The sequence below is a fragment of the Arthrobacter sp. 35/47 genome (genome assembly GCF_000520475.1).
GTDB classification, from domain to species: Bacteria; Actinomycetota; Actinomycetes; order Actinomycetales; family Micrococcaceae; genus Arthrobacter_D; species Arthrobacter_D subterraneus.
Genome location: NZ_KI914581.1, coordinates 87,539 through 143,103, shown reverse-complemented (window position 1 = coordinate 143,103; position 55,565 = coordinate 87,539). Strand labels below are relative to the sequence as shown.

Sequence of the window (55,565 nt, the reverse complement as noted above, 5' to 3'; positions counted from 1 at the left end):
CGCGGCCAGCTGGCACACCGCCATCATGGACGGACTGCTCGACGGCGCCCGCCGGGCGGCAGCGGACGCCGGCGTCGAACCCGATGTGATCCGGGTTCCCGGCAGCTTTGAGCTTCCGGTCGCTGCAGCGCGGCTGGCACCGCACTATGACGCCGTCGTCGCGCTCGGTGTGGTCATCCGGGGCGGAACGCCCCACTTCGAGTACGTGTGCCAGGCCGCGACGTCGGGACTCACCGACGTCAGCGTCCGCACCGGCGTGCCGGTGGGCTTTGGTGTGCTGACCTGCGATACGGAAGACCAGGGCCTGGACCGCGCGGGGCTGGCAGGATCCAGCGAGGACAAGGGCTACGAGGCCACAGCCGCCGCCCTGGCCACGGCATCCGTGCTGGCGCCGTGGAACCGGTGACCGTGCGGCCGTGCAGCATAGAGATTCGTCACACACAATGGGCGCGATACGGCGGATCCCGTGCAACCCAGTAACCTTGACAGAGTGAAATCCTTCGACACCCTGTTCGCTGAGCTGAGCGAGAAAGCTGCCGCCCGCCCGGCCGGGTCCCGCACCGTGGCCGAACTGGAGTCAGGCGTGCACGGCATCGGCAAGAAGGTGGTCGAGGAGGCCGCCGAGGTGTGGATGGCTGCGGAGTATGAGTCCAATGAGGCGGCCGCCGAGGAAATTTCCCAGTTGCTGTACCACCTTCAGGTGATGATGATCGCCAAGGGGCTCACGCTGGAGGACGTCTACAAGCATCTGTAGCCGCGCGCCCGGATCCCGGGAACAATCCACGCGCGGCACGCCGCCAGCCTAAGGAAACCCTCCTCATGCAAGGAAACCCATGCTTCGAGTAGCAGTCCCCAACAAGGGATCCCTGTCAGAATCCGCCTCCGCCATGCTCAGCGAGGCGGGATACCGCCAGCGCCGCGACACCCGCGAACTGGTGATGGTGGATCCGGAAAATGAAATCGAATTCTTCTTCCTGCGCCCGCGCGACATCGCGGTGTACGTCGGCTCCGGAACGCTCGACGTCGGAATCACCGGCCGTGACCTCTTTCTCGACGCCCAGGTGGACGCCGAGGAACTCCTTCCCCTCGGCTTCGGAGCGTCAACCTTCCGGTTCGCCGGGCCGGTAGGGCACTTCGCCTCCGTCGCCGAGCTCGAGGGACGCCGGCTAGCCACCAGCTATGACGGACTGCTGCGCGCGTTCCTGGCCGAAGAGGGTGTCGCGGCGACAGTGGTGCGCCTCGACGGTGCGGTGGAATCGTCAGTACGGCTCGGCGTCGCCGACGCAATCGCCGACGTCGTGGAGACCGGCAATACGCTCAAGGCCGCCGGCATGGAGATCTTCGGCGATCCGATCCTGCGCAGCGAAGCGGTCCTGATCGGCCGCCGCGGGTCCGCTCCGGCAGGGCTTGACATCCTGATGCGCCGCCTCCAGGGAGTGCTCGTGGCGCGCCAGTACGTCCTGCTCGACTATGACATCCGCAAGGAACTGGTCGACCAGGCCGCCGCGCTGACACCCGGCCTCGAATCGCCCACCATCTCACCGCTGCGCGACTCCGAGTGGGTGGCGGTGCGGTCCATGGTGAAGCGCAACAGCACCAACCGGATCATGGATGAGCTCTATGACCTCGGCGCCCGTGCCATTTTGGTCAGCACCATCCACGCGTGCCGGATCTAGGACGGGCCAACCAATGAGTGTGGCAATCCGCGTGATTCCCTGCCTCGACGTCGATGCCGGCCGTGTGGTCAAGGGCATCAACTTCGAAGACCTCCGCGATGCCGGTGATCCGGTTGAACTGGCGCACCGCTACGACCGCGCCGGAGCCGACGAACTCACGTTCCTCGACGTCACCGCGTCTTCCGGGAACCGCGCCACCACCTTCGACGTGGTCGCGAAAACCGCCGAGGAGGTCTTCATCCCGCTCACCGTCGGCGGCGGTGTCCGGGAAATCTCCGACGTCGACCGGCTGCTGCGTGCCGGCGCGGACAAGGCTTCCATCAACACCGCGGCCGTCGCACGCCCGCAGGTCATCGACGAGATCACCTCCCACTTCGGATCGCAGGTCCTGGTGCTCAGCCTCGACGCGAGGCGCACGCATGATGGTTCAACGCCGTCGGGCTTTGAAGTCACCACGCACGGGGGCCGGAAAGGCACCGGGATTGACGCGGTTGCCTGGGCGCGTGAGGCTGCAGAGCGCGGGGTGGGGGAGATCCTGCTGAATTCGATCGACGCCGACGGCACCCGCGAGGGCTTTGACCTGGAGATGATCCGGGCCGTCCGCGCCGCCGTGAAGGTTCCGCTCATTGCGTCCGGCGGAGCCGGCGAACCGGCGCACTTCCCACCGGCGGTCGCAGCGGGCGCCGACGCGGTGCTCGCCGCATCGGTCTTCCACTTCGGTCCGGTCGATGCCATCGCCGAGGTCAAGCGGGCCATCCGGAACGCCGGATTCCCCGTTCGCTGACTCCCGGGCACCGCAACGGTGCGCTGAGTTCCTGCCCGGCGGGCCCGGTCAGAGGCCGACTTCCGCGCTTTCGAGCAGGGCGACGGCGTCGGGCTGCCCCTCGAAGGTGACGAGCGCATGACGGGTGCGTCCGTGAGCGTGCATGAGCAGTTCGCCGGGCTCACCGACAATCGCCACTGAGACAGGCGCACGCTTGGCCACGTGCCGCGGCCCGTCGGGACGTACCAGGACAATTCCCAGGTCCACGCCGCGGTAGAGAATGGCTGCGCGTTTGATCAGCTCATCCCAGAGCGCGTTCGAGTAGTCCTCATCCAGCGCGCGCGGCGCCCACCGGCTCGTTGCCCGGCGCACGTCTTCCGTGTGCACGAAGTACTCGATGAGGTTGGTGCTGGTGTCAAGCGACGGCAGGCGCATCGGAGAGTAGAACGGGTGTCCCTTGCGGAAATCGTTGACCAGCTTTTCATAAGCCTGGGTGGACGAGCATTTCGCGGCCAGCGACCGGGTGGCTTTCTCCGACACCACCGAGAGCGGCTTGATGAGCGCGCCGATTCCGACGGCGGGCCGATGACCGCGCAGGTAGAGGTGCGCAGCGAGCTCCTTGGTCTGCCAGCCGTCGCACAGCGTGGGTGAGTGAGGCCCGGCCGCCAGCAGGGTTTCGGACAGGACTTCACGGGAAGGATCAACGAAATGCATCACTGCTGAAAATAGCATGACGGACGCCCTGCGCGCGCGGTTCCGGCACCGGCCGCCCTCAATGCAGCGGCCCGTCGCCGCACGACTAGAATCAGTTGCGATGTCACAACACCCCGAACCCGCCGCACTGCCCGAGCCCAACGAGGCACGGGGACTCGACCCCGCCGTCGCCGGGGCGCTCAAGCGGGATGCCGCCGGCCTTGTCGCCGCGATCATCCAGGCCCACGACACCGGTGAGGTGCTGATGCTGGGCTGGATGGATGACGAGGCGCTCCGGCGGACCCTCAACAGCGGCCGGGTGACGTTCTACTCGCGGTCCAGGCAGGAATACTGGCGCAAGGGAGACACCTCGGGCCATGTGCAGTATGTGAAATCGGTCGCACTGGACTGTGACGGGGACGCGCTGCTGGTCCGCGTGGACCAGGTGGGCGCCGCATGCCACACGGGCACCCGTACCTGCTTCGACGGCAGGGACCTTGCCGCCGTCGTCGGGTCCGCATAAATGCCGCCTGCGGCGTAGTAAAACCACCAGCCCGTCCGCGCTCAGGCCGGACGCGAGGATTGAGGAAATGCATCTCATGGACGAGCTCGGAGTAATCAGTCCCAGCCTGGAGGAGTTCCGGGCCCTGGCACGGGACCGGCGGGTGATCCCGGTCCGCCTGACGGTACTGGATGATGCCCATACGCCGATCGGCATCTACCGGAAGCTGACCGACGGCCACCCCGGAACCTTCCTCATGGAGTCGGCCGCAGAGGGTGGGGTCTGGTCGCGGTACTCGTTCATCGGCGTCAATTCCCGGGCGACGCTGACCACCAGGGACGGCGAGGCATGCTGGCTCGGCGAGCCGCCGGCCGGGGTGCCCGTGGACGGTAACCCGGTCGAAGCCCTTCGCCGGACCGTGGAAGCACTCCAGACAGCCCGCTTCGACGGCCTCCCGCCCTTTACCTCCGGCATGGTCGGGTTCATCGGCTGGGAGTCCGTCCGGCACTGGGAACGGCTTACCTCCCCGCCCGAAGATGACCTGGACCTGCCCGAACTGGCCATGAACCTCGTCACCGATATGGCCATCCATGACAACGCAGGCGGCAAGGTCACCCTCGTGGCCAATGCCATCAACTACGACAACTCCTCCGACAGGGTCGACGAGGCGTGGCACGACGCCGTCGGGCGCCTCCGGAACATGCTGCAGCGCCTCGCCGGCGCATCCCATCAGCCGGTTTCGGTACTGGCCGACGGCGCGGCGGACACCGCCTCCCTGATGTCCCGCGTCCGGGAACGGTGGGACCGCGAACGCTACCTCGCCGCGATCGAGCGCGGCAAGGAGGCGATCGTGGACGGCGAGGTGTTCCAGGTAGTCATTTCGCGCCGGTTTGAACTGGACTGCGAGGCATCGGCGCTGGATGTCTACCGGGTGCTGCGCACCACCAATCCGAGCCCCTACATGTACCTTTTCAGCCTTGAAGACACGGCCGGGCGTCCCTATTCCATTGTGGGATCCTCACCGGAAGCGCTCGTCACGGTCAACGGTTCCGAAGTGATTACGCACCCGATCGCCGGTTCCCGTCCGAGGGGGAAGACCGGCGAACAGGACCGCCTGCTCGCCGAGGAACTCCTTGCCGACGAAAAGGAGCGCGCCGAGCACCTCATGCTCGTGGACCTGGCGCGCAACGACATCTCCAAGGTGTGCCGGCCCGGAACGGTGGACGTCACGCAGTTCATGGAAGTCGAACGGTTCAGCCACATCATGCACCTCGTCTCCACCGTCGTCGGGCAACTGGATCCGGCGCGCACGGCGTACGACGTGCTGGCTGCGACGTTCCCCGCAGGCACCCTGTCCGGTGCGCCCAAGCCGAGGGCGCTGAGGCTGCTCGACGAACTTGAACCGCATAAACGGGGAATCTACGGGGGAGTGGTCGGCTACTTCGACTTCGCAGGGGATATGGACATGGCCATCGCCATCCGATCCGCGCTGCTGCGGGACAACCGCGCCTACGTGCAGGCCGGCGGCGGCATCGTCGCCGACTCCGAGCTGGAAGCCGAAGCACTGGAAACGGTCAACAAGGCTGCCGCGCCCCTGCGGGCGGCCCTGATGGCAGCGAGCCTCCGCCCGGTCTCCGACGCCGGCACGGGCACCGCGTGAGTTCCCGACCGTCGTCGGACCTGCCGGCGCCCTCCCGCGCACCGGCACTGCGGCGCCGCGGCGTCGTCGTGCTGGGAACTGTGGTCACCGCCCTGGCCGCCTTCGGCAGCACCACCCAGACCTGGCTTTCGGTGACCCTCCCGCAAACGGCCGTCCAGACCCCCGCCATTCAGGTCCCGGGCTCGGACGCGGCGACGGCGGTGACCGCCTTTGCACTGGTGGGCCTGGCTGCCGCGCTGGCGGCGTCGATCGCCGGCCGGGTGGCGCGGTACATCATCGCGGCCATTCTGACTGTGGCCGGTGCCGGCATAGCTTTCAGCAGCATCGCAGTCGCCTCTGATCCGGTGTCCTCTGCTGCGCCGGCGATCGGTGAAGCGCTCGGCGTCACCGGCCAGGAGGGGGTACCGGTTGCGGTCACCGCCATGCCATGGCTGGCCGCATTGGCAGGCACCGCCCTGGTGGCGTGCGCGGTCTGGCTGGTTGTCGCCGGCCGGAGCTGGCGCGCGGCCCGCCGGTACCAGAGCGGGAAGGAACAGCCGGTCACCCGGGACGGGTCGGATAAGCCCGATGCGAACAGTGACGGGATAGACAGTTGGGACAGGCTCAGCCGGGGTGAGGACCCCACCGGATGAGCGTGCGCTGCTGACCAGCCGCGCCGAATCAGTCCGCCGCCGAATCAATGGCAGAATGGACTGCAGACCACAGCACAAGGAGATACGCCATGGCCAAGACCGCGCCTGAGACCGGTACCAACGACACCCCTATGGTTGAGCATTCCGCGGCCCATGATGAAACCATCGGACACGGCAACAGCCCCGCAGCGTGGACCGCGGTCTTCGTGATGCTGGCCGGCGCCGCCCTGTCCTCATTCGCATTTGTCTTCGCCAGCACGGAAGGCAACAAGGACGCCGGCACCATCCTGTTCTGGATCGGCGCCCTCATCATGGTGATCGGCCTCGCGCTCGGAATCATCCTCAAGAAGGCTGGATTCGGCGTCGGCGGCCACCGGCTCAAGAACTCCGGGGACTAAGTGAGCGTTCTCGACGACATCATCGCCGGCGTCCGGGAAGACCTCGCCGTCCGCAGGGAGAAGCTCTCCCTGGATGAGGTGCAGACCCTGGCGCGTCAGGCTCCGGCACCCCGGGATGCCTTCGCTGCGCTCAGCCCGCGGGCCGACGGTGTGCGCGTCATCGCCGAGGTGAAGAGGAAGAGCCCCTCAAAGGGAGACCTCTCAGCCATCCAGGATCCAGCGGAACTTGCCGCGGCCTATGAGCGCGGCGGCGCCGCGGTGATCAGTGTCCTGACCGAGGAACGCCGTTTCGGTGGATCCCTGGCAGACTTTGACGCCGTCCGCGCGGCAGTGGATCTCCCACTGCTGCGGAAGGACTTCACCGTCGATGAGTACCAGATCTGGGAAGCGCGCGCCCACGGCGCCGACCTGATCCTCCTCATCGTCGCCGCGCTCGACGACGCCACACTGGCCTCCTTCCTGGAGCTCACGGAACGCCTGGGCATGCACGCGCTCGTCGAAACGCACACCGCCGGGGAAGTGGAACGGGCCGTTGCCGTCGGAGCCAGAATCATCGGCGTCAACGTGCGCAACCTCAAGACCCTGGACATTGACCGCTCGGTCTTCCCTGCGCTGGCGGGGCTCATTCCGGTCGGTGCGGTGGTGGTCGCGGAGTCGGGCGTCCGGGACATCGCCGACGTCGAGACCTTCGTTGCCGACGGGGCGCAGGCCGTGCTCGTCGGGGAAGCGCTGGTCCGCCACTCCAATCCCGAGCTCACGGTCGGCGAGTTCGCCAGGGCCGGCAGCGCATTGCATCACTGAGGTTGTCGCCCACGGGACGGACAGCCGCACACCATACGACAGGACAGCAGGTTCATGACCGACACCCCACAGCCCCAGTCCGTGACTGAGGGCGCTGCAGAGGCATTTCTGGCTGGAGGATCATTGCGCCACGCGCAGGGTCCGTATTTCGGGGCCTATGGCGGACGCTGGATGCCCGAATCGCTGATCGCGGCGCTGGACGAGCTCGAGGACACCTTCGAGAAGGCCAAGTCGGATCCCGAGTTCCTGGCGCAGGTCGCAGAGCTCAACCGGACCTACTCCGGCCGGCCGTCGCTGCTCACCGAGGCCCGCCGGTTCGCCGAGCATGCCGGCGGAGTGCGCGTGTTCCTCAAGCGTGAGGACCTGAACCACACCGGCTCCCACAAGATCAACAACGTGCTGGGCCAGGCCCTGCTCGCCAAGCGCATGGGCAAGACCCGCGTGATCGCCGAAACGGGCGCAGGCCAGCACGGCGTGGCGAGCGCCACCGCCGCAGCCCTGCTGGGACTCGAGTGCGTTGTCTACATGGGGGCGGAGGACTGCCGGCGTCAGGCGCTCAACGTTGCCCGCATGCAGCTGCTCGGTGCGGAGGTCATCCCGGTGACCAACGGATCCCAGACGCTGAAGGACGCCATCAATGACGCCCTGCGGGACTGGGTGGCCAACGTCCAGACCACCCACTACCTGCTGGGAACGGCGGCCGGCGCCCACCCCTTCCCGGCCATGGTCCGCTACTTTCACGAGGTTATCGGCGAGGAAGCGCGCGAGCAGATCCTCAGCGCCACAGGCAGGCTCCCCGACGCCGTCTGTGCCTGCATCGGCGGCGGCTCCAACGCCATCGGAATCTTCCACGGCTTCCTCGACGACCGCGAGGTCGCACTGTACGGGTTTGAGGCGGGCGGCGACGGGGTCGATACCGGCCGGCATGCTGCCACCATCACACTCGGCCGTCCGGGCGTGCTCCACGGCGCACGCTCGTACCTGATGCAGGACGACGACGGCCAGACTATCGAATCCCACTCCATCTCAGCAGGCCTGGACTACCCGGGCGTCGGCCCGGAACATGCGTTCCTGGCGGATATCGGCAGGGCCAGCTACGAGCCCATCACCGACGCCGAAGCGATGGAAGCATTCCGTCTTCTCTGCCGGACGGAGGGCATCATCCCTGCCATCGAATCCGCGCACGCGCTTGCCGGAGCACTGAAGGTGGGGCAGCGCCTGGCGGCGGAGCCGGGCGATCCCGCAGGAAAGATCATCGTCGTGAACCTTTCAGGCCGCGGCGACAAGGACGTGGCTACTGCGGCGGAGTGGTTCGACCTGCTGCCCGAAGACAGTGCCGAGGCCGAAATCGGCGCCGAAGGGGAACAACTGTGAGCACCGAAACCCTGAGCAAGTCCGCCGCCGCGATCGAGCGGGCCCGCGCCCAGGGACGCACCGCCCTGGTGGGTTATCTGCCGGCAGGCTTCCCCGACGTCCAGACCACCATTGACGCAGCCGTTGCGTTGGCGGAAAACGGCGTGGACCTGATCGAGATCGGAATTCCCTACTCGGACCCCGTGATGGACGGGACCGTGATCCAGGAGGCAACCGTCGAGGCGCTCCGGAACGGTTTCACCGTGCGGCAGATCTTCGATGTTGTCGCCGGGATCACCAGCCGCACCGATGCGGCGGTCCTGGTCATGACCTACTGGAACCCGGTCATGCGCATGGGCGTCCGGGAATTCGCGAGCCGTCTTGCCGAAGCCGGCGGCGCGGGCCTCATCACACCGGACCTCATTCCTGACGAGGCTGCAGAATGGCTTGCGGTGTCCGACGAGTTCGGCCTGGACCGCGTCTTCCTCGTCGCCCCCTCCAGTTCCCCGGAGCGGATGCAGTCCACCGTGGACGCCACCCGCGGATTCGTCTACGCGGTGTCCATCATGGGAATCACCGGTGCGCGCTCCTCCGTGAGCTCGGCAGCGCGTGAGGTTGTCGCAGCCGCTCATCGTGCCGGTGCAGAACGGGCCTGCGTGGGACTCGGGGTTTCAACCGCGGAGCACGTCCGGGAAATCGGAGCCTACGCCGACGGCGTCATTGTCGGCACCGCACTGGTTGCAGCCCTGCGCGACGGCGGCGTCGAAGCCGTGGCTGCCCTGGCGAAGGACCTGAGTACCGGAACCCCGAAGGGCTGAGATGATCCCCGCGAGTATTCCCAGCCCGCCTGCGGAGTGGGCCAGTTTTTCGATCGGCCCGGCCACCATCCACGCCTACGCACTGTGTATCCTCGCCGGGATCATCGTTGCCCTGCTGCTTACCTCTGCCCGCTGGAAGCGCTACGGCGGTAACCCCGACGTCGTCTGGGACATTGCCATCTGGGCTGTCCCTTTCGGCCTGATCGGCGGCCGTCTCTACCATGTGTTCTCCTCGCCGGATGCCTACTTCGGCCCCGACGGCGACCTCTCCCGCATACCCCGGATCTGGGAGGGCGGCCTGGGCATCTGGGGCGCCGTCGCACTCGGAGCGGTGGGAGCCTGGATAGCCTGCCGGCGCGCCGGAGTTCGCCTGGCGGCCTTCGCCGATGCTGCGGCGCCCGGCGTGCTGCTTGCCCAGGCAATCGGCCGCTGGGGCAACTGGTTCAACCAGGAACTGTTCGGTGCTCCCACCGACCTGCCCTGGGGCCTCGAAATCGACCCGGACAACGCCAACTTCCCCCCGGGTGCCGATCCGGGGACGCTATTCCATCCCACCTTCCTGTACGAGTCGCTCTGGAACCTGGCCGGTGTTGCCCTGCTGCTGCTTCTGGACCGCAGGTTCTCCCTGCGCGGCGGCCGGATGTTCTGGCTGTACGCCGCGTACTACACGGCCGGCCGGGTATGGATCGAGGCGCTGCGCATTGACGACGCCGAAATGATCTCCATTCTCGGCGTGACCCAACGCCTGAATGTCTGGACCAGCGTGCTGGTCCTTGTGGTCTCCCTGGCGATCTTCTGTTACCTCTCCGTGAAGCAGCGTGGCGCGACGGAGCACTCTGTCTACCTTCCTGGCCAGGCACCTGTTGACACCGGTGACAACGAAACTGCAGCGGTTCCGGTTGATAACGGATCGGGCACAGACGTCCATAGTCCGGACACTTCCGCTGGGAAAAGTCCGGATCGTGGTAATCTTCCAGAAATAAAAGATGCCTCAGGTACGTCCGCGTCCGCGGAAACAGCCCCCGAGGATCCCCGGGAATCAGACTCCCGGAAATAGTGTCCAGCGGGGCTACCGCCCCAATGCAGGGACACCGTCACAGCGTCGTGGCTCTGCTCGGTTCATCAAGCTGGCTCACAGGCCTCGCGCAGTACCGGGATTGACCAGGCCGCACCGCCCGTACGCCATGTCCGCAAGCCATGCAGGCGTGGAGGGTGCCGGCTCTACAATGTGCACTAGGAAATGAAGCGCCTCCCTCGATGGGGACAAGCGCGCCTCGGGGCCGAAGCCGTCCCCTCCCGACGCTCCATCATGGGGGAAGGACTCTATCTATGACTGCACCCACTACCGGCATCCTGTCGGCAGAGACCCGCGCGGAATCACCGTTCACGCGCTTTGCCTCGTACCCGGAGGCATCCGGCCTGTACAGCCCGGAAAACGAGAAGGACGCCTGCGGACTGGCTGTCATTGCCACACTCCGCGGTGAACCAGGGCACGACATCGTCGACGCGGCCCTCACTGCGCTGCGCAATCTCGAACACCGGGGCGCCGTCGGCGCTGATGAGGGCACCGGCGACGGCGCGGGTCTCCTCACGCAGGTCCCGGACGAGTTCTTCCGTGCCGTCGTCGACTTCGACCTCCCGGCGCCGGGGAGCTACGCCGTCGGAACTGCGTTCCTGCCCGCCGAGGCGGGCGAAGAGGCAACGGCCCGCGCAGGGATCGAGACCCTTGCCGAGTCCGAGGGCCTGGCTGTCCTGGGCTGGCGCGAGGTTCCCGTGACGGCCGATCTGGTCGGTTCGATGGCACGGGCGTGCATGCCGCACTTCGTGCAGCTCTTCATCGCGCCGGTGGACGGTGCCACCCGGGACCTCGACGCCAAGGCGTTCCGGTTGCGGAAGCGCGCCCAGAACAAGTACGGGGTCTACTTCCCCTCGTTGTCCTCCCGGACCATGGTCTACAAGGGCATGCTGACCACGGCGCAGCTGGAGCCTTTCTACCCTGACCTCTCCGATCCGCGGTTCAAGACCAAGCTCGGAATTGTCCACTCGCGTTTCTCCACCAATACGTTCCCCTCGTGGCCTCTGGCGCAGCCCTTCCGCACCATTGCGCACAACGGCGAGATCAACACGGTCAAGGGCAACCGCAACTGGATGCGGGCACGGCAGTCGCAGCTTGCCAACCCCCTGCTAGGCGATTCGCCGGAGGAATTGTTCCCCATCTGTACGCCGGGAGCCTCGGACTCCGCCTCGTTCGATGAGGTTGCGGAACTGCTGATGCTGGCCGGGCGCCCGATCACCCACGCGATCATGATGATGATTCCGGAGGCCTGGGAAAACCACACCTCCATGGACCCCGCCCGCCGGGCCTTCTATCAGTACCACTCAATGTTGATGGAGCCCTGGGACGGCCCGGCTGCCGTGTCCTTCACCGACGGACGCCTCGTCGGAGCGGTCCTGGACCGCAACGGCCTGCGCCCTGCCCGGTACTGGGTCATGGAAGACGGACTCGTTGTCCTTGCCTCCGAGGTGGGCGTCATCGACGTCGAGCCCTCCAAGATCGTGCGCAAGGGGCGAGTGTCGCCCGGCAAGATGTTCCTCGTTGACACCGAGGACGGGCGCATCATCGAAGACCAGGAAGTCAAGGCCGAAATTGCGGCCGCGAACCCCTGGGGCGAGTGGGTCAAGGAAAACCTGATTGACCTCAAGGACCTCCCCGAGCGCGAGCACGTAGTGCACACCAAGGCGTCCATCAACCGCAGGCAGCGCACCTTCGGCTACACCCAGGAAGAACTGCGTATCCTGCTCGGCCCAATGGCCAGGGCCGGCGCGGAGCCGCTCGGCGCCATGGGTTCGGACACCCCGATCGCTGTTCTCTCAAAGCGGCCGCGGCTCCTGTTCGACTACTTCGTGCAGTCCTTCGCACAGGTTACCAACCCTCCGCTGGATGCCATCCGCGAAGAACTGGTCACCTCGATGGGCGTGACCATCGGTCCCGACGGCAACCTGCTCTCCTCCAGCCAGGTGCATTCCAAGCAGATTGCCCTCACCTTCCCTGTGATCAACAATGATGAGCTTGCGAAGATCGCCAACCTGGAGTCCGACGACGGCGACCGCCTCACCGTCCGTGTGCGCGGCCTCTACCGCGTCGACGGCGGCGAAGCCTCCCTGCGGGCGCGGCTCGCGGAGATCTGCGAGCAGGTCTCGAGCGCGATCAACCGCGGCATCCAGTATGTGGTGCTCTCCGACCGCGACTCGAACGCGCAGTGGGCGCCGATTCCGTCGCTGCTGCTGACGAGCGCGGTGCACCACCATCTGCTCAAGAGCGCCACCCGCACCAAGACGTCCCTGGTGGTGGAGGCCGGCGACGTCCGCGAAGTCCACCACGTCGCCGTGCTGATCGGTTACGGCGCTTCGGCCATCAACCCGTACCTCGCCATGGAGAGCTGTGAGGAGCTGGTCCGCAACGGGGACATCTCCGGAGTCTCTGCGGAACAGGCAGTAGCCAACCTGATCAAGGGGCTCGGCAAGGGCGTCCTGAAGATCATGTCCAAGATGGGCATCTCCACGGTCAGCTCCTACTGCGGCGCCCAGACCTTCGAAGCCCTAGGTCTCGCACAGGACCTGGTGGATGAATACTTCCACGGCACGCAGACCCAGCTCGGCGGCGTCGGTCTCGACGTGGTTGCCGCTGAGGCAGCCGCCCGCCACGAGTACGCCTACCCGCAGGACGGCATCGAGGACCCGTACCGCACCCTCGACAACGGCGGCGAGTACCAGTGGCGCCGCGAGGGACCGCCGCACCTGTTCAACCCTGAGACGGTCTTCCGCCTTCAGCACGCCACGCGCGAGCGCCGCTACGACATCTTCAAGGCATACACCAAGGGCGTCGACGACCAGTCCCGCGAGCTCATGACCCTGCGTGGCCTGCTCGGGTTCAGGGACGGGCTCCGCCAGCCGGTGCCGCTCGAGGAAGTCGAATCGGTCTCCAGCATCGTCAAGCGCTTCTCCACCGGGGCCATGAGCTACGGCTCGATCTCGCAGGAAGCGCATGAGACCCTCGCCATCGCCATGAACCGTCTCGGCGCCAAGTCGAACACGGGCGAAGGCGGCGAGGACGTGGACCGGTTGCTTGATCCCGAGCGGCGTTCGGCCATCAAGCAGGTCGCCTCCGGCCGGTTCGGGGTCACCAGCCTGTACCTGACCAACGCTGACGACATCCAGATCAAGATGGCCCAGGGTGCCAAGCCCGGCGAGGGCGGCCAGCTGATGAGCCAGAAGGTCTACCCGTGGGTGGCCCGCACCCGGCACTCCACCCCTGGCGTAGCCCTGATCTCCCCGCCGCCGCACCACGACATCTACTCGATCGAGGATCTGGCCCAGCTCATCTACGACCTGAAGCGTGCCAATACCTCGGCGCGTGTCCACGTGAAGCTGGTCTCCGAAGTGGGGATCGGCACGGTGGCGGCCGGCGTCACCAAGGCGAAGGCCGACGTCGTCCTGATTTCCGGCCACGACGGCGGAACCGGCGCCAGCCCGCTCAACTCACTCAAACACGCCGGTGTGCCGTGGGAGCTGGGTGTCGCTGAAACGCAGCAGACCCTCATGCTCAACGGCCTGCGCGACCGCGTGGTGGTCCAGGTGGACGGCCAGCTCAAGACCGGGCGCGACGTAGTGATCGCCGCGCTGCTCGGTGGTGAGGAGTTCGGCTTCGCCACCGCACCCCTCGTGGTGTCCGGCTGCATCATGATGCGCGTCTGCCACCTGGACACCTGCCCTGTGGGTGTCGCAACCCAGAACCCGGAACTGCGCAGCCGCTTCACCGGCAAGCCGGAGTTCGTGGTGAACTTCTTCGAGTTCATCGCGGAGGAGGTCCGCGAACTGCTGGCGGAACTCGGCTTCCGGTCCCTGGATGAAGCGATCGGTCACAGCGAGGTGCTGGACGTCAAGCGCGCCGTCGACCACTGGAAGGCTGACGGCCTTGACCTGGATCCGATCCTGCGCGGCAACGAGTTCGGCGAGGATGCTCCGCTGCGGAACATGTTCGCCCAGAACCACGAGCTCGATCAGCACTTCGACAACAAGCTGATCGACATGAGCAGTGACGCGCTCAACCACCGCGCGCCGGTCCGCATCACCCTCGACGTCGTGAACACCGACCGCTCGGTCGGCACCATGCTGGGCCACGAAGTCACCCGCAGGTTCGGCATCGAGACTTTGGCGACGGACACCATCGACGTCACCCTGACCGGTCACGCCGGCCAGTCGCTCGGGGCGTTCCTCCCGGCGGGAATCACCCTGCGGCTGCTGGGAGACTCCAACGACTATGTGGGCAAGGGCCTCTCCGGCGGACGGATCATTGTGCGCCCGGACCGGGCAAACGTCTTCGCCGCGGACCGCAACGTGATTGCAGGCAACGTGATCGGTTACGGCGCAACCAGCGGCGAGATCTTCCTGCGCGGCCAGGTAGGGGAGCGGTTCCTCGTACGCAACTCCGGTGCCACGGCGGTGGTTGAAGGGATCGGCGACCACGGGTGCGAGTACATGACCGGTGGCCAGACGCTCATTCTCGGTCGCACCGGCCGTAACTTCGGCGCAGGCATGTCCGGCGGTACCGCGTACGTGCTCGATCTGGATGAGACGCGCGTGAATGTCCAGGCACTGAGCAGCGGTGAGCTGAAACTGGAGGAACTCGACGCGGAAGACATCGATATTGTCCGCCAGCTCCTCCTGAGACACCAGGAGGAAACAGAGTCGCCCCTCGCGGCCAAACTGCTCGAAGATTTCGAGTCCACCGTGCCGCGCCTGACAAAAGTGCTGCCGCGGGACTACGCACGCGTTCTCGATACCCGGGCCGCCGCCATCGAAGAGGGCCTCGACCCTGACGGCGAAGAGGTCTGGACCAGGATTTTGGAGGTTACCGGTGGCTGATCCACGCGGATTCATGAAGGTGCGCGAGCGGCAGACGCAGCCGCGCAGGCCCGTTCCGGTCCGGATCATGGACTGGAAGGAAGTCTACGAGGCGCAGGAGAAGGGCGTCCTGAAGAGCCAGGCGGGGCGCTGCATGGACTGCGGCATTCCGTTCTGCCACCAGGGATGCCCGCTCGGCAACCTCATTCCGGAATGGAATGACCTCACCTGGCGTGACAAGGGCCGCGAGGCAATCGACCGGCTCCACGCCACGAACAACTTCCCGGAATTCACCGGCCGGTTGTGCCCCGCGCCCTGCGAGGCGTCCTGCGTGCTCGGAATCAACCAGCCGCCGGTGACGATCAAGCAGGTCGAGGTGTCGATCATCGACGAGGCCTTCGACAACGACTGGGTACACCCGCACCCGCCGGAGCGGCTCACGGGCAAGACCATCGCCGTGGTCGGTTCCGGTCCGGCAGGCCTCGCGGCCGCGCAGCAGCTGACCCGGGCGGGGCATACCGTTGCCGTCTACGAGCGGGACGACCGCATCGGCGGCCTGCTGCGCTACGGAATCCCTGATTTCAAGATGGAGAAAATCCAGCTCGACCGCCGCCTGGACCAGATGAAGGCCGAGGGCACCCGCTTCCGTGCCGGAGTGGAAGTGGGCCGGGACATCAGCTGGGACCAGCTGCGCCGCCGGTACGACGCCGTGGTGATCGCCACGGGAGCGACCGTGCCGCGTGACCTGCCCATTCCCGGCCGCGAGCTGGAGGGCGTGCACTTCGCCATGGAGTACCTCGTTGAGGCCAACAGGGTTGTCGCGGGCGAGGAGGTCGAGGACCAGATCCACGCCGAGGGCAAGCACGTGGTCATCCTGGGCGGCGGCGACACCGGCGCCGACTGCATCGGCACCGCGCACCGGCACAAGGCTGTCTCGGTCACCACCCTGGCGATCGGGCAGCAGCCTCCGCTCGAGCGGGCTTCGAACCAGCCGTGGCCCACCTTCCCGACGCTGTTCGAGGTTGCCAGTGCGCATGAAGAGGGCGGCGAACGCACCTACCTTGCGTCAACGGTGGAATTTGTCGGCGAGGACGGAAAGCTGACAGCTGTCCGGGTCGCCGAGACCGAGTTCGTCAACGGGAAGCGGCTGCCCAAGGCCGGCACGGAGCGGGACATTCCCGCAGACCTGGTGCTGCTGTCACTCGGCTTCACCGGGCCGGAACCGGCGGGCATCGCCGAACAGCTCGACGCAGCCTTTGACGGGCGCGGTAACGTTGAGCGTGACGGATATTACATGACCAACACGCCGGGCATCTTCGTGGCAGGCGACGCAGGACGCGGCCAGTCCCTCATCGTATGGGCGATCGCGGAGGGCCGGGCATGTGCTGCAGCGGTTGACCAGTGGCTTATGGGCCACACCAAGCTGCCTGCGCCGGTGGCACCGACAGACCGCGCTCTCAACGTCCTGTAATTCCCCAGGGACGCCGGAGCGCACAGCAATCCACTACACGACACGACAGGCAAGGTTTTATGAGACGCGCAAAGATAGTGGCCACTTTCGGCCCGGCAATCGCGAGCTATGAGAACACCCTCGCAGTACTTGAGGCCGGGGTGGACGTCGCCCGCATGAACATGAGCCACGGTGACCACTCCGTGCACAACCAGACCTACGAATTCGTCCGGAAGGCGGCCGAGGAGCTTGGCCGTCCCGTCGGCATCTTCGCGGACCTCCAGGGCCCGAAGATCCGCCTGGGCCGGTTCGTTGACGGACCGCACGTACTGCTTCCCGGTGACACATTCACCATCACCACCGAGGAAGTCGAGGGAACGTCGGAGATCTGCTCCACCACCCACAAGGGACTGCCGCAGGACGTCAACGTCGGCGACACCCTCCTGATCGACGACGGCAAGGTGGCCATGCGCGCCGTGGCGGTCGATGACACCACGGTCACGGCCGAGGTAACCGTGGGCGGCGCGGTTTCCAACAACAAGGGCATCAACCTGCCCGGTGTTGCGGTCAACGTTCCCGCACTCAGCGACAAGGATGAGGAAGACCTGCGCTGGGCGATCCAGCGCGGCGTGGACATGGTGGCGTTGTCGTTCGTCCGGAACGCCGCCGACGTCGACCGTGTGCACGAGATCATGGACGAGGAAGGCCGGCGCGTACCGGTCATCGCGAAGATCGAGAAGCCCCAGGCGGTCGATGCGATTGAGGAAATCATCGATGCCTTCGACGCCATCATGGTGGCGCGTGGCGATCTCGGCGTTGAACTGCCGCTGCAGGACGTCCCCATTGTGCAGAAGCGCGCCATCGAGCTCGCACGCCGGTGGGCCAAGCCGGTCATCGTCGCCACCCAGGTGCTTGAATCGATGATCGACAACCCCCGTCCCACCCGCGCGGAAGCCTCCGACTGCGCCAACGCCGTTCTCGACGGCGCCGACGCGGTCATGCTTTCCGGGGAGACCAGCGTGGGCAAGTACCCCATCGAGACCGTGCGCACCATGGCGGACATCATCGAGTCCACGGAAAAGCACGGACTCGACCGCGTGCCGCCGCTGGGAAGCAAGCCGAAGACGCGCGGCGGTGCCATCACGCGCGCTGCCGTGGAAATCGCCGACCAACTGGACGCGAAGTACATCTGTACCTTTACCCAGTCCGGGGATTCCGCGCGTCGCCTGTCGCGACTGCGCCCCACGAAGCCGGTCTTCGCCTTCACCCCGGTGCAGTCGACGCTCAACCAGATGTCCCTGATCTGGGGTGTCCAGCCGCTGCTGGTTGAGTACGCCGAGCACACTGACCAGATGACGGCACAGGTGGACCGCGTGCTGTTCGAGCAGAAGCTGGTGGAACTGAACGACCTCGTGGTCATCGCCGCCGGATCCCCTCCAGGCCAGGCAGGGTCCACGAACTCGATCAAGGTTCACAAGGTCGGCGACATCGCCGATGCGGGCCAGCTTCCCCAGGGCTACACGCCCAGCAAGGAGAAGGTCGGCCCCTGGCCGGTCAAGAACAAGCACAAGTAGTCAGGCACCGCCAGTCAGGTACTGCCGAAACTGAAGGACCCCGCCACGGCGGGGTCCTTCAGTTTTTTTGCCTGGATTTTCATCCGCCGGCAGCTAAGCCGACGACGGCGGGAGACTGCCGCCGTCGTCGTCCTCCGTGGATCAGTTGACCTGGTTGATGATCGTCTCCGCGACCTCGCGCATGCTGAGGCGCCGGTCCATCGAGGTTTTCTGGATCCAGCGGAAAGCCTCCGGCTCGGTGAGGCCCATCTTGGTGGTGAGCAGGCTCTTGGCACGCTCAACCAGCTTGCGGGTGGCGAACTGCTCCTGAAGGTCCGTGACCTCGTTTTCCAGCGCCTTGATTTCCTCGTGGCGTGAAAGGGCGATTTCGATCGCCGGAACCAGATCCGCGGGAGTGAAGGGCTTGACCACGTAGGCCATGGCGCCGGCGTCCCGGGCACGCTCCACGAGTTCCTTCTGGCTGAAAGCGGTCAACAGGACCACCGGAGCGATGCGCGCCTTCACGATCTGCTCGGCCGCCGAGATGCCGTCCATGACAGGCATCTTCACATCCATGAGCACGAGGTCCGGCTTGTGTTCATGGGCCAGCTCGACAGCCTTCTCGCCGTTGTCTGCCTCAGCGACGACGTCGTAGCCCTCTCCGCGCAGGATCTCCACAATGTCGAGTCGAATGAGGGTTTCATCCTCAGCGACGATAACGCGCCGTGCCGGGCTCGAGTTCGCTGAGTCGCGGTTCTGGGACACTGAGGCTCCTTGGTATGCGTTCATTGATTCTGTGCTGTGCCTGCGCGACGGCGCTGCCCGGGGGCAGCCTGCGCCGGTGCACTGCAACAGCCTATCGGCATGTAGAGTAGATTCGCGCACCCGAACGTTCATGAGTCATGGGACTCACGTTCGTTGTGCCGCCCGGCCCGAATGGCGGAATTGGCAGACGCGCTGCACTCAAAATGCAGTATCGAAAGGTGTGTGGGTTCGAGTCCCACTTCGGGCACCAACAGGCGCCGTCCGCCACAATGGCCGACGTTTTGGGGGCCGGTGCCCCTGATGCCGTCTAATGGAGACATGTCGATCTCCTCCTACCTCGCGTTCTGCGGGTTATGCGTAGTGCTCGCGGTGACACCGGGGCCGGACAGTTTCCTGATTCTCCGGTTCAGCCTGCGGAAGGTTTCCTCGGGTGTGGCGGCGTCGTTCGGGTCAGCGGTGGGTTACCTGGTCTGGGCGGTACTGGTTGCCGTCGGCCTCGCCGCCCTCATAGAACAGTCCGCGGTCGCCTACCGAGGGCTCAAGATTCTCGGCGGGATCTACCTGGTGTACCTCGGGTTCAGGGCCATCCGAGGAGACCGGTCGCCCGCGGTGGCCGCGCCCGATAGCGCTGCGCTGGTCGGGGCGCGGCCCTGGAATTCAGGGGTCTCGGGGCTTCTGTCGACCATGCTGAATCCGAAGGTCGGCCTGTTCTTCCTCGCGGTGGTTCCGCAATTCCTGCCGCGGGACGGATCAGTCTTCGGGGTGACCATGCTCCTCGGGGCAACGCTGGGGACCATCGTGCTCATCTACCTGGCCGGACTGTGCCTTGTTGCGGCCAAAGCCAACGCCTGGTTGAACCGGCCCCGCGTCACACGAAACCTGGAGATCTCCTCCGGCGGGATCCTCGGCGTGCTGGGAATCGGAACCGCTGCCTCCGCAGCGCACGCCTGACTCCGCTTCCCCAGTTGACTAGCGCGAGTCCCGGATGAGGTTGGTGATGCGGGCAGTGGAAAGCCGCCGGCCCTCCTCATCGGTCATGACCACCTCGTGGGTGGCAAGCGTGCGGCCGAGGTGGATTGCCGTGGCGGTCCCCGTCACGAGGCCGGACGAGGCCGACCGGTGGTGGGTGGCGCCGATCTCGATCCCGACCGCATGCCTTCCCGGGCCGGCATGGATTCCGGCAGCGAAGGAGCCGAGTGTCTCGGCGAGCACCAGGTGCGCGCCGCCGTGGAGGATTCCCGCCACCTGCTGATTTCCGTCGACGGGCATGGTGGCCACCATCCGCTCCGCGCCCATCTCCCGGAAGACGATCCCCATCTTGGCGGCGAGCCGGCCGATGCCGTGGCCGCGAAGCCACTCATGCATCTCCGCCGGTACGCCCGCCTCGGTCAGTTCCGCGAGGAAGGGGTGGCCGTCGTCGGCCCCTGGGGCCGGAGTGAATTTGTCATCCATGGGAACTAGGCTGGCACCTGTGAGCCAAACAAACCAAACCGTGCAGATTGACGATCCAACCAGCGCTCAGGGCAGCGCCGGGGCCGCGGCTGAGACCGCCGCCGCACCTGCCCCGCTGGACACGCTGGAACGTTCCCGCCTGCTGGTTGTTGACGGACACTCCATGGCGTTCCGTGCGTTCTACGCACTCCCGGCCGAGAACTTCTCCACGGATACCGGCCAGCACACCAACGCGGTGTACGGGTTCACTGCCATGCTGATCAACCTGCTGCGGGACCAGAAGCCCACGCACGTCGCGGTGGCCTTCGACCTGGACACCCCCACCTTCAGGGATACCGAGTACTCCGAATACAAGGGTGGGCGCTCCCGCACGCCGGAGGAGTTCCACGGCCAGATCGACCTGATCATCAAGGTGCTTGAGGCCATGCGCATCCCGACACTGTCCATGGAAGGGTTTGAAGCCGATGACGTCCTGGCCACGCTGGCCGTCGACGCCGCAAACCGGGGCTGGGATGTCCAGGTGGTCAGCGGTGACCGTGACGTTTTCCAGCTGGTCAATGACCGTGTCACGGTTCTGTACCCCAAACAGGGCGTAACCAACATCCCGCAGATGGACGCCAAAGCGGTGGAGGAGAAGTACTTTGTTCCGCCGCACCTCTACTCGGACCTGGCCGCCCTCGTGGGAGAGACCGCCGACAACCTGCCCGGCGTGCCGGGCGTCGGCCCGAAAACGGCGGCCAAGTGGATCCTGAAATACGGGGGGCTGGACGGCATCCTGGAGAATCTAGACTCCATCGGCGGCAAGGTCGGCGGTGCCCTCCGCGAGAACATCGAGAACGTCAAGCGCAACCGGCGCCTGAACCGGCTCCTGACCGACCTGGAACTCCCTGTCAATCTTGAGGCCATGGCGGCGCAGCGCCCCGACCGTGACACCGTCGAAGACCTTTTTGATGCCCTGCAGTTCAACGTGCTGCGGAAGCGGCTCTTCGATCTGTTCGGCGAGGAGGAGCCGGACGTCCCGGGGCAGGAGATGGCACCCCCTGAGCATCACGTCCTCACCGATGCCGCCGAATTGAAAAGCTGGTTCAACGGAACCAACCAGGCCACCGCCGCCGTCCAGGTTGTCACCCGCGCCACGAGCGGGGGAGAGGAAGCCGTCGGCGTAGCGCTGGTCACCGACACCGCGGCGATCTACGTTCCGTTCGAGGAACTGGATGCCGACGCCGAGCGCGTCGTGGGGGACTGGCTGCAGGACCTCCACGCACCCAAGGTGGTGCACGATTTCAAGGCGGCCTACAAGCTGCTCTCCGCCCGCGGTTTCACCCTTGCGGGCGAGGTGGATGACACCGCCATCTCCGGCTACCTCATCCAGCCCGACCGGCGCAGCTACGAGCTCGCTGACCTCAGCCAGGTCCACCTGAAGCTCACGCTCGCCACGTCCACGGCAGCAGCCGGCGGCCAGCAGGCACTGGCGCTGGAGGAGGAGGACGTCGCAACTCCCGCCGTTGCCGCCGCCTTCGCCGCACTGGAGCTCAGCAGGCACTTCGCGGGACAGCTGGTGGAGCGCGGCGCCAACCAGCTGCTCGCCGGGCTGGAGCTCCCGCTCTCCGAGGTGCTCGCGCGCATGGAACTGACCGGGATCAGCGTCGCCGTCGACGGACTCGACCGTCTCTATGACGACTTCTCGGCGACCATGGCCAACACCAGCGCCGAGGCATTCAGGATCATCGGCAAGGAGATCAACCTCGGCTCGCCCAAGCAGCTCCAGGCTGTCCTGTTTGACGAGCTCGCCCTCCCCAAGACCAAGAAAATCAAAACCGGTTACTCCACCGACGCGGATGCGCTCACGGATCTCATCGTGAAGACCGGACACCCGTTCCTGGAGCAGCTGCTGGCGCACCGTGACGCCTCCAAGCTCCGTCAGACGGTGGAAGGGCTCCGGAAATCAGTGGCCGACGACGGCCGGATCCACACCACCTATGTCCAGACCATCGCGGCAACCGGACGCCTGTCATCGATGAACCCCAACCTCCAGAACATTCCGATCCGCTCTGACGAAGGGCGCCGGATCCGGGAGGCATTTGTGGTCGGTCCCGGCTACGAGTGCCTGATGACCGCCGACTACTCGCAGATCGAAATGCGGATCATGGCCCACCTGTCCGGCGACGAGGGGCTGATCCAGGCCTTCAGGGAGGGAGAGGACCTCCATCGCTTCGTCGGCTCCTCCATCTTCCATGTGGCACCCGAGGACGTCACCAACGCCATGCGCTCGAAGGTCAAGGCCATGTCCTATGGGCTGGTGTACGGCCTGAGCTCCTTCGGGCTCTCGAAGCAGCTTGCGATCAGCGTCGATGAAGCCAGGACCCTGATGGGCGACTACTTCGACAGGTTCGGCGCCGTCCGGGATTACCTGCGGGGGATCGTGGAGCAGGCACGCAAGGACGGCTTCACCTCAACCATCGAGGGCAGGCGCCGGTACCTGCCGGATCTGTCCAGCGACAACCGCCAGCTGCGGGAAATGGCGGAGCGCGCAGCGCTGAACGCCCCGATCCAGGGTTCGGCGGCGGACATCATCAAGAAGGCAATGCTCGGTGTCGATGACCAGCTGCGCTCCCGCGGCCTGGTCTCGAGAATGCTGCTGCAGGTGCATGATGAACTCGTGCTGGAAGTCGCTCCCGGAGAACGCGAGGAGGTTGAGCGGATCGTGCGCACCGAAATGGCGGGTGCGGCGGACCTCTCTGTTCCGCTCGATGTCTCCGTCGGCACCGGTACCAGCTGGCATGAGGCAGCGCACTAGCAGCCGCCGCGGGTGCATGGCCCACCGGTTCCCGGAGGGCTAGGCTGGGTTCTCGTGAGCATGCACACCCAGGCCGAGACCGCAGCACCGCCCATTCGCATTGAGACCTTCTCCGTCGGTCCGGACACCGACACCTCCGCGGACAGCCCGCTTGCGGCCTGGTTCGAGGGCGTGAGCTTCGGCTTCCACGAGGGGCGGCTGGAGGCGGAGGATCTGCCCAGACTCGCGGAGGCCTATGCGGCGGACGGCAGGATCCTGTGGGGCGCGTATGACAACCATCCCGGCCCGCACGCCTGGAACCCGCGCATCCCCGTGGCAACCTACGGCACCATGGTGAACTCGCTGAACGTCGGCGGCGGAAGGTTCCTCGACGCCCACCTGATCACCGCCGTCACGGTCCGGCCCACGCACCGGCGGCGGGGGCTGCTCCGCCGGATGATCACGGCGGATCTCCAGGCGGCAGCCGACCGCGGCCACGCTATTGCCGCCCTGACGGCATCGGAGGCGACCATCTATGGGCGCTTCGGTTTCGGCACAGCCACCCACACCACGTCCATCGAGGTGGATGTCAGGGAACGGTTCGCCGTCACCGCTCCGCCCTACGGGCGCATGGAGGTTGTGGAAGCGGACGCCGCCGTCGGACTGACGCAGGAGGTCTTCGCCGCATTCCATGCCCGCTCACCCGGATCGGTCGGGCGCCAGTACGCCTACGCCCGGCGCTCCGCCGGCCTGTGGGGCGAGGAGCGCCCGCAACCTGACAAGGCGCTGCGCACGGCAGTCCATTACGACGACGACGGCACACCGGACGGCTTTGTGTCCTACTCGTTCGCGGGCTGGGAGAAGACGCCGTACACAATGCGGGTGAAGGACCTGGTGGCTGCCTCGGAGGCCGCCTACCTGGAGCTGTGGCGCTACCTCGGCTCCCTCGACCTGATTGAGCGCGTCACCTTCGGCATGGCCCCCGTCGAGGACCCGCTGCCCTGGGCGCTGACCGACCGGCGCTGCCGGGTGCTGACGTCGGACGAGGACGTCCTGTGGCTGCGCATCCTTGACCCGGTAGCCGCTCTGGGCGGCCGCTCCTACCAGCACGACGGCGTCCTGACCCTCTCCGTCACGGACCCGCTCGGCCATGCTGCGGGTACCTTCGAGCTCACCGCTGCCAACGGCGCCGGTTCGGTGCGTACGCTTGACGACGGCGCTGATCCGGACATTGCGATGGATGTATCCGCCCTCGGTTCGATGTACCTCGGGGGAGTCGACGCGCGCATCCTCGCCGCCGCCGGCCGGTTGACGGAGTGTTCTCCGGGCGGGGTGGAGCGCGCCGCCCAGCTCTTCACGGCGGCGCGGGCACCGTATTGCATCACCCACTTCTGAGCAGTGCGTCCGGCGCGCCCAGCGCGCTTTGACCCGCATTGCGGCGGAACGCTAGACTAGGTAGGCATGTCCCGCGCACAGTGGGCCTTGCCGTGCGTTATCCAATATCTGAATTTCCATTTGTCCGCATCCGGGCAGTTCCTCATGGTGGTGCATAAAGTGTGTGCCTTCCCGTGCGGTCCAGCAATCCGGATCAATCCATAATCCACAACGGAGCCCCAACTACATGACCATCACCACCACCGAGAAGCCAGGTGCCCCGCAGGTCGCTATCAACGACATCGGCACCGCTGAGGACTTCCTCGCAGCCATTGACGCCACCATCAAGTACTTCAACGACGGAGATCTCGTTGAAGGAACGGTAGTCAAGGTTGACCGCGACGAAGTTCTGCTCGACATCGGTTACAAGACCGAAGGTGTCATCCCTTCCCGCGAGCTTTCCATCAAGCACGATGTCGATCCGGGGGACGTGGTCTCCGTTGGTGACGAGGTTGAAGCGCTTGTCCTCACCAAGGAAGACAAGGAAGGCCGCCTGATCCTCTCCAAGAAGCGCGCTCAGTACGAGCGCGCCTGGGGCGACATCGAGAAGGTCAAGGAAGAAGACGGTGTTGTCACCGGTACGGTCATCGAAGTTGTCAAGGGTGGCCTCATCCTCGACATCGGCCTGCGCGGCTTCCTCCCCGCTTCCCTCGTGGAGATGCGTCGTGTCCGCGACCTCGCTCCGTACATCGGCCAGCAGATCGAAGCCAAGATCATCGAGCTGGACAAGAACCGCAACAACGTTGTGCTGTCCCGCCGCGCCTGGCTGGAGCAGACGCAGTCCGAGGTCCGCTCCACCTTCCTCAACAAGCTGGAGAAGGGCCAGGTCCGTCCGGGCGTTGTGTCCTCGATCGTCAACTTCGGCGCATTCGTCGACCTTGGCGGCGTAGACGGTCTGGTTCACGTTTCCGAGCTCTCCTGGAAGCACATCGACCACCCGTCCGAGGTTGTCGAGGTTGGTCAGGAAGTCACCGTCGAGGTTCTCGAGGTTGACCTGGACCGCGAGCGCGTGTCCCTGTCGCTCAAGGCCACCCAGGAAGATCCGTGGCAGACCTTCGCCCGCACCCACGCGCTGGGCCAGGTTGTCCCCGGTAAGGTCACCAAGCTTGTTCCGTTCGGTGCGTTCGTCCGGGTCGAGGACGGCATCGAGGGTCTCGTTCACATCTCCGAGCTCGCTGTGCGCCACGTCGAGCTGGCCGAGCAGGTTGTCTCCGTTGGCGACGAGCTGTTCGTGAAGGTCATCGATATCGACCTCGAGCGCCGCCGGATCTCGCTGTCCCTCAAGCAGGCCAACGAGGGCGTCGACGCCGACAGCACCGAATTCGATCCGGCTCTCTACGGCATGGCCGCTGAGTACGACGAAGAGGGCAACTACAAGTACCCCGAGGGCTTCGATCCGGAGTCCAACGAGTGGCTTGAGGGGTACGAGACGCAGCGCGCCGCCTGGGAAGCCCAGTACGCTGAGGCCCAGTCCCGCTGGGAGTCCCACAAGAAGCAGGTTGTCCAGCACGCGTCCGACGACGCCGCTGCCGCCAATGAGCCTGCTGACTCCGGCACCACCAGCTACTCTTCGGAGCCTGCTCCTGAGGTCAACCAGGCAGGGTCCGGTACCCTCGCCTCGGATGAGGCTCTCGCCGCACTGCGTGAGAAGCTGACCGGCAACTAAGGTCGTATTCCCTCAGGAAGCCTCTGCCCACGTGAAGTGGGCGGGGGCTTCCCGCGTTAACCGGTGGTGCTGAGTGGCCGGAATGGGAGGGCACGGCCGTAATCCGGACGTCAGCCGGTGCGCGTGGACACCGTCACCGTGAATCGGGGGTTGCGCGCGACCTGCCGGGTGGGACCGACGAGCCGCTCCAGCGCACCGCGATACTGGAGGTGGCTGTTCCAGACTGTCCACAGCTCCCCGCCCGGTGAGAGCACCCTTCCTGCCTCGGCGAAGAGTTTCAGCGCGATCCCGGCATGAACTGTGTGCCCGGAGTGAAACGGCGGATTCAGGACAATGAACCCGTCTTCATGATCCGGCCGGGCCGACAGCCCGTCGTCGCGTACGACGGCGACCCGGCCGCCGACACCGTTGGCTTCGGCGGTCGCCCTCGTCGCCGTCACCGCCGCCGCCGAGGTATCGGTGGCCGTCACAGTGATGCCCGGACGGGTCAGCGCCAGGTACGCGGCGATGGAGCCGTTCCCGCAGCCGAGGTCCACGGCCTGGCCCGCAGGACGGGCATCGCGAAGGTGCGGCAGCAGGAACCGGGTGCCGGGATCCAGCTTCGCGCCCCCGAAAGTTGCGCCGTAGGCGCGCAGCCGCAGCGGAAGGGGGAGGCCGACGTCGTACTCCGCTTCGAGGGGGAACGGGCAGGGACCCGGCGGAAGGGAGCCCGAAGCGGTGAGCACCCGTGACTTCTGCCGGGCCAGACCTGCCGTCACTGTGTCGAAATACCGGTTCAGGATTGTGGTCATCGCAGGCGCCATGTGCTTGACCCTCCCGCCCGCCAGGACGGTGACGCCGGGGTCAGCCTCCGCAGCAATGTGCCAGGCGATCTCCTCCAGTGCCTCAAGTGACCGGGGAAGCTGCAACAGCACCAGCCGGACACCGCTGAACAGATCGGCACCAAGACCGGAGGAGGTGAACCGCCCGTCGAACCCGTTGGTGCGGGCGTTCGCAGCGAGTGCGCGCTCACCGGTCAGCGAATCCTGATGGACCCGCACGCCCTCGGCGCCCGCGTGCAGCGCTCCGAGCGTGAGCGCGCCGTGCGTGTCACCCACGACCGCCACCTGGCCGGGGGAGGAGGTCCGGAGCGCGGCGGACGCCGTGTGCAGGAGCAGCCGGTCCGTGGCGTCGACGGCGTACAGGTTGTCCGCCTCGATATCAGGCCATCGGCGCAGTGCGTCAAGGCTGAACTCAGGCACGGTCCACCCACTCGCGTCCGATGGGCAGCGCAGTCAGGGTTCCCGCTGTCAGTCCGGCAATCCGGCCGGAGAAGGCCTCCACGACGGCGGGCTGATCATCGACCGCCACCGTGAGCCTTACGAGCTCCGTTTCGTACTTCACTGCCAGGACCGGAGTACCCAGAGCACGGAGTTCATTCTCAAGGCGGCCGGCCGTCGCGGGCGGCGCCAAAATCTCCAGCACCCGGCGTCGTTCCCGGATGATCACCGGTGCGCTGTCCAGCGCCTGGGAAACTGAGTCCGAGTATGCCCGCACCAACCCGCCGGCGCCCAGCAGCGTCCCGCCGAAGTAACGCACAACGATGGCAGCGATATCACTCAGGTCGGCGCGGCCGGGCGAAGACTCGCGCCTGGTGAGAGCCTCCAGCATCGGTTGCCCGGCGGTCCCGGAGGGCTCGCCGTCGTCGTTGGCACGCTGGATCTCGCGGCGGGAACCGAGGACAAATGCGCTGCAGTGGTGCCTGGCATCGGAGAACTCGCGGCGGAGCTTCCCGAGGAGGTCGCGGACCTCGTCTTCGGTCTCCACCCTCTGCAGCACCGTAATGAAGCGTGAACGCCGGATCTCCAGTTCATGGCGATGCTGACCGGCGATCGTCGTGTAGCGCGTTGCCGCAGCGGCCGTCCCAGTCACCTACCCAGTGTAGGCAAGCCGGATGGCAGCCGAGGCACGCACCGGTAGCCTTGCACTCATGTTGAGGGTTGGATTGACGGGCGGGATCGCGGCGGGCAAGTCGCTGGCGGCATCGACGCTGCAGGAGCTAGGAGCCGTGGTGATCGATGCCGACCGGCTCGCCCGGGCGGTGGTGGAACCGGGCACCGACGGCCTGGAGGAGGTTGTCGCCGCTTTCGGGAACGGGGTGCTTCTCCCCGACGGATCGCTGGACCGGCCGGCGCTCGGTGCCCGGATCTTCGCGGACCCGGATCTGCGCGCTGCCCTCAACGCAATCATCCACCCCCGGGTCCGGCGGGAGGCAGCGAAAGCGGAGGCGGCCGCCCGCGCAGCGTCTCCTGACGCCGTCGTCGTGCATGATATTCCGCTCCTCGTGGAGACCGGCCAGGAAGACAGTTTCCATCTTGTCGTTGTCATTGATGCTCCCACCACTCTGCGGGTGCGCCGTATGGTGGAACGCCGTGGGATGACCGAGCAGGAGGCGCAGGACCGCATCGGTGCGCAGGCAGAACCGGCCACGCGGAACGCAGGAGCCGACGTCGTGCTGGACAATGCCGGACAGCCCGGGGATCTGGTCGCGGCAGTGGGGCATCTGTGGGCTGCGCGCCTGCTTCCTTTCGCGCGCAATATCGGCCGGCGGCAGGCAGCGGAACGCCGCGGCGGGCCCGTCCTCGGCCGGAACGCGGACTGGCCGCGGCAGGCTGACCTCCTGGCCCGGCGGCTGGCGAAAATCGATCCCCGGGTGCTCGGCGTCGACCATATCGGCTCCACCGCCGTACCCGGACTGCCCGCCAAGGATGTGCTGGACCTCCAGCTGACGGTCAGCTCACTCAGGGACGCCGACGATCTCGTCGATCAGCTGACTGCGGCGGGGTTCCCACGGCTTCCGGGGAACTGGCAGGACACACCGACCACGGAAACACCGGACGCGGAACAGTGGCAGAAACGGCTGCACTGCAACGCCGATCCCGGGCGTCCGGTAAACCTGCACGTCCGTGCGGCGGGCTCGCCGGGCTGGGAATTTGCGCTGGCATTCCGTGACTGGCTGCGGGCGCATCCGGAGATCGCCGCGGCGTATGCGGCGGAGAAAAAGCGTTGCGCGGACCTGCACCGGGAGGAGACCACCACGGCCGGCTACGCGGCCTGCAAGGAGGACTGGTTCACCTCCTTCGCGGCCCCCCGGCTGAGCGCCTGGAGGAACGACGCCGGCTGGTCGCCGCAGTACCCAGCTGCACCGTAGGAGACTTTCAGCCTCCAGCAAAGAGGACCGCTCGCGGACTGTGGCTGTCCGGGTGTGGCGGTAACGTAAGACTATGAGTCTTGCGCAGGAGATCAACCGTGTTGTCGCGCCTTTTGAGGTGATCAGCGAGTATCAGCCGGCCGGTGACCAGCCTACTGCCATCAAGGAACTCGCCGGGCGGATCAACGCCGGTGAAAAGGACGTGGTGCTGCTCGGCGCCACCGGTACCGGCAAGAGCGCAACCACGGCGTGGCTCATCGAGCAGGTACAGCGGCCCACGCTGGTGATGGTGCAGAACAAGACCCTCGCAGCACAGCTCGCCAACGAGTTCCGGGAACTGCTGCCCAACAACGCGGTGGAATACTTCGTCTCCTACTACGACTACTACCAGCCCGAAGCGTACGTGCCGCAGACCGATACCTTCATCGAGAAGGACTCCTCCATCAACGAGGAAGTGGAACGGCTCCGGCACTCGGCCACCAACGCACTCCTGACGCGGCGCGACGTCATCGTGGTCGCAACGGTTTCCTGCATCTACGGCCTCGGAACCCCGGAAGAGTATGTCGCCGCCATGGTGACCCTCCGGCAGGGCCAGGAGATGAACCGCGATGACCTGCTCCGGCAGTTCGTTGCCATGCAGTACGTCCGCAATGACATGGACTTCCACCGCGGAACGTTCCGCGTGCGCGGAGACACCGTGGAGATCATTCCCATGTATGAGGAGCTCGCGCTGCGCATCGAATTCTTCGGTGACGAGGTTGAGCGGATCTACACGCTTCATCCGCTCACCGGGGAGGTGGTGCGCGAGGAAACGGAAATGTACGTGTTCCCGGCCTCGCACTACGTGGCCGGCCCTGAACGCATGAGCCGTGCGATCACCCGGATCGAGGATGAGCTGCGGGAACGGCTGGAGGAGCTCGAATCGCAGAACAAACTGGTTGAAGCCCAGCGGCTGCGGATGCGCACCACCTATGACCTCGAAATGATGCAGCAGATGGGTTTCTGTAACGGCATCGAGAACTATTCAAGGCATATCGACGGTCGGACCAGGGGCAGCGCACCGCACTGCCTGATCGATTATTTCCCCGACGATTTCCTGCTGGTGGTTGACGAGTCGCATGTGACCATCCCGCAGATCGGCGCCATGTACGAGGGGGACATGTCGCGCAAGCGCACCCTCGTGGATCACGGCTTCCGGCTGCCCTCCGCCATGGACAACCGGCCGCTGAAGTGGGATGAGTTCCTGGAGCGCATCGGCCAGACGGTCTACCTCTCGGCCACTCCGGGCAAATACGAGCTCAGCAAGTCCGATGGCTATGTCCAGCAGATCATCCGGCCCACCGGCCTGGTGGATCCGGAGGTCATCATCAAGCCCAGCAAGGGGCAGATTGATGACCTGCTGGGAGAAATCCAGACGCGCGTCGAGCGGAACGAGCGGGTCCTCGTCACCACCTTGACCAAGCGCATGGCGGAAGACCTCACGGGGTACCTGCTGGAGCATGGCGTCAAGGTCGAATACCTCCACTCCGACGTCGATACCCTGCGCCGCGTGGAGCTCCTTCGCGAACTCCGGATGGGAACCTTCGATGTCCTGGTGGGGATCAACCTGCTGAGGGAAGGCCTCGACCTGCCCGAGGTTTCCCTGGTCAGCATCCTGGATGCAGACAAGGAAGGGTTCCTCCGCAGTTCAACCTCACTGATCCAGACCATCGGCCGTGCCGCCCGAAACGTGTCGGGCCAGGTGCACATGTACGCGGACCGGATCACCGATTCCATGGCGAAGGCCATCGAGGAGACCAACCGCCGCCGGGACATCCAGATCGCGTTCAACAAGAAGAACGGCGTGGATCCGCAGCCGCTGCGCAAGCGCATCGCGGACATCACCGACACCCTGGCCAAGGAGGACGCAGACACGCGCGCGCTCCTCGAAAAAACAGCGAAGGCTTCCAGGGGCAAGGGTAAGGGCAAGGTCTCCGTGGTGCGGCGGGACGGACTCGCCGCGGTTCCTGCTGAGGACCTCACAGACCTGATCAGCCAGCTGACGGAGCAGATGCATGCTGCGGCAGAGGAGCTCCAGTTCGAGCTCGCTGCACGCCTTCGCGACGAGGTGAGCGACCTGAAAAAGGAGCTTCGGCAGATGCAGTCCGCCGGGCACGCCTGATCCATGGGCGAGCAGGGTGCTGCCCGCAGCAGGTCGTTCACCGAGATCCGGGTTCACGGCATCGGAGACCACGAGTACTACACCAGCCTCGGGCTGCCGGTTGAGAAACGGCTGAACGACTGGGTGCAGGTTGCCGCGCCGCCGCCGCTGCCGGATCACCGGTTGCGGATAGTTAACTGGTCCCGGTCCCGCCGCCTGAAGACAGGGTTCCTCTGGTACCTCGCTTTTCCTTTCACCCTGGCCAACGTCGCCGGGCGCATGGAGCCCGTGGGAGCCGGTTGGGCCCGGACGGCTGTCCTCCGGGCCGTCGTCGGATGCGTTGCAGCCGTCCTGACCCTCTCGCAGCTTGCCTGGCTGATCGTGCTGGGCGAAACTGTCCTGCGCTACCTGGACCTCCAGCCGGGCGTCCTGCGGGCTGTTCCGCTGGCTGCAGCGGCCCTGCTCTCGGCCTGGCTGGTGCATCGTTACCGCACGGTGGTCAAACCCCAGTCGGGCCAGCACCGCCCCTACCTGCGGCCACTGGTCCACGGGGTGCTCGTCGTGTGCGCCGGTGCACTTCTCAGCCTCGCACCGCCCGCCCAGCTCCTCAATGACGGATGGCCGTCCACTCCCATGCCCGAAGGTGCGGCCCGCCTGGATGCCATGGCCCTGTGGATAGCGCTGAGCACGGGCATTGCGTTCGCTGCGGCGCTCATCCTGTCGGTCTGCAGCGCCGGGTCCAACAGCGCCGGTTCCAGTGGCGGCGGTTCCGGCAGCGCCGGTCCCGGCAATCCGGCCGCGTGCGAGGGCCGCCGTGCGCCGCTCGCCGCAGCAGGTGTCCTGCTCGCCGTCGCCGTTCCCCTGATGCATGCGGTCACGGCGCTGGTCCGCATGGTCCTGGACAATCTGCTGGGTTACGTCACCGGTCTTTTCGGGTGGGTGCGCGCGCCGCAACCGCACTCCGGGATCCTCCTTCCCTATGACAACCCTGCCGATCCCGGGGACAGCCGGCTCGATCTCTTTCCCTTTCTTGCGCTCATCGCCGTGGCCGCCGCTCTCGTGGCCACCGCCGTCGTGCTGGCATCCGGCGCAGGCCCGGGGCTGCCGCCGCTTGGCAGCGGCAAGGCAGCGCGCGGCCGCTGGTGGCATCAGGCCTGCGCGGACGCGCCGCGCCTGTTGCCCCGCATCCTCCCGCTGGCCGTCAGCCTTGCGCTGGCGGCGATGGCGACGGCGGTTGTCCTCGGTGAGGGCAGGCTCGGCGGTCCGTGGCTCGCCCTGGCGATCCTGGTGCTGCAGATCGCGGGCGGGGTGGTGGTGCTGGTGGTACTGCTCGGCCAGTTGCGGGCCCTGCGCGAGGTGCTCGGGAAGATCGCTGACGTCGCGGGCTTCTGGCCCGTGAGTGACCACCCGCTGGCCGGATCATCCTACCGGGATGCAGCTCTTGCGGGAATCACCGAACTGGTGGACCGCCATGGTCGCGGGGAAGTGGCCCTGGTGGCGCACAGCCAGGGATCCGTGTTGTGCGCCTGGCTTGTCGCAGACGCTGGGACCGGCGCCCCGCGTCCGCACCTGATCACCTCCGGATCACCGATCAGTTCGGTGTACGCACGGTTTTTTCCTGCTACCTTCTCACCGGAGCTGCTGGCCGCCGCCGCGGCGGGGTCGCGAAGCTGGACCAATTTCTGGAGGGATACCGACCCGGTCGGGTTTCCCATCGCCCAGGCCGAAAACCGGCACCTGCCGGATCCCCGTGCTGACGGAATCGTCCGCAGCCACAGCGACTACTGGACCGAACCGGCGATCATCGCGCACGTCGCCGCGCTTGCCCGGCGCCCGTCCTGACCGGCGGCTCATTTCCCCTGACCATCCCGCCGCGGGTACGATGGTGCGAACGTAGGGGAGTATCCTTCAGCGCTACGAACGTCAACACGCGGGCCGACGACGGCCGGCCGGGCGTAGCGGTCGCACCTTCCGGTTGCGGCGGAGAGACTTGCGAATCCCGTTGTACCTTCGAAAGGGTCCCCTGTGCTTGAACTGCCCGCTGCCTTTCAGATAGGCACCTTCGTCGTTCTGGGCCTCGTGCTCCTGTTCGACCTCCTCCTCGTCGTGAAGCGCCCGCACGAGCCCAGCATGAAGGAAGCCGGCTTGTGGGTCTCCTTCTACGTTGCGCTGGCGCTCGTTTTCGCGGGCATCATGTTCGCCGTCACAGGTCCGGAATTCGGCGGCCAGTTCATCGCCGGCTGGGTCACCGAATACAGCCTGAGCATCGACAACCTGTTCGTCTTCATCATCATCATGGCCAGGTTCTCCGTGCCCAGGAAGTACCAGCAGGAAGTGCTGATGGTGGGCATCATCATCGCCCTGATCCTGCGCGGAATTTTCATCCTGCTCGGCGCTGCCCTGATCAGCAACTTCTCCTGGATCTTCTACATCTTCGGCGCCTTCCTGCTGTGGACCGCGTACCACCAGGCCAAGGATTCCGGTGAAGAGGAAGAGGAGAAAGAGAACAAGCTCATCGGCAGGCTGCGTAACGTGCTGCCGATGTCCGAGCACTACGACGGCAACAAGATCCGCACCGTGGTGGACGGCAAGAAGGTCTTCACTCCGATGATCATCGTGTTCATCACGATCGGACTGACTGACCTGTTGTTCGCCGTGGATTCAATTCCGGCGATCTTCGGACTGACCCAGAGCCCCTTCATTGTGTTCACGGCCAACCTGTTCGCTCTGATGGGCCTGCGCCAGCTCTACTTCCTCCTGGGTGGCCTGATGACCCGCCTGATCTTCCTGAAGCACGCTCTGTCAATCATCCTGGCCTTCATCGGCGTGAAGCTGATCCTGCATGCAATGCACGAGAATGAGCTGCCGTTCATCAACGGCGGCCAGCACATCGAGTGGGCGCCCGTAATCCCGACCTTCGCGTCACTCGGCTTCATCGTCGCAACCATCGTTGTTGCTGTGATCGCCAGCCTGCTGAGCCCCGCCGGCAAGCAGGCAAAGATCGACGCCGAACTCGCGGCGGACGCCGAAAGCGCACGGACCGGCGGACCCGAGCACTGAACCTGACCCGACCGTCAGCGCGGAAGGCGCCGGCCCCTGCAGGGACCGGCGCCTTCCGGCGTTAAGGGAAGGTCAGGGGGAAGAGGTCATGGCGAGGAGGCGCGTAAAGATTGCCTCGCCGTCGTCATGGATGCCGTCATGGTGGAACTCCGAGGTTTCCCAGACCTGCAGGCCCCGAACCAGTGCCGCAGTCTCCAGGGAGAGGTCCCTGTCAACGTAGATGTCGTCGCTGTAGACCGCGGCGGCTGCAGGCATCGTGTTGGCGGCCAGGCGGTTCCGGTCATAGAGCGGCCCCCAGCCGTCCGCTGCGGCAAGCAGGTGGGCGGTCTCCTTCAGCGGCACCAGCGCGGGATCCTCGTCGAAATACCAGGGGTAGACCATTTCGCCGGTCAGCAGCGGCTCGTCAGCGCCGGGCGCGAATTCCGGGAACTCCTCCAGCACCCGCCAGGCGGCCCAGTCGGACGCCCCGCCCTGGCAGTAGATGGACTCGTGCAGGAGCGCGTAGAGCGGATTCGAGCGGCGGCTGACCACGCCCTGGAGCTCATCGAGGAAGGCGGGCGAGAGGCGGGGACTGCCTGATGTTTCGCTGAAGGCGTCCTCCAGCAGATAGTGGAGGGCGTCAATCCGTGTGTTGCCGCCGAGGAATGATCCGGCCATCTGGAACCGCTGCGCCGTGAGGCGTTCACCGCTCGGCAGGTACTCCTCCACCCGATCAAGGTGCCGCATGATGCCTGTGACCCTGGCCCGGTCCTCCGGATAACGGGCGAAGTACTCGGCATTGCGTTCCGCGACGCGCGGGTAGGTGGCACGGTAGACCCGCTCCGGCGGACCCTCGAGGGGCGCCAGCCCGCCGGCGATGAGGGCGCGCTTGACCCCCTCGGGTGCGAAGGAGAGGTAGGAGAGCGTACAGAACCCGCCGAAACTCTGCCCGAAGACGGTCCAGGGCTCCGACCCCAGTGCGGAACGGACCAGCTCAGCATCGGCAACAATGGAGTCCGCCCGGAAATGGCGGAGGTAGGCCGCCTGGTCAGCCGGGCCACCCCGCCCGGGCAGGGTTACCAGGTCCGCCGGACCCGAAAGTCCCGTTCCGCGTTGATCGAGCATCAGAATGCGGAAGCTCCGCGCGGCGGCCTTCATCCAGCCTGAGAGCTGGGTGACGCGGCTGCCGCGCACGCCCGGTCCGCCCTGAAGGAACAGTAGCCACGGAAGCCGGGCTGCATCCTGCTCATCATGGTCCGTGGAACTGTACTCCCGGGCGAAGATCGAAAGGTGCTCCCCAGCCGGATCACGGTGATCCAGAGGCACCGTGAACCGGTGCGGCACCGTCCGCAGGCCGCGCATCACGCGCATCGGTTCGGGCCGATGCGCCGCCGGTCTCACGCCCCGGCCCCCGCGAACCCGGCCAGCGGCGCTCCGGACAGCCTGAAGGTGATCCACTCCTCCTGCGGCAGGGCACCGAGGCTGCGGTAGAACTGGATGGACGGTTCATTCCAATTCAGGACCGACCACTCGACCCGGGCGTACCCGCGCTCCGCGGCGATGCCGGCAAGGGTCTGCAGCAGGGCTTTGCCGTAACCGGCGCCGCGCGCTTCGGGGCGCACGTACAGGTCCTCAAGGTAGATCCCGTGGACGCCTTCCCAGGTGGAGTAGTTCAGGAACCAGAGCGCAAAACCCTGAACGCCGCCGTCGTCCTCCGCCACGTGCGCAAAGATGCGGGGATGTGAACCGAACAGTGCCTCCTCAAGCCCTTCGGGCGTGTTGCGGACTGCGTCGGGTTCCTTCTCATAGACCGCGAGGTCGTGAATCAGCTGCAGAATGATGGGCACGTCGTCGCGACGGGCTTCACGGATGGCTTTCATGCAATCCAGCCTACTGCGCCGGCCCCTGCGGCAAGGGTCAGGGTCCGCCGACGGAGGTGACGGCAACGACGGGGAATCCCGCCTCGTCCGACGCGGCAAGGTCAACGACCGCGTTGATGCCCCAGTCCTGGTCTCCGGACGGGTCCTTGAAGATCTGCCGAACCTCCCAGCGGCCCGGAAGCTGCCGGATGATCAGCAGCGCGGGCCCTCGTGCGTCCGGACCGTCGTCGATGTCGTCATGGGCGTCGAAATACCCGTCGAGCGCCTCCGCCCAACGGTCCGCATCCCACCCGGAGGCTTCGTCGAGCCTGCCGAGCGCGGCATCGTCCTCCGCTGCGAAGAGCTGGACGCGCTGGAACATTTCATTGCGCACCATCACTCGGAAAGCGCGCTCATTGGACGTCACGGAGTCGGGCTCCGGCGGCAGATCGACAGACGCGGAATCCGACGACGCCGTCCCGGCTGCCAACTGCTCCCACTCATCGAGCAGGCTTGAGTCAACCTGGCGGATCATTTCACCGAGCCATTCGATAATGTCGGTGAGGTCCTCGCGAAGCGCATCTCTCGGGACAGTCTGACGCAGCGCCTTGAAACAGTCGGCGAGGTACCGCAGGAGGATGCCCTCCGACCGGGCGAGCGAGTAGAACGCAATGTACTCGCCGAAGTTCATCGCCCGTTCATACATGTCCCGCACAACGGACTTCGGGGTGAGTTCGAAGTCCCCGAGCCAGGGGGCTCCCGAGCGGTAGGTCTCAAATGCCTGCTGCAGCAACTCCGCGAGCGGCTGCGGGTACGAGATTTCCTCGAGGCGCGCCATGCGCTGGTCATAGTCCAGACCGTCAGCCTTCATGGCGGCGATCGCCTCGCCGCGCGCCTTTTTCTCCTGGGCACTCAATACCTGCCGCGGCTTTTCGAGAGTTGCCTCGATGACGGAGACAACGTCGAGTGCGTACGCCGGGCTTTCCGGGTCGAGAAGCTCCAGGCTGGCCAGGGCGAAGGGGGAGAGTGGCTGGTTCAGCGCGAAGTTGGCCTGCAGATGGACCCTGAGCCGCACCGTGCGCCCTTCCTCGTCCGGCTCCGGAAGCCGTTCCACGATTCCCGCCGCCACGAGCTCCCGGTAGATGCTGATCGCCCGGCGAAGGTGCGCGTACTGCCGCGCCGGCGGTTCATGGTTACTGCGCAACAGGTTCTGGACTGCGCGCAGCGGGTCACCCGGCCGCTCGAGCAGGTTCAGCAGCATCGAGTGGCTCACGGCGAAGCTTGACGCAAGCGGTTCCGGGGTGCCCTCCACCAGGCGGTCATAGGTGGGCCTGCCCCAGGAAACGAAACCCTGCGGCGGCTTCTTGCGCACCACCTGCCGCAGCTTCTTCTGGTCATCCCCGAACTTCGCGGTGGCCTTGGCCATCGCCTTGGTGTTCTCGACGACGTGGTCCGGCGCCTGCACCACGACGGTGCCGGAGGTGTCGTACCCCGCACGTCCCGCTCGCCCGGCGATCTGGTGGAACTCCCGTACATTGAGCAGACGGGTGCGCACGCCGTCGTACTTGCTGAGGGCGGTCAGGAGCACGGTGCGGATGGGCACGTTGATGCCCACTCCCAGTGTGTCGGTGCCGCAGATGACCTTCAGGAGTCCTGCCTGCGCGAGCTGCTCCACCAGGCGCCGGTACTTCGGCAGCATGCCCGCGTGGTGGACACCGATTCCATGGCGGACCAGCCGGTTGAGGGTCTTGCCGAAGCCGGACGAGAACCGGAAGTGGGCAATGAGCGCCGCGATCCGGTCCTTCTCCTCCCGGGTGCAGACGTTGATGCTCATCAGGTTCTGGGCACGCTCGATGGCTTCAGCCTGGCTGAAGTGGACTACGTAGACGGGCGCCTGATTGGTGGACAGCAGCTCCTCGAGGGTCTCCTGGAGGGGATTCTCGGAGTAGTAGAAGTTGAGGGGGATCGGCCGGTCCCCGGAACTGACCAGCACTGTGGGACGGCCTGTCCGGTTCGTCAGGTCCTTCTCGAACCGCTCGACGTCGCCGAGCGTCGCGGACATCAGGAGGAACTGGGCCTGCGGCAGTTCCAGGAGCGGGACCTGCCAGGCCCAGCCGCGCTGGGGATCCGCGTAGAAATGGAACTCGTCCATAATGACTGTGCCAACCTCCGCGCGGTTACCTTCGCGCAGGGCAATGTTCGCCAGGATCTCCGCGGTACAGCAGATGATGGGAGCATCCTGGTTCACGGCAGAGTCACCGGTGACCATCCCGACGTTCTCAGCGCCGAAGATGGCACAGAGAGCGAAGAACTTCTCGGATACGAGCGCCTTGATCGGAGCGGTGTAGTAGCTCCGGCGCCCCTCGGCGATCGCGTGGAAATGCGCAGCGACCGCAACCAGCGACTTGCCTGAGCCTGTGGGGGTCGCGAGGATCACGTTGTTGCCGGACACGAGTTCCAGAACTGCCTCGTCCTGAGCCGGGTAGAGGGTGATTCCCGTGTCGGCAGACCACGAATGGAAGGCGGTATAGACGGCGTCGGGATCGGGCGCGCCCGGCCGCTCGGTGTGGGGGAGATGCTCCTGGATGCTCATGTCCTCCCAGCCTATCCGCTGGAGCGGCGGACGCTCAGTTCACCAGCCGCGGGACCGCCACTCGGGCAGGGAGGGGCGTTCCGCACCCAGCGTGGTGGATTTGCCGTGTCCCGGATGCACAACGGTGTCGTCACCGAACCTGTTGAAGATCCGTTCGACGACGTCGTTGTACAGGGATTCGAACCGGGCGGCGTCCCCGCCGGTATTGCCGAGTCCTCCCGGAAAGAGCGAGTCGCCGGTGAACAGGTGCGCGGGGCCGCCGGGATCCCGGTAGGCCAGGGCGATGGAGCCTGGGGTGTGGCCGCGCAGCGCAATGGCTTCCAGACTGAATCCCTCGAACTCCCCGACATCGCCGTCGGAGAGCGGCACATCGGTGGGCACCGGGATGTCCCCGATGTCCTCGCGGCCCGTCGCGGTGCGCGCGCCCGTCGCCCTGACGATGTCGGCCAGCGCACGGACGTGGTCCCAGTGGGAGTGGGTTGTCACAATGAGGGCGAGCTTTGCCGGTACCCTGGCGTCCTTCGCCCCGTCGGCGAGCAGCCGCAGAATGCCCGCGGCGTCATCGGCCGCGTCAATGAGCACCTGGGCACCCGTGGCTTTCGCCGTGATGAGGTAGACGTTGTTGTCCATCTCGCTGACCGGGATACTGCGGATGGTTACCTCGGCAAGATCATGCATGGTGGCCACTCTAGTGCCGATGGTGATGCAACATACTCGTGGCAGAATGTGAGCACCCGTCCACCGTCGTCCAGGAGCGCCCGTGAATTCTGATGTATCGGCGTGGCTGCGGATTGACGCCAACAGTTCGGTGCCGCCGTACGAGCAACTGCGCGTCCAGATCCTGGATGCCGCCAATGACGGCTCCCTGCCCGTCGGTACCCGCCTTCCCCCGGTCCGAACGCTTGCCGGGCACCTGGGCGTGGCCGTGAATACCGTCGCCCGGGCGTACCGGGAACTGGAGCAGGCGCATATTGTTGTGACGCGCTCACGTGCCGGAACGGTCGTTGCCGCCGCCGGTGACGAGGCGCGCCGCAAGGCGGCGGAGGGGGCGGCCGAGTACGCCCGGCTCATCAAGGCGAACGGCCTGACCGAGGAGGAAGCGGTGTCCTACCTGCGCGCGGCTCTGCGCCGTCGGTGAACATTCTCCGCGACACGCCGGGAATACCCGCATTCGAATAAATGTTCGAGAGAAGTTTCCTCTAAAGTGAAATGGTGTCTATAGCAACCTCCGTGGATTCCGGCCTCTCCTTCCCTGACAAGATGCCGCAGGACCTGTCCCGGCTCATCGTCAAGGGCGCCCGGGAACACAACCTCCGCAACGTTGACCTGGACCTGCCGCGGGATGCCATGATCGTCTTCACCGGCCTGTCAGGATCCGGCAAGTCCTCCCTGGCCTTCGACACCATCTTCGCCGAGGGCCAGCGCCGGTACGTGGAGTCGCTCTCCGCCTACGCCCGGCAGTTCCTGGGGCAGGTGGACAAGCCGGACGTCGATTTCATCGAGGGCCTGTCTCCCGCGGTGTCGATCGACCAGAAGTCCACCAGCAAAAACCCCCGCTCCACTGTCGGAACCATCACTGAGATCTATGACTACATGCGCCTCCTGTGGGCGCGCGTAGGCAGGCCCCACTGCCCGGTGTGCGGGGAGGCGGTAACCAAGCAAACTCCCCAGCAGATCGTCGACCAGTTGATGGAACTCGACGAAGGCACGCGCTTCCAGGTACTTGCCCCGGTGGTGCGGGGGCGTAAAGGCGAGTTCGTCGATCTCTTCCAGGACCTCGCGTCGAAGGGCTACTCCCGGGCACGGGTCGACGGTGAGCTGATTCAGCTGACGGATCCGCCGAAGCTCGGCAAACAGTACAAGCACACCATCGAGGTTGTCGTTGACCGCCTTGCCAATAAGGCCGGCGTCCGGCAGCGCCTCACCGATTCGATCGAAACGGCGCTCAATCTTGCCGAGGGCCGTGTCCTGGCCGATTTTGTCGACCTCGACTCCGAGGACCCGCACCGGCTGAGGGCCTTTTCGGAAAACCTTGCCTGTCCCAACGAGCACCCGCTTGCCATTGACGAGATCGAACCGCGGTCCTTCTCGTTCAACAACCCGTTCGGTGCCTGCCCTGCCTGCACAGGGATCGGCACCAAGCTCGAGGTGGACGAGGAGCTGGTAGTTCCGAATCCCGATCTTTCTCTCCGGGAGGGCGCCATAGCGCCCTGGGCGCTCGGCACGGCCACGCTGGAGTACTGGACCCGGCTGCTCGAGGGACTGTCGAAGGAACTCAACTTCTCCATGGATTCACCCTGGAAGAAGCTGCCTGCGCATGCCCGCGATGCGGCCCTGTACGGCAAGGACCACAAGGTGGTGGTGCAGTACCGCAACCGGTTCGGCCGCGAGCGGAAATACAGCACCGGGTTCGAGGGCGCCGTCCAGTACATCCACCGCAAGCACCTCGAGACGGAATCCGATTACGCCAGGGACCGTTACGAGGAATACATGCGCCAGGTCCCGTGCCCGGAATGCGGGGGAGCGAGGCTCAACCCGGCGTCGTTGTCCGTGCTGATCAACGGGCGGTCCATCGCCGAGGTCGCAGCAATGCCCATGCGGGACTGCAGCGACTTCCTGAACAACCTTGTCCTCACCGGACGCGAGGCGCAGATCGCATCCCAGGTTCTCAAGGAGATCCAGGCAAGGCTCCGCTTCCTGCTGGACGTCGGGCTCGAGTACCTGAATCTTGAACGGGCGGCGGGCACCCTCTCCGGTGGGGAAGCGCAGCGCATCCGGCTCGCCACGCAGATCGGATCCGGCCTGGTGGGCGTGCTGTATGTCCTTGACGAACCCTCCATCGGGCTCCACCAGCGTGACAACCGGCGACTCATTGAAACCCTGACCAGGCTGCGGAACCTGGGCAACACCCTGATCGTCGTTGAACATGACGAAGACACCATCAACGAGGCCGACTGGATCGTCGACATCGGACCCGGGGCCGGCGAACACGGAGGACAGGTTGTCCACTCCGGTTCCCTGGAGGATCTCCTGAGGAATGAACAGTCCATCACGGGGGACTACCTCTCCGGGAGGCGGCGGATCGATCCGCCGGCCAGGCGCCGGAAGATCGACCGCTCCCGGCAACTGAAGGTCGTAGGCGCCCGGGAGCATAACCTGAAGGGCGTCGACGTCACCTTCCCGCTGGGCGTACTCACCGCCGTGACGGGCGTCAGCGGCTCCGGGAAATCCACCCTGGTCAATGAAATCCTGTACAAGGTCCTGGCCAACAAGCTCAACGGCGCCAAGCAGGTAGCCGGACGCCACCGCCGGATCGACGGACTGCAGCATCTGGACAAGGTCATCCACGTGGACCAGGGCCCGATCGGCAGGACCCCGCGGTCGAATCCCGCCACCTACACCGGTGTCTTCGACAACATCCGCAAGCTGTTCGCTGAGACCACGGAAGCAAAGGTGCGCGGCTACCTTCCCGGCAGGTTCTCATTCAACGTCAAGGGCGGCCGCTGCGAGGCTTGCTCGGGAGACGGCACGCTGAAGATCGAAATGAACTTCCTGCCGGATGTCTACGTGCCGTGCGAAGTGTGCCATGGCGCGCGGTACAACCGGGAAACCCTTGAGGTCCACTACAAGGGCAAGACGATCGCCGACGTCCTCGATATGCCGATTGAGGAGGCCGCCGAGTTTTTCGCTGCCTTCGCGCCGATCGCACGCCACCTGACCACGCTGGTCGACGTCGGCCTCGGCTATGTGCGTCTCGGACAGCCCGCCACTACCCTCTCGGGCGGCGAGGCGCAGCGCGTGAAGCTCGCGAGCGAGCTTCAGAAACGGTCAAACGGTCGCAGCGTCTACGTCCTGGACGAGCCCACCACCGGCCTGCACTTCGAAGATATCCGCAAGCTGCTGCAGGTACTGCAGGGGCTCGTGGACAAGGGGAATACCGTCATCACCATCGAACACAACCTGGACGTCATCAAGAGCGCGGACTGGGTGATCGATCTCGGGCCCGATGGCGGGTCGGGCGGCGGCGAGATTGTCGCCACCGGCACACCGGAGCAGGTCGCTGTCGCGGAGGGAAGCCACACCGGCACCTTCCTCGCCGAGGTCCTCAAGCCCTAGGTCTTATATTCCGCTTTTGGTATGCAATTTCGGGGGCGGCCGGTGCTATGGGAAACTTGCCCGGTGAAGAATACGCGGCTCCTCGTCCTATTTGACCTGGATGGCACCCTGGTGGACCCGGCAGGAGCCATCACCGGCGGGATCGCAGGTGCGCTGCGCACGGTGGGGCTGCCGGTTCCCGCTCCCGGAGACATGCGGCGGATGGTCGGGCCCGCGCTGGTCCGGTCGTTGACGGATATCGCCCGGGTACCACAGGACCGGGTTGACGAGGTCATCGCTGTGTACCGGGCGGGTTATCGTGCACGCGGCATGCAGGAGAGCCGGCCCTACCCGGGGATTGCGGACACTGTGCTCGCGCTCAGCGACCTTGGCCACACTGTTGCCGTCGCCACCCAGAAACCCCAGCGCCTGGCCCGGGAACTTCTCGACGTGCAGGGCATGACTGCACTGTTCGCCTCGATCCACGGAGCGCCGGACGACGAACTGGCCGCGGCGCTGCTCGACGGAAAGCGGACAATCATTGCTGCGGCCCTGGCTCAGCATGCGGGCCGCTATGAGCGCGCCGTGATGGTCGGCGACCGCTCGCATGACATTGAGGGGGCCGCTGCAAACGGTCTTGAGTGCGTCGCGGTGGACTGGGGGTTCGGCAGCGCGGAGGAGTTCGACCGTACCCGGCCCGCCGCCGTCGTATCTTCGGCAGGAGCGCTGCTTGACCGACTGCTCGCGTACGCCGATCCCGTTCCGGCGGTGACGCATGGGCGTCTATGACCTGACGCGCAGCAGCACCCGCGGACTGATCGCGGGGCTCTGCCGGCCGACCGTCGTCGGGCTCGAAAATGTGCCGCCGAGCGGCGGGTTCATCGTTGCTCCGAATCACCTGTCGTTCCTGGACAGCGTGCTGGTGCAGGCGCTCATGCCGCGCCCTGTCGCGTTCTTCGCCAAGGCCGAGTACTTCACCGGCACCGGCGTGAAGGGCGCACTCATGCGCTCGTTCTTCGAGGGAGTCGGATCCATCCCCGTGCAGCGGGGCCAGCAGGCGGCCAGCGTGCAGGCGCTCAAGACCCTGCTCGAAATGCTGGAGGCGGGGGACGGCGTCGGCATTTATCCCGAAGGGACCAGGTCACGTGACGGGCTGCTGTACCGGGGGCGGACCGGCGTTGGCTGGCTTGCCCTGACTACCGGAGCGCCGGTGGTTCCGGTCGGACTGCTCGGCACGGACCGGTTGCAGCCCGCGGGCAGCCGCTGGATCAGGCCGCAGCACTTCACCATGAGAATCGGTGAACCGCTGTATTTCGAGCGGACCGGCCCCGACCACTCGCTGCCGGCGCGCAGGCAGGCAACCGACACCATCATGGACGCCATAGCCGCGCTGACCGGCCAGGACCGGGCGGCGGGCTACAACAAGGGCGCCACCGAATAACCACCCTTCCGGCCGGCGCAGCCCCGGTGCGGGGTGGGCGCGCGTCCACCGGTAGGATATTGGGGTGGCAGATCCAGCAACATACCGCCCGAGGACCGGCGAAATTCCGCAGGACCCAGGTGTGTACCGGTTCCGCGACCAGCACCGGCGGGTTGTGTATGTCGGCAAGGCGAAGAACCTTCGCTCCAGGCTCAACTCCTACTTTGCCAATCCCCGGGGACTGATGCCCCGCACCCGGGCCATGGTGCACACCGCGGCCAGTGTGGAGTGGACGGTGGTCGGCAGCGAACTTGAGGCACTCCAGCTGGAGTACACCTGGATCAAGGAGTTCAATCCGCGGTTCAACGTGATGTTCCGCGACGACAAGTCCTACCCGTACCTCGCGGTCACCCTCGGGGAGAAGTACCCGCGGGTGCAGGTCATGCGCGGCGACCGGCGCAAGGACACGCGCTACTTCGGTCCGTTCTACCCGGCGAAGGCAATCCGCGAGACGGTGGACACCCTGCTGCGGGTCTTCCCCGTGCGCACCTGCAGCGCAGGAGTGTTCAAGCGCGCGGAGCGTTCCGGGAGGCCGTGCCTGCTGGGCTACATCGACAAGTGCTCCGCCCCCTGCGTCGGACGGATCTCACCCGAAGACCATAGGGAACTGGCGAACCAGTTCTGCGACTTCATGTCGGGTCAGGCCAACCGATTCATCCGTGAACTGGAGCAGAAGATGTCCGCCGCCGTCGCTGGGCTGGACTACGAGTCCGCTGCCCGCATCCGGGACGACATCGCCGCACTCAAACGCGTCTTCGAACGCAACACTGTCGTGCTCAGCGAGGATACCGACGTCGACGTGTTCGCCCTCGCGGAGGATGAGCTGGAGGCCTCGATCCAGGTCTTCCACGTGCGAGGGGGAAGAATCCGGGGCCAGCGCGGCTGGATGGTCGAGAAGGTCGAGGACATGAGTACCGCCGATCTCGTCGAACACCTCCTCCAGCAGGTCTACGGCGAGGGCAGCAGCAGCAACAACCGTATCCCGCGGGAGGTCCTCGTACCGGAAATGCCCAGCAACGAGGAGCAGATGCGCGAGTGGCTCCGCCGGCTGCGCGGCGCCGCCGTCGACATCCGCGTGCCCCAGCGGGGGGACAAGGCCACCCTGCTCGGCACCGTCGCGCAGAATGCCGCCGACTCGCTGAGGCTGCACAAGAGCCGCCGCGCCGGAGACATCACCACCCGGTCCGCCGCGCTGCAGGAGCTGCAGGAGGCGTTGGAGCTTCCCATGCCGCTGATGCGGATTGAATGCTTCGACATCTCCCATGTTCAGGGCACCAATGTGGTGGCGTCCATGGTTGTCGTCGAGGACGGGCTCCCACGGAAATCGGACTACCGCAGGTTCTCGATCTCCGGGGATGCGGCCCGGGATGACACGTCATCGATGTATGACGTCATTTCGCGCCGGTTCCGGAATTACCTCGCCGAGCGGAATCCGCTGGATTCACTGCCGGGCGACGACGACGGCGGCAACGGCCCCGTCGAACAGGAGCCGAAGATGCCTGCCCGCCAGAAGTTCGCCTATCCTCCGAACCTGGTGGTCGTGGACGGCGGACAGCCCCAGGTGCGTGCGGCCGCCCGTGCGCTCGAAGACCTTGGCATCGACGATGTCTTTGTCATCGGGCTGGCGAAGCGGCTGGAGGAGGTATGGCTCCCCGAGGGAGACTTCCCCGTGATCCTTCCCCGCGCCTCCGAGGGGCTGTTCCTGCTCCAGCGCATCCGCGACGAAGCCCACCGGTTTGCTCTCGCCTACCACCGGCAGAAGCGCGGCAAGTCCATGACCGTCTCCGTTCTGGACGAGGTGCCCGGGCTCGGTCCGGCCAAACGCCGGGCGCTGCTGAAGCATTTCGGCTCCGTCCGGAAGCTGAAGGCGGCGAGTGTTGAGGAGCTGCAGGAAGTACCGGGTGTGGGGCCGGCGCTGGCCGGGACCATCTGGCGTCAGCTGGCGGAAGGCAGCGGGGAGGGAACCGACCCGGCGCCCGCACCGGCGGTCAATATGATGACCGGCGAAATACTCGATTCTTAGTTAGGGTAGACGTGGACGCCGGCCGCGGGTCGGCCGACAGGAGCTCGACAGCTGTGTGCAAACGGTGGGACGGAAAACTTACATATGAACCAGACTGACGGTCTAACGCCGGTCAAACCTGCCGAGTCCGAACTCCTCGTGGTCACGGGCATGTCGGGTGCGGGCCGCAGTACGGCAGCCAATGCGCTGGAAGACCACGGCTGGTACGTCGTGGAGAATCTCCCGCCCCAGATGCTCGGCACCCTCACCGAAATCGTGTCGCGGACCCCGGAGTCCATTCCGAAGCTCGCCGTCGTCATTGACGTGCGGAGCAAGGAACTGTTCCGCAATATCCAGGGTTCCCTGGCGGCTTTGCGGGCTGCGGGCATCACGTACCGGGTGTTGTTCCTGGACGCGGCAGACGACACCCTCGTCCGCCGCTTCGAGCAGGGAAGGCGCCCCCACCCGCTGCAGGGGGATGGCCGTATCCTGGACGGGATCTCCGCCGAACGGGACGTGCTGAAGGAACTCAAGCACGCCTCGGACGTGGTGGTGGACACCACCCAGCTCAACGTGCATGCGCTCGCCACCACCATCACCGAACTCTTTTCCGATTCCGGGCCCATCGTGCTGCGGCTGAACGTCATGAGCTTCGGATTCAAGTACGGGCTGCCGGTCGACGCCAACTTCGTCGCGGATGTCCGGTTCATCCCGAACCCGCACTGGGTGCCCGTGCTCCGTCCGCAGACAGGGCTCGACGGGCCTGTCCGGGACTATGTGCTGGACGCGAGCGGCGCCTCGCAGTTCATCGACCGGTACGTCAGCGCCCTTGAACCCGTCCTTGAGGGCTACCGCCGCGAGAACAAGCACTACGCAACGATCGCCGTCGGCTGTACGGGCGGCAAGCACCGCTCCGTCGCGGTGACCGAGGAGATCGCGCAGCGGCTCGCGCAGCTCCCCAGGGTGGAGGTAGCAGCCCACCACCGCGATCTCGGGCGGGAATAGTGGCAGTCCTCACCGGATCACTGCCGCTGATACCAGCCATCTCGGCCGCGCGGGCCGGTTCGGGTACGCAGGACAACGCGCCGTCGGTGGTGGCGCTGGGAGGCGGTCACGGACTGTCCGCTTCACTGTCCGCCCTCCGCCTGCTCACCTCTGAGCTCACCGCTGTGGTGACGGTGGCCGACGACGGCGGCTCCTCGGGCCGTCTCCGCCGGGAACTTGGGGTGCTGCCGCCGGGCGACCTGCGGATGGCGCTGGCGGCGCTGTGTGATGACACGGATTGGGGGAGAACCTGGCGTGACGTGATGCAGCACCGCTTTGCCTCACGCGACGGCGTTCAGGGTTCCCTCGATAACCACGCCCTCGGCAATCTCCTCATCGTCACGCTGTGGGAACTGCTGGGTGACCCGGTTGCAGGGCTCCAGTGGGCCGGCGCCCTGCTCGGGGCAAGGGGCCGGGTGCTCCCCATGGCCAGCGTGCCGCTCACCATTGAGGGCGATGTGCTCACCGAGGTCGACGGCGGCCTCCGGATGCGCAGGATCAGCGGCCAGGCGCAACTCGCCATGGCCGGAAGCTCGGGAAACGTCAGCAAGGTCCGGCTGCTTCCCGAGGACGCCCCGGCGTGCGTCGATGCGCTGAATGCGATCGAACTGGCGGACTGGGTGATTCTGGGGCCGGGTTCCTGGTACACCTCGGTGCTGCCTCATCTCCTCCTGCCCGAGCTGCGCGATGCACTGTGCACCACGACGGCGCGGCGCTGCCTGACCATGAACCTGAGCAATGACACCAAGGAAACCCAGGGGATGAGCGCCGTCGACCATCTCTCGGTGATCAGGCGGTACGCTCCGGAATTCCGCGTCGATGCAGTGATTGCCGACCCGTCTGTCGTCTCCGACCGCAGTGAGTTCGAAGCTGCGGTAGCTGAAATGGGCGGGCGTGCGTTCTTGGGTAAAGTAGGCTCTTCAAGCGGCGGACCGGTTCATGACGCGTTGCGCCTGGCAACGGCCTACCAAGACATGTTCGGCGAATTTTAGGAGGATGTCTGTGGCGCTGACCGCGGATGTGAAAGAGGAACTCTCACACCTCGACGTCAAGAAGTCGTCGGTACGCAAGGCTGAGGTTTCCGCACTCCTGCGCTTCGCCGGCGGCCTGCACATTATCTCCGGGCGCATTGTCATCGAGGCGGAAGTGGACCTGGCGTCCACCGCGAGACGGCTGCGTGCGGCCATCGCGGATGTCTACGGGCACAACAGCGAGATCATCGTGGTGTCAGGGAACGGTCTGAGGCGCGGCAACCGTTACGTGGTGCGCGTGGTCCGCGACGGGGAGTCGCTTGCCCGGCAAACCGGCCTGCTCGACAACCGCGGAAGGCCGGTGCGGGGGCTGCCGTCCGTCGTCGTCAATGGTTCCGCGGCGGATGCGGAGGCCGTCTGGCGAGGCGCTTTCCTGGCCCATGGGTCCCTGACCGAGCCGGGCCGCTCGTCAGCCCTGGAGGTCACGTGTCCCGGGCCGGAATCCGCGCTGGCACTTGTCGGTGCCGCGCGGCGACTCGGTATCACCGCGAAGGCCCGGGAGGTCCGTGGCGTTGACCGCGTGGTCATCCGGGACGGGGATACCATCGCTGCCCTCCTCACCCGCATGGGAGCACACGACGCCCTGATGGTGTGGGAGGAGCGCAGGATGCGCAAGGAGGTCCGCGCCACCGCCAACCGGCTTGCCAACTTCGATGACGCCAACCTTCGGCGGTCCGCGCAGGCAGCCGTGGCAGCGGGCGCCCGCGTTGAACGGGCCCTGGAGATCCTCGGTGAGGAAGTCCCGGACCATCTGAAGTACGCGGGTGAACTCCGTGTGGGGCACAAGCAGGCGAGCCTTGACGAGCTGGGGCGGATCGCGGATCCGCCCATGACCAAGGACGCCATCGCCGGTCGCATCCGGCGCCTGCTAGCCATGGCGGACAAGCGTGCGGCGGAACTGGGGATCCCGGGAACCGATGCCAATGTGACTGCAGACATGCTGGATGACTGAATACGTGCTTAGGATGGGACTTCAAGGGGTTCCGCGTGCCGCCAGGTTAGCGGGGCCTCACCTGGAGAACCGCAACAGCCGGGCGGCAAGCCCGGAACAGCATTACAGGACCTGGAGGATTTCGTGAGCGAATACGTACTGCCCGAACTCAACTACGACTACGCCGCCCTTGAGCCGCACATCTCTGCGCGGATCATGGAGCTCCATCACAGCAAGCACCATGCTGCGTACGTCAAGGGAGCCAATGACGCCCTCGCGCAGCTCGCCGAGGCCCGCCAGAACGGGGACTTCACCAATATTCCCAAGCTGTCCAAGGATCTTGCCTTCCACACCGGCGGCCACGTGAACCACTCGGTTTTCTGGAACAACCTCTCGCCGGACGGAGGCGACAAGCCGGAAGGTGAGCTCGCCGCTGCGATCGACGATGCGTTCGGCTCATTCGACGCATTCCGCGGGCACTTCAATGCAGCCGCACTGAGCCTCCAGGGATCAGGCTGGGCGCTGCTTGCCTGGGAGCCCATCGGCGGCAATCTCGTGATCGAGCAGCTGTACGACCAGCAGGGCAACGTTCCCGTCGGAACCACCCCGCTGCTCATGCTCGATATGTGGGAGCACGCCTTCTACCTTGACTACGTCAACGTCAAGGCTGACTACGTCAAGGCCTTCTGGAATATCGTGAACTGGGCCGACGTCGCCCGCCGCTTCGAGGGCGCCCGCGCAAACGCGGGCGGGTTGATCACCCTGTCATAACCCCTTCCACCCGCATCGGCGTAACCTTTCCTGCCTGACCGGGCAGGAAAGGTTCCCGATGCGTAAGATGATTCCTGTCGCCTCCGTCACATTCCACGGGGCTGCAGCCATGAACGCTTTACAAACGCGCACAGTGCGGTGCATTGATTTCAGACGCCGGACCGGTCCGCCTTTTTAAGGGCAACAGCCGCCGGCAGCAACCCCTATCAAGGAGATAGAAACTGTGACTACCCGTATAGGAATCAATGGGTTCGGGCGCATTGGGCGCAACTACTTCCGCGCGGCCCTCGAACAGGGCGCGGACCTCGAAATCGTGGCCGTCAATGACCTCACCAGCCCCGAGGCGCTTGCCCACCTGCTGAAGTACGACTCCGTGACGGGCCGGCTCGGCGTCAGCGTGGAGGTTGCCGACGGCGGACTCGTGGTGGACGGCAAAACCATCAAGGTCCTCGCCGAGCGCGACCCTTCGAACCTGCCCTGGGCGGACCTGGGCGTCGACATCGTCATCGAGTCGACCGGTTTCTTCACCAAGGCCTCGGATGCACGCAAGCACATTGACGCCGGCGCCAAGAAGGTGCTCATCTCCGCTCCCGCATCCGACGAGGACATCACGGTTGTACTCGGCGTCAACGACGACCAGTATGATCCCGAAAACCACCACATCATCTCGAATGCATCGTGCACCACCAACTGCCTCGGGCCGCTGGCGAAGGTACTCAATGACGCCTTCGGCATCGAGCGCGGCCTCATGACCACAATCCACGCCTACACCGCTGACCAGAACCTCCAGGACGGGCCGCACAAGGACCTCCGCCGGGCGCGCGCAGCGGCCATCAACATGGTTCCGACCTCCACCGGTGCTGCGAAGGCCATCGGGCTGGTTCTGCCGGAGCTGAAGGGCAAGCTCGACGGCTACGCCATCCGTGTCCCGGTCCCCACCGGCTCCGCCACTGACCTCACCGTCACCGTCGGCCGCGAGGTTTCCGTCGAGGAAGTCAACGCTGCTTACAAGGCCGCCGCAGCGGAAGGACCGCTCAAGGGCTACCTCACCTACACCGAGGACCCGATCGTGTCTTCGGATATTGTCACCGATCCGGCGTCGTCCATCTTCGACTCCGGACTCACCAAGGTGATCGGTAACCAGGTCAAGGTGGTTTCCTGGTACGACAACGAGTGGGGTTACTCAAACCGGCTCGTTGACCTGACCGAAATCGTCGCGGCAAAGCTTTCCTAGGGAAACCGTGAGCTACTCCTCCCTGGATGAACTGCTGAACGAGGGCGTCCGCGGGCGGCGTGTTCTGGTCCGGTCGGACCTCAACGTGCCGCTCGAGGGCGACCTCCCCACCCTGCGGGTGACGGACGACGGGCGCATCCGCGCCTCGCTCCCGGTGCTGCGCAAGCTCGCGGAGGCCGGTGCCGCCGTGATTGTGATGGCCCACCTCGGGCGTCCCAAGGGCGCCCCGGAAGAGAAGTATTCGCTGAAACCCGCCGTGGACCGGTTGTCTGAACTGGCCGGCTTCGACGTGGCGTTCGCTGAGGATGTCACCGGGGACAGCGCGCGTCAGCGTGCCCAGGCACTCTCGGAAGGGGGCGTCCTCGTCCTGGAGAACGTCCGGTTTGACCCGCGCGAGACAAGCAAGGACGACGCCGAACGGGCAGCTTTCGCAGACGAGCTGGTGCAGCTGACCGGTGAAAACGGCGCCTACGTGGATGACGCGTTCGGAGCGGTCCACCGCAAGCATGCAAGCGTCTACGACGTGGCCTCGCGACTGCCTGCCTATCAGGGCGATCTGGTGAAGGCGGAAGTTGATGTGCTGCAGCGGCTCACCACTGACCCGGAGCGGCCTTTTGTGGTGGTCCTCGGCGGTTCAAAGGTCTCCGACAAACTTGCGGTCATTGAAAACCTCCTCGGTACAGCTGACCGCCTGCTGATCGGTGGCGGCATGGTGTTCACCTTCCTGGCAGCCCAGGGTCACCAGGTCGGCTCCAGCCTGCTGGAGGAAGACCAGCTGGACACGGTACGGGGCTACCTCGCCCGTGCCAGGGAGGCCGGAACGGAATTTGTGCTGCCCACCGACATTGTGGTGGCAGAGAAGTTCGCGCCCGACGCCGGCCATGAGATCCGTCCGGCTGACGCAATGGAGTCAGGGGAGTTCGGTTCCTCCGGGCTGGGACTGGATATCGGCCCGGACTCCGGTGCAGCCTTCGCGCGGGAGATCGGGCAGGCACGCACCGTCTTCTGGAACGGCCCCATGGGAGTCTTCGAGTTCGACGCCTTCGCAGCAGGCACGAAGGCGGTGGCGCAGGCACTGGCCGACGCCACCGCTGCCGGCGCACTCACGGTGGTAGGTGGCGGCGACTCCGCTGCGGCGGTCCGGGGACTCGGATTCGACGAATCCAGCTTCAGCCACATCTCCACCGGCGGCGGAGCCAGCCTGGAATACCTTGAGGGCAAGGAACTTCCCGGCCTGACCGCTCTGCAGCGCTGACATCCATCCGCAGTACTTCTAGAACTGGAGACTCCATGACTTCCTCGACGAACGGAACATACGACCGTCGTCCACTCATCGCCGGCAACTGGAAAATGAACCTGGACCACGTCCAGGGCATCACCCTGCTGCAGAAGCTCGCGTGGACCCTCGACGACGCGAAGCACGATTACTCGCGGGTGGAGGTCGCGGTCTTCCCGCCCTTCACTGATCTGCGGGGCGTGCAGACGCTGGTCAAAGGCGACGACCTCGACGTCGTGTACGGCGGACAGGACCTCTCGCCGGAAGACTCGGGTGCCTACACCGGCGACATCTCCGGGCAGTTCCTTGAGAAGCTCGGATGCGCCTATGTGCTGGTCGGCCACTCGGAACGCCGGACCATCCACAACGAATCCGATGAACTGTTGAACCGGAAGGTCCAGGCAGCATACCGGCACAATCTTGTACCGGTACTGTGCGTCGGTGAGGGGCTCGAGGTCCGTCAGGCCGGAACCCACGTCGAGCACACTCTGGCCCAGTTGCGCCAGGACGTTGCCGGTCTGGACTCAGAGCAGGCCGGCGAACTCGTTGTGGCCTACGAGCCCGTGTGGGCCATCGGAACGGGAGAAGTCGCAGGGCCGGCTGATGCCCAGGAGATGTGCGCGGCCATCCGCGCGGAGCTCGCGGCACTGTTTGACGAATCGGTCGCAGCCCGCGTGCGCCTGCTCTACGGTGGATCGGTCAAGGCTTCCAATGCGGCGGCGATCCTCAAGGAGCGCGACGTCGACGGCGTGCTCGTCGGCGGAGCGAGCCTCGACGTCGATGAGTTTGCTAACATTGTCAGGTTCGAGCACCATCTGGTGACCGGTTAAGGTCACACTGAAAGGTCACCGTGGAAATTCTCCGTATCATCCTGTTGGTACTGCTGGGTATCACCAGCCTGCTGCTGACACTGCTCATTCTGCTCCACAAAGGCAGGGGCGGTGGCATGTCCGATATGTTCGGCGGCGGTATGACCACCAGCATGGGATCGTCCGGAGTTGCCGAGCGCAACCTTAACCGCTTCACGGTGGCCCTTGGGCTCGCCTGGGGTGTAGTCATCGTGGCACTGGGCCTGATCCAGCGTTTCGCCGGGGATTCCTGACACCCGACGGCCGGTTCCGGTGAAACCGGTCCCGGTCCGGGGCGGCACTGTGAGCCGCCAAAGCTATCCCGCGTCCACCACATCAGGGCGTACACTGAACCTCGAACGCAGGTCGTGTGCGGTACTGATGGGAGAAATCCATGGTGAACGCGGGACACGCTTTTAAGGGAACGCGCGTCGGGTCAGGCTACAGCGCCGGGTCCTCCGGGCACCTCGATGCTGAGCGCAGACGCGGCGTCGTCGACCGAACCGTTGTCAGCTACTGGTGTCTTGAGGGACACGAGACAAGGCCGACCTTCGCGAAACTGAACGAGACCGAAATCCCGGAGGTTTGGGAGTGCGGACGTTGCGGCAGGCCCGCCGGACGCTCACCCGGGGTGGACCTCAACATTGACGGGGACGAACCCTTCAAGAGCCATCTCCAGTACGTCAAGGAACGCCGCACCGAAGCGGAAGCAGCCAGGGTGCTGGAGAATGCGCTGGCGCAGTTGCGCCGGCAGCGCTCAGTCTAGACCGCGTCCGTGTCGCCGTTATCGATCAGGCGTCCGGGGAGCTGGCTCGCTGCTTCCTGATCAATCAGCCACAGGGTCTTTCTCCGGCCCCGGGCGCCCGCCGCAGGCACCTGCACGGGGCCCGCTCCTGCGAGCGCGAGACCGACCGCTCCGGCCTTGTCCGCGCCCGCGACGGCGAGCCAGACTTCCTCGGCCGAGTTGATTGCCTCGAGGGTGAGGCTGACGCGCTCCGGCGGCGGCTTCGGAGCGCCGTTCACGCCCACCACCGTCTGCCCCTTGGTGCGGATTCCTGACATTTCAGGGAAGAGGGATGCCACATGCGCGTCCGGCCCCACACCGAGCAGCAGGATGTCGAACCTGGGCAGCCGCGGATCGGAGAGCTCAAGGCCCAGGGCCGCTTCCTTCCGGGCCGCTTCCTGGAGCCTGGCCGCATAATCGGCAGCGGCGTCATCCTGGCTGTCGAAGGCATCGGAGCTTCCGAACTCATGAACGCGCTCGTCGGAAACCCCGAGCTGGTCCAGCAGTGCAGCCCTGGCCTGATCGGCGTTGCGGTCCTGATTCCCGGCGGGCAGGAACCTCTCGTCTCCCCACCAGAAGTCGACGGCGGACCAGTCCACGGCGGACCGTATCGGCGACTCTGCGACGGCGCGGAGGGCGCCGATGCCCAGGGTTCCACCGGTGAGGACCACGGTTGCTGTGCCGCGTTCATTCTGGATATCCACCAGGCGCGTCAGGAGCCGGGCCGCCACGGACGCTGCCAGGAGGTCCGCATCAGGATGGATACTGACTTTTGGTTCAGTGTTCACTGGTCCGTACGCTCCTCAGGTTTGTCCGTGCGAGCCCTTCGGTGATGACCTCCCCGAATACATCATCCGGGTCAAGCCGCCGCAGCTCCTCTGCGAGACAGTCTTTCAGGCTGCGGCGGGGGAGGGAAATTCGTTGCACCGGCTGGTCGGGCTGGTGCAGCTCG

General features: G+C 65.8%; 48 protein-coding genes and 1 tRNA gene. 38 read left to right on the top strand and 11 right to left on the bottom strand.

The genetic code is table 11. The features are described from left to right. The 4 genes from ribH to hisF form a co-directional block, all read left to right on the top strand. Positions 1-406 (top strand): 6,7-dimethyl-8-ribityllumazine synthase (gene ribH / locus X803_RS16950; RefSeq protein ID WP_035777378.1); only part of this gene is annotated, 406 nt, incomplete at its 5' end. 84 nt (positions 407-490) lie between these two features. Then, complete coding sequence (locus X803_RS0101040) at positions 491-754, top strand: phosphoribosyl-ATP diphosphatase (RefSeq protein ID WP_026543680.1); 264 nt, start codon at positions 491-493, stop codon at positions 752-754. A gap of 79 nt (positions 755-833) precedes the next feature. Further along, positions 834-1,676 (top strand): ATP phosphoribosyltransferase, encoded by an 843-nt coding sequence (gene hisG / locus X803_RS0101035; protein WP_026543679.1) that lies wholly within the window; start codon positions 834-836, stop codon positions 1,674-1,676. A 13-nt stretch (positions 1,677-1,689) separates the two neighbouring features. Next, a complete protein-coding gene (hisF, locus tag X803_RS0101030; RefSeq protein ID WP_026543678.1) occupies positions 1,690-2,460 on the top strand; it encodes an imidazole glycerol phosphate synthase subunit HisF in 771 nt (256 codons plus the stop codon). Positions 2,461-2,508: 48 nt separating this feature from the next. Here the strand turns inward: hisF and X803_RS0101025 are convergent, their stop codons facing one another. Next, entirely contained in the window at positions 2,509-3,153 is a 645-nt protein-coding gene (locus X803_RS0101025; RefSeq protein ID WP_026543677.1) for a TIGR03085 family metal-binding protein, read from the bottom strand. Positions 3,154-3,253: 100 nt separating this feature from the next. Here X803_RS0101025 and hisI point away from each other — a divergent pair, with 100 nt between their 5' ends. From hisI to pyk, 11 genes are all read left to right on the top strand, one after another. Beyond that, positions 3,254-3,655, top strand: a complete 402-nt coding sequence (hisI, locus tag X803_RS0101020; protein WP_026543676.1) for a phosphoribosyl-AMP cyclohydrolase — start codon at positions 3,254-3,256, stop codon at positions 3,653-3,655. 76 nt (positions 3,656-3,731) lie between these two features. Beyond that, positions 3,732-5,294, top strand: a complete 1,563-nt coding sequence (locus X803_RS0101015; RefSeq protein ID WP_026543675.1) for an anthranilate synthase component I — start codon at positions 3,732-3,734, stop codon at positions 5,292-5,294. Next, positions 5,291-5,926 (top strand): Trp biosynthesis-associated membrane protein, encoded by a 636-nt coding sequence (locus X803_RS0101010; protein WP_051470330.1) that lies wholly within the window; start codon positions 5,291-5,293, stop codon positions 5,924-5,926. The genes X803_RS0101015 and X803_RS0101010 overlap by 4 nt, the downstream gene beginning before the upstream one ends. Before the next feature lie 131 nt (positions 5,927-6,057). Then, positions 6,058-6,324: an HGxxPAAW family protein gene (locus tag X803_RS0101005; RefSeq protein ID WP_156929926.1), complete on the top strand. Its 267-nt coding sequence runs from the start codon at positions 6,058-6,060 to the stop codon at positions 6,322-6,324. Further along, entirely contained in the window at positions 6,325-7,125 is an 801-nt protein-coding gene (trpC, locus tag X803_RS0101000) for an indole-3-glycerol phosphate synthase TrpC (protein WP_026543672.1), read from the top strand. Positions 7,126-7,179: 54 nt separating this feature from the next. Beyond that, entirely contained in the window at positions 7,180-8,499 is a 1,320-nt protein-coding gene (trpB, locus tag X803_RS0100995; protein WP_026543671.1) for a tryptophan synthase subunit beta, read from the top strand. Next, positions 8,496-9,296, top strand: a complete 801-nt coding sequence (gene trpA, locus X803_RS0100990) for a tryptophan synthase subunit alpha (RefSeq protein ID WP_026543670.1) — start codon at positions 8,496-8,498, stop codon at positions 9,294-9,296. Before trpB ends, trpA begins: the two co-directional genes overlap by 4 nt. 1 nt (position 9,297) lies before the next feature. Next, a complete protein-coding gene (lgt, locus tag X803_RS16945; protein WP_084033241.1) occupies positions 9,298-10,353 on the top strand; it encodes a prolipoprotein diacylglyceryl transferase in 1,056 nt (351 codons plus the stop codon). Positions 10,354-10,625: 272 nt separating this feature from the next. Beyond that, on the top strand, positions 10,626-15,221 hold the full coding sequence (gltB, locus tag X803_RS0100980) for a glutamate synthase large subunit (protein WP_051470327.1): 4,596 nt from the start codon (positions 10,626-10,628) through the stop codon (positions 15,219-15,221). Further along, entirely contained in the window at positions 15,214-16,671 is a 1,458-nt protein-coding gene (locus tag X803_RS0100975) for a glutamate synthase subunit beta (RefSeq protein WP_026543668.1), read from the top strand. The genes gltB and X803_RS0100975 overlap by 8 nt, the downstream gene beginning before the upstream one ends. A 59-nt stretch (positions 16,672-16,730) precedes the next feature. Continuing rightward, entirely contained in the window at positions 16,731-18,224 is a 1,494-nt protein-coding gene (gene pyk / locus X803_RS0100970) for a pyruvate kinase (protein ID WP_026543667.1), read from the top strand. Positions 18,225-18,365: 141 nt separating this feature from the next. Here pyk and X803_RS0100965 read toward each other — a convergent pair whose 3' ends face one another. After that, positions 18,366-18,992, bottom strand: a complete 627-nt coding sequence (locus tag X803_RS0100965) for an ANTAR domain-containing response regulator (RefSeq protein WP_051470325.1) — start codon at positions 18,990-18,992, stop codon at positions 18,366-18,368. Positions 18,993-19,133: 141 nt separating this feature from the next. Here X803_RS0100965 and X803_RS0100960 point away from each other — a divergent pair. Both X803_RS0100960 and X803_RS0100955 read left to right on the top strand, forming a co-directional pair. Next, positions 19,134-19,218, top strand: a tRNA-Leu gene (locus X803_RS0100960). A 68-nt stretch (positions 19,219-19,286) separates the two neighbouring features. After that, a complete protein-coding gene (locus tag X803_RS0100955; protein ID WP_026543665.1) occupies positions 19,287-19,919 on the top strand; it encodes a LysE family translocator in 633 nt (210 codons plus the stop codon). Between the two features lie 18 nt (positions 19,920-19,937). On the opposite strand, the gene X803_RS0100950 is transcribed toward X803_RS0100955, so the two are convergent. After that, the gene (locus X803_RS0100950; protein ID WP_026543664.1) at positions 19,938-20,420 is read right to left on the bottom strand and encodes a hotdog fold thioesterase; all 483 of its coding nucleotides are present in this window, start codon (positions 20,418-20,420) and stop codon (positions 19,938-19,940) included. Here X803_RS0100950 and polA point away from each other — a divergent pair. From polA to rpsA, 3 genes are all read left to right on the top strand, one after another. After that, positions 20,419-23,217, top strand: a complete 2,799-nt coding sequence (gene polA / locus X803_RS0100945) for a DNA polymerase I (RefSeq protein WP_084033239.1) — start codon at positions 20,419-20,421, stop codon at positions 23,215-23,217. The genes X803_RS0100950 and polA overlap by 2 nt on opposite strands. A 60-nt stretch (positions 23,218-23,277) precedes the next feature. Continuing rightward, positions 23,278-24,591, top strand: a complete 1,314-nt coding sequence (locus tag X803_RS0100940; protein WP_026543662.1) for a GNAT family N-acetyltransferase — start codon at positions 23,278-23,280, stop codon at positions 24,589-24,591. Between the two features lie 226 nt (positions 24,592-24,817). Further along, entirely contained in the window at positions 24,818-26,296 is a 1,479-nt protein-coding gene (gene rpsA / locus X803_RS0100935; protein WP_026543661.1) for a 30S ribosomal protein S1, read from the top strand. Positions 26,297-26,406: 110 nt separating this feature from the next. Here the strand turns inward: rpsA and X803_RS0100930 are convergent, their stop codons facing one another. After that, on the bottom strand, positions 26,407-27,537 hold the full coding sequence (locus tag X803_RS0100930; protein WP_026543660.1) for a class I SAM-dependent methyltransferase: 1,131 nt from the start codon (positions 27,535-27,537) through the stop codon (positions 26,407-26,409). After that, complete coding sequence (locus X803_RS0100925; protein ID WP_026543659.1) at positions 27,530-28,207, bottom strand: YigZ family protein; 678 nt, start codon at positions 28,205-28,207, stop codon at positions 27,530-27,532. Before X803_RS0100925 ends, X803_RS0100930 begins: the two co-directional genes overlap by 8 nt. A gap of 58 nt (positions 28,208-28,265) precedes the next feature. Here X803_RS0100925 and coaE point away from each other — a divergent pair, with 58 nt between their 5' ends. The 4 genes from coaE (at position 28,266) to X803_RS0100900 (ending at position 34,686) form a co-directional block, all read left to right on the top strand. Then, positions 28,266-29,486 carry a dephospho-CoA kinase gene (gene coaE / locus X803_RS16940; RefSeq protein WP_035777437.1) on the top strand — a complete coding sequence of 407 codons (1,221 nt, stop codon included), beginning with the start codon at positions 28,266-28,268 and terminating at the stop codon, positions 29,484-29,486. A gap of 73 nt (positions 29,487-29,559) precedes the next feature. Then, positions 29,560-31,647, top strand: a complete 2,088-nt coding sequence (gene uvrB, locus X803_RS0100910; RefSeq protein ID WP_026543657.1) for an excinuclease ABC subunit UvrB — start codon at positions 29,560-29,562, stop codon at positions 31,645-31,647. Between the two features lie 3 nt (positions 31,648-31,650). After that, on the top strand, positions 31,651-33,468 hold the full coding sequence (locus tag X803_RS0100905; RefSeq protein ID WP_026543656.1) for an alpha/beta hydrolase family protein: 1,818 nt from the start codon (positions 31,651-31,653) through the stop codon (positions 33,466-33,468). 183 nt (positions 33,469-33,651) lie between these two features. Further along, complete coding sequence (locus X803_RS0100900) at positions 33,652-34,686, top strand: TerC family protein (RefSeq protein WP_026543655.1); 1,035 nt, start codon at positions 33,652-33,654, stop codon at positions 34,684-34,686. Positions 34,687-34,758: 72 nt separating this feature from the next. Here X803_RS0100900 and X803_RS16935 read toward each other — a convergent pair whose 3' ends face one another. The 4 genes from X803_RS16935 to X803_RS0100880 are packed head-to-tail and all read right to left on the bottom strand — an operon-like array spanning position 34,759 to position 39,795. Next, positions 34,759-36,027: an alpha/beta fold hydrolase gene (locus X803_RS16935; RefSeq protein ID WP_253907363.1), complete on the bottom strand. Its 1,269-nt coding sequence runs from the start codon at positions 36,025-36,027 to the stop codon at positions 34,759-34,761. A gap of 35 nt (positions 36,028-36,062) precedes the next feature. Further along, complete coding sequence (locus tag X803_RS0100890; protein WP_026543654.1) at positions 36,063-36,545, bottom strand: GNAT family N-acetyltransferase; 483 nt, start codon at positions 36,543-36,545, stop codon at positions 36,063-36,065. A gap of 37 nt (positions 36,546-36,582) precedes the next feature. Then, positions 36,583-39,117 carry a DEAD/DEAH box helicase gene (locus X803_RS0100885; protein WP_026543653.1) on the bottom strand — a complete coding sequence of 845 codons (2,535 nt, stop codon included), beginning with the start codon at positions 39,115-39,117 and terminating at the stop codon, positions 36,583-36,585. Positions 39,118-39,156: 39 nt separating this feature from the next. Then, positions 39,157-39,795: an MBL fold metallo-hydrolase gene (locus tag X803_RS0100880; protein WP_026543652.1), complete on the bottom strand. Its 639-nt coding sequence runs from the start codon at positions 39,793-39,795 to the stop codon at positions 39,157-39,159. 82 nt (positions 39,796-39,877) lie between these two features. On the opposite strand from X803_RS0100880, the gene X803_RS0100875 reads away from it, so the two are divergent. From X803_RS0100875 to X803_RS0100810, 14 genes are all read left to right on the top strand, one after another. After that, positions 39,878-40,255 (top strand): GntR family transcriptional regulator, encoded by a 378-nt coding sequence (locus X803_RS0100875; RefSeq protein WP_026543651.1) that lies wholly within the window; start codon positions 39,878-39,880, stop codon positions 40,253-40,255. Positions 40,256-40,326: 71 nt separating this feature from the next. Next, positions 40,327-43,233, top strand: a complete 2,907-nt coding sequence (gene uvrA / locus X803_RS0100870; protein ID WP_035777371.1) for an excinuclease ABC subunit UvrA — start codon at positions 40,327-40,329, stop codon at positions 43,231-43,233. 63 nt (positions 43,234-43,296) lie between these two features. Further along, the gene (locus tag X803_RS0100865) at positions 43,297-44,001 is read left to right on the top strand and encodes an HAD hydrolase-like protein (protein WP_026543649.1); all 705 of its coding nucleotides are present in this window, start codon (positions 43,297-43,299) and stop codon (positions 43,999-44,001) included. Further along, a complete protein-coding gene (locus X803_RS0100860; protein ID WP_026543648.1) occupies positions 43,988-44,653 on the top strand; it encodes a lysophospholipid acyltransferase family protein in 666 nt (221 codons plus the stop codon). The genes X803_RS0100865 and X803_RS0100860 overlap by 14 nt, the downstream gene beginning before the upstream one ends. A gap of 64 nt (positions 44,654-44,717) precedes the next feature. Further along, a complete protein-coding gene (uvrC, locus tag X803_RS0100855; RefSeq protein ID WP_026543647.1) occupies positions 44,718-46,715 on the top strand; it encodes an excinuclease ABC subunit UvrC in 1,998 nt (665 codons plus the stop codon). 84 nt (positions 46,716-46,799) lie between these two features. Continuing rightward, a complete protein-coding gene (gene rapZ, locus X803_RS0100850) occupies positions 46,800-47,699 on the top strand; it encodes an RNase adapter RapZ (RefSeq protein WP_026543646.1) in 900 nt (299 codons plus the stop codon). Next, positions 47,699-48,730, top strand: a complete 1,032-nt coding sequence (gene yvcK, locus X803_RS0100845; RefSeq protein ID WP_026543645.1) for a gluconeogenesis factor YvcK family protein — start codon at positions 47,699-47,701, stop codon at positions 48,728-48,730. The genes rapZ and yvcK overlap by 1 nt, the downstream gene beginning before the upstream one ends. Before the next feature lie 10 nt (positions 48,731-48,740). Next, a complete protein-coding gene (whiA, locus tag X803_RS0100840; RefSeq protein ID WP_026543644.1) occupies positions 48,741-49,721 on the top strand; it encodes a DNA-binding protein WhiA in 981 nt (326 codons plus the stop codon). Between the two features lie 123 nt (positions 49,722-49,844). After that, positions 49,845-50,471 (top strand): superoxide dismutase, encoded by a 627-nt coding sequence (locus X803_RS0100835; protein ID WP_026543643.1) that lies wholly within the window; start codon positions 49,845-49,847, stop codon positions 50,469-50,471. Positions 50,472-50,694: 223 nt separating this feature from the next. Continuing rightward, positions 50,695-51,705, top strand: coding sequence for a type I glyceraldehyde-3-phosphate dehydrogenase (gap, locus tag X803_RS0100830; protein WP_026543642.1), 1,011 nt, complete (start codon positions 50,695-50,697; stop codon positions 51,703-51,705). A 7-nt stretch (positions 51,706-51,712) separates the two neighbouring features. Beyond that, positions 51,713-52,960: a phosphoglycerate kinase gene (locus X803_RS0100825; RefSeq protein ID WP_026543641.1), complete on the top strand. Its 1,248-nt coding sequence runs from the start codon at positions 51,713-51,715 to the stop codon at positions 52,958-52,960. 35 nt (positions 52,961-52,995) lie between these two features. Continuing rightward, positions 52,996-53,811 carry a triose-phosphate isomerase gene (gene tpiA / locus X803_RS0100820; protein ID WP_026543640.1) on the top strand — a complete coding sequence of 272 codons (816 nt, stop codon included), beginning with the start codon at positions 52,996-52,998 and terminating at the stop codon, positions 53,809-53,811. Between the two features lie 20 nt (positions 53,812-53,831). Beyond that, a complete protein-coding gene (gene secG, locus X803_RS0100815; protein ID WP_026543639.1) occupies positions 53,832-54,083 on the top strand; it encodes a preprotein translocase subunit SecG in 252 nt (83 codons plus the stop codon). Positions 54,084-54,223: 140 nt separating this feature from the next. Then, positions 54,224-54,595: an RNA polymerase-binding protein RbpA gene (locus tag X803_RS0100810; RefSeq protein WP_026543638.1), complete on the top strand. Its 372-nt coding sequence runs from the start codon at positions 54,224-54,226 to the stop codon at positions 54,593-54,595. Here the strand turns inward: X803_RS0100810 and pgl are convergent. Next, positions 54,592-55,401 carry a 6-phosphogluconolactonase gene (gene pgl, locus X803_RS0100805; RefSeq protein ID WP_026543637.1) on the bottom strand — a complete coding sequence of 270 codons (810 nt, stop codon included), beginning with the start codon at positions 55,399-55,401 and terminating at the stop codon, positions 54,592-54,594. The genes X803_RS0100810 and pgl overlap by 4 nt on opposite strands. Next, a partial coding sequence (locus X803_RS21225) for an OpcA/G6PD domain-containing protein (RefSeq protein WP_173400889.1) occupies positions 55,391-55,565 on the bottom strand: 175 nt, incomplete at its 5' end. The genes pgl and X803_RS21225, both read right to left, overlap by 11 nt.

What these genes read in the sequence shown, in the direction of transcription:
- hisG (WP_026543679.1), top strand. Translation starts at nt 834, where the DNA reads ATGCTTCGAGTAGCAGTCCCCAACAAGGGATCCCTGTCAGAATCCGCC.
- gltB (WP_051470327.1), top strand. Translation starts at nt 10,626, where the DNA reads ATGACTGCACCCACTACCGGCATCCTGTCGGCAGAGACCCGCGCGGAA.
- trpB (WP_026543671.1), top strand. Translation starts at nt 7,180, where the DNA reads ATGACCGACACCCCACAGCCCCAGTCCGTGACTGAGGGCGCTGCAGAG.
- X803_RS0100905 (WP_026543656.1), top strand. Translation starts at nt 31,651, where the DNA reads ATGGGCGAGCAGGGTGCTGCCCGCAGCAGGTCGTTCACCGAGATCCGG.
- X803_RS0101015 (WP_026543675.1), top strand. Translation starts at nt 3,732, where the DNA reads ATGGACGAGCTCGGAGTAATCAGTCCCAGCCTGGAGGAGTTCCGGGCC.
- pyk (WP_026543667.1), top strand. Translation starts at nt 16,731, where the DNA reads ATGAGACGCGCAAAGATAGTGGCCACTTTCGGCCCGGCAATCGCGAGC.
- coaE (WP_035777437.1), top strand. Translation starts at nt 28,266, where the DNA reads ATGTTGAGGGTTGGATTGACGGGCGGGATCGCGGCGGGCAAGTCGCTG.
- lgt (WP_084033241.1), top strand. Translation starts at nt 9,298, where the DNA reads ATGATCCCCGCGAGTATTCCCAGCCCGCCTGCGGAGTGGGCCAGTTTT.
- X803_RS0100810 (WP_026543638.1), top strand. Translation starts at nt 54,224, where the DNA reads ATGGTGAACGCGGGACACGCTTTTAAGGGAACGCGCGTCGGGTCAGGC.
- polA (WP_084033239.1), top strand. Translation starts at nt 20,419, where the DNA reads ATGGGAACTAGGCTGGCACCTGTGAGCCAAACAAACCAAACCGTGCAG.
- X803_RS0100860 (WP_026543648.1), top strand. Translation starts at nt 43,988, where the DNA reads ATGGGCGTCTATGACCTGACGCGCAGCAGCACCCGCGGACTGATCGCG.
- hisI (WP_026543676.1), top strand. Translation starts at nt 3,254, where the DNA reads ATGTCACAACACCCCGAACCCGCCGCACTGCCCGAGCCCAACGAGGCA.
- X803_RS16935 (WP_253907363.1), bottom strand. Translation starts at nt 36,027, where the DNA reads ATGCGCGGCCTGCGGACGGTGCCGCACCGGTTCACGGTGCCTCTGGAT.
- X803_RS0100940 (WP_026543662.1), top strand. Translation starts at nt 23,278, where the DNA reads ATGCACACCCAGGCCGAGACCGCAGCACCGCCCATTCGCATTGAGACC.
- X803_RS0100880 (WP_026543652.1), bottom strand. Translation starts at nt 39,795, where the DNA reads ATGCATGATCTTGCCGAGGTAACCATCCGCAGTATCCCGGTCAGCGAG.
- X803_RS0101025 (WP_026543677.1), bottom strand. Translation starts at nt 3,153, where the DNA reads ATGCATTTCGTTGATCCTTCCCGTGAAGTCCTGTCCGAAACCCTGCTG.
- X803_RS0100955 (WP_026543665.1), top strand. Translation starts at nt 19,287, where the DNA reads ATGTCGATCTCCTCCTACCTCGCGTTCTGCGGGTTATGCGTAGTGCTC.
- tpiA (WP_026543640.1), top strand. Translation starts at nt 52,996, where the DNA reads ATGACTTCCTCGACGAACGGAACATACGACCGTCGTCCACTCATCGCC.
- uvrB (WP_026543657.1), top strand. Translation starts at nt 29,560, where the DNA reads ATGAGTCTTGCGCAGGAGATCAACCGTGTTGTCGCGCCTTTTGAGGTG.
- X803_RS0100885 (WP_026543653.1), bottom strand. Translation starts at nt 39,117, where the DNA reads ATGAGCATCCAGGAGCATCTCCCCCACACCGAGCGGCCGGGCGCGCCC.
- X803_RS0100965 (WP_051470325.1), bottom strand. Translation starts at nt 18,992, where the DNA reads ATGAACGCATACCAAGGAGCCTCAGTGTCCCAGAACCGCGACTCAGCG.
- uvrA (WP_035777371.1), top strand. Translation starts at nt 40,327, where the DNA reads ATGGTGTCTATAGCAACCTCCGTGGATTCCGGCCTCTCCTTCCCTGAC.
- X803_RS0101005 (WP_156929926.1), top strand. Translation starts at nt 6,058, where the DNA reads ATGGTTGAGCATTCCGCGGCCCATGATGAAACCATCGGACACGGCAAC.
- rapZ (WP_026543646.1), top strand. Translation starts at nt 46,800, where the DNA reads ATGAACCAGACTGACGGTCTAACGCCGGTCAAACCTGCCGAGTCCGAA.
- rpsA (WP_026543661.1), top strand. Translation starts at nt 24,818, where the DNA reads ATGACCATCACCACCACCGAGAAGCCAGGTGCCCCGCAGGTCGCTATC.
- hisF (WP_026543678.1), top strand. Translation starts at nt 1,690, where the DNA reads ATGAGTGTGGCAATCCGCGTGATTCCCTGCCTCGACGTCGATGCCGGC.
- X803_RS0100890 (WP_026543654.1), bottom strand. Translation starts at nt 36,545, where the DNA reads ATGAAAGCCATCCGTGAAGCCCGTCGCGACGACGTGCCCATCATTCTG.
- X803_RS0100950 (WP_026543664.1), bottom strand. Translation starts at nt 20,420, where the DNA reads ATGGATGACAAATTCACTCCGGCCCCAGGGGCCGACGACGGCCACCCC.